Origin of the sequence: Paenibacillus cellulosilyticus (assembly GCF_003182255.1) — a bacterium.
In the GTDB taxonomy this organism is placed as follows: Bacteria; Bacillota; Bacilli; order Paenibacillales; family Paenibacillaceae; genus Paenibacillus_T; species Paenibacillus_T cellulosilyticus.
In genome coordinates this window covers 1-57671 of record NZ_QGTQ01000028.1, presented here as the reverse complement: position 1 = coordinate 57671, position 57671 = coordinate 1, and the positions used below count along the sequence as shown (strand labels likewise).

The following is a 57671-nucleotide window of genomic DNA, read 5'->3' as shown; positions in this document are numbered from 1 at the left end:
GTCGCTATGGGCTTGTTCGTTAACTTCCCCGTTGCGCTTGCACCAGGTATGGGGCTGAACGCATATTTTGCAACAACGGTATTGACCTCGAATGGTAAAATATCACCGGAAATCGCTTTGACGGCTGTCTTTATTTCCGGTTTGATCTTCATCGTGCTGACGGTAACGAAGGTTCGTCAAATGCTTATTACCGCAGTGCCGGAAAGTTTGAAACATGCAATTACTGCCGGCATTGGTTTGTTCATTACGATTATCGGTCTGAAAAACAGCGGTATGCTGACGGTTGCTGTTGAGAACACAGTAACGGACATTCCGAAAGGCGTTTTCACTGATGTGCTTGGCTTTGAGTCGGTCATTCACTTGGGCAGCCTGGAGGACAACGGCGTTGTCCTGACGATCGTAGGTATTTTCCTCATTGCTATTCTGATGGTTATGCGTGTTCCGGGTGCTATCCTGTGGGGTATCATCGGTACGACGATTGTCGGCATTCTGATGGGCGAAGTGAATGTAAGCGACACGCTGTCGGGCCAAACGTGGGCACCTGACTTCGGTCAACTGAATTTCTGGAACTTTGATTTCAACGGTGTGATGGAAGCTGGCCTGATCTCGGTCGTTCTGACGTTCACGTTCGTTGAATTGTTCGATACGTTTGGTACGCTGGTAGGTACGGCTAGCCGTGCAGGCCTGATGAAGAACGAAGAAGAAGGCAAGAAGCGCGTCGGTAAAGCAATGCTCGTTGACGCAGTAGCAGTAGGCGGCGGTGCGGTGCTCGGTACGAGTACGATTACGGCTTTCGTTGAAAGCTCTGCAGGCGTAGCGCAAGGCGGCCGTACGGGTCTGACTTCCGTTACGACGGGTGTCTGCTTCCTGCTTGCTCTGTTCCTGTCGCCGCTCGTGGCGCTTGTTCCGGGTTCGGCAACGGCAGCGGCTCTTGTTATCGTAGGCGTACTGATGATGTCGTCGGTTAAGCACATCGATTTCTCCGACATGGTATATGCAATTCCTTCGTTCTTGACGCTGGCGCTTATGCCATTCACGTACAACATCGCAAACGGTATCTCGTTCGGTATCGTATCGTATGTACTGCTTGCAGCAGTCGCTAACGTAACGAAGAAAGGCGATCAGAACGGCGGTTACAAAATTCACGCACTGATGTGGATTCTGGCGATTCTCGTTGTCCTGCGTTACATCTATATCGGCAGCCAAGGCTAAACCCTTACGGCTTGAACGGATTGAAACACCCCTGCGCGGACCGGCGCAGGGGTGTTTTGTTGTTTATGTGCATGAGTGGGCTACACACCCCAGCGCAGCGTCATGGATAGATTGCAGCAGCTTTCATTAGCGTTTGTTGGTTCAACAACGATGACGATGCCGCTTGGCGTATATTTGGCATGAATGCGAGAGGTGCCTGCTGCTGATTTGATCATTCGATCGACTTCTTGCTGATGGCCTGCTTGAGCAGCGGTCATAAGCGGAACGACAAACGAACGCTCGGTCAGTCTGCCGATAATCCGGGACGCATCCTGCAGCATCGGCTGAAACGATTGGGCGGAATGTTCGAGCTTAGTTGGATCAACAGCAGGAAGCTCGCGCATGCCAGCAGTCAGCATCGGTCGGTGGGGAACGTATCGGGCGGCCATTGTAATCGATCGTCCTCCTGCCTAGCGGTGTCGAAGTATGCTTCATACATATGCGTGAGTTGTAGAAGTGGTGACATGAATGGTTCTCCAGATGGAATAGTTAGAGATTACAGGTAAGAGCATTCGGTCTGCTATAATATAGAAATATAATCGTAGGGAGGCATTATCGATGAATATAATGGATGCAATTCGCGGAAGACGCAGCATTGGTAAAGTGAAGTCGGATCCTGTTGATCGGGCTTTGATTGAGCAAATCATTGAAGCGGCGACATGGGCGCCGAATCATCATTTGACAGAGCCGTGGAAGTTTATCGTTATGACAGGTGAGGGAAGACGTACGCTTGGTGATGCGTACGCGGCGATCGCGCAAGAAGGGCTGGGCGAACTAGAAGAAGCTGCGCTTGCAGAGCGATTGGATAAGGAGCGGGCGAAGGCGTACCGTTCGCCTGTGGTCATCGCGGCGGTATGCTCACCATCGGATAACCCGCGTGCGACTCATGCTGAAGAGCTAGCGGCATCCCATGCTGCTGTGCAAAATCTTCTGCTCGCGGCCCATGCGCTTGGACTTGGAGCTGTGTGGCGCAGTGGCGATCCGATGTATCATCCACTCATGCACCAAGCGTTTAATCTCGGCGAGCGTGAGTCGCTTGTTGGTCTTATCTATATCGGATATTCCGATATGAAGGAGCTTGCGGGCCGCAGACAGCCTGCCGCATTGAAGACGGAGTGGCTCGAAGGCTAAGTTGTACGATTGTGCTTCTCACAGGAAAGGGACTTGTCGATATCGCCATCGAAGGATGGCGGGCGACGAGTCCCTTTTTTTGGCACCAAGCAGAGCATATAGCCGGTTATTCTTCGTGCTCCTCAACAGCGACCTGCACAACATTGGAGAACGATGTGCCGGATAGCCCGCGTGAAGTCGATGGGAATACAAACGATGCTTCCGCACGATTGAGGATCGTACTGCCCGTCGGATCGCTCAACACGATCACAGCGTAAGTCACCGTTGCACTAGCGTTAGCGGCAAGTGATGGCAGCGGGATGCCGGCAGTAAGCAGTCCATCGGGTACGGTATTGCCGTTAAGTGTTACAGAACCAGCAATAAGCTCGGTGTGGTCTGGTAGACGATTGCGAAATACAACACCTGTCGCTGATGCAGGCGTCGGATTACGTACGGTTACTGTGTATTGGATGGTTCCGCCTTCCTGCACGATAGCCGTGTTGGCCTGCATGCGCAGCAGTAATCCGTATACGGTGTAGCAGGACGTTGCGGAAACTGTACCGATGTCTGCAGCGGAGGCGTTGAAGGTGTTGCAGAATATAGAGCCTGGTTGTTCCGTAACGGTTTTATTGAAGAAGGCTCTGACGAATGTGCCGGCATCAAGCATCTCGATGGTTGCATGCCGCAGCAGGATCGTAGCAGAGATCACGATATGATGGAGCATTACATTGCCGGTGTTGACGCCTGTGACGGTATAGATGACCGTCTCGCCTTGAACGACCTCGTTTTCATTGACGATATTCGTGAGCGCAAGTGCCGCTTGCGGAAGAACGACGCAGGAGGCGGACGCTTCCTGCAGCGGAATCATAATCGAATTGGCGGATAGCGTTGCCGTGATGGTAGTGCCAGGAGCGGTTCCTTTGGGGACTGTGAAATTACCGTTAAGGGTGAGCGTTGCACCGGGTTCTAGCAATTCCAGCACCGCTGCGAATTGAAACAGTGGAGACTGAAGAATAATGTTCCGTGCAGAGACGGCCGAAATGTTCGTAACGGTTCCGGTGAAGGTAACCGTTTCATCTGGGCTGACTGTCGCTAAGCTTGCTGCTGCCTGGACCGTAATCGATGGTGTTGTCGGAGGTATAGGCGGATTCGGAGGAAGCGGGATTGTTGTGACGACGACGGATGCTTGCGCAGTCTCGGGGGTGACGCCAGCAGCTTGAGCAAGAACAGTATTCGTAATAACGGAACCGGCGGCACTGTCGATTGGGACGGTATATGGCGCTTGGAAGTCCTGCGATTGACCGGCTGGAAGTGAAGCGATGACCGTCTGAAATCCGGTAAGCGAGTCGATGATGGACACATGGTTAAGGCTTTCGTTGCCGCTGTTCAGTACACGAAGCGTATAGTCCAGCGTACCGCCGGGGTTAACGAAGGTCTGATTCACATCCTTGGTGACGAGCAGGGAAAGCATGGCGCCTACCGTAATCGCTGCGCTTGAAGTGATCGTGCCGAATGAGCCAGTCAGTGTTGCCGTATTAACGATAGATGTTCCTGCGGTTGTTTCAACTGGGATGATGAAAGGAGCTGCGAGAACAATCGTAGTGCGTGGACTAAGAACATCGAGCGTTCGAGTGAAATCAAGCATGGGGTCATGCAGGACGAGCGAGTGCAGATCGCTGTCGGTTTCATTTTGGATGACATAGTAATATTGAATCTCCTCGCCTGGCAAGGGGGCGGTATCACTCGCGAGCTTGCGGAAGTCTGCTGCTGGGACAGGTATCGAGGAAATCTTGATGCTGACGCTGCTCTCGATAAAGCCCGGACTTGGCAGGTTATCAGCTGTTAATCTAGCCGTATTCGTGAAGGTCGAGCCAGGAACGGCGTCCACGGGCATCGTGAACGACTGCTGCGTAAGAGTGCCGCTGAAGAAGGTAGGCAGTGAAAGGTCGAGTCCGATCGTAGTGTCGACAAGACGTACGTTGATGAGATCGCTATTTCCCTGATTGGACAGATCGAATTGATACAGAATGATATCGCCAGGCCGTACATCGGTCTGGCTTGCGCTCTTCGTAAGCTGGACCTGAACGGGTAGGGCCGTAATTGTTATGCTTGCCTGTGCAGAGACGGCGGGAGCATTGTCGCTCGTAACCGTAACGGTATTGGTGTACAGCGTCCCTGCCATTCCGCTCTGTACTTCCGAGTTCACCACGAACGGGTAGCTCTCGCCTGCCTGAAGCACAGGGACAATCTGATCGATGCCAAGCAGATCGTCCTTGATGACAATATTGGAGATCGGCAGTGTGGACGGGTTCTCGACGAGAACGCTGAATGTGAGCGGAGTGCCTGGCGTTCCGGCGAAAGAGGCTGCTCCATTCACAAGCTTGGTTACGGTTAGTGCGGTTACGCCGCATGTCGTTACCTCTGGCAGACAGCCGGTGAAGAAGACGAGCTGAGGAGTGATTAACCCGTTCGTTCCATCGTATGAACCGGCAATCAGCTGTCCATTAAGCTGTGCGGAGCCGTTGGCGGTCATTGCTGCGAATGGCGCCAGAATGCTGCCGGTGATAATACCGTTGCCATTGCGAAGGACGGTGGCCTGCGGGAAGTTCCACAAGATCGTTGCACCGACGGAAGGATCAGGAGATCCGCCATTCACTTGCACCTGATAGTTGCCGAAGCCGACGTTGTCGCCTAGCACGTTAATAAGAACGGTAGAGCCGACAGGGAGCTGAAGGGTAATGACGGAGGCGGACTCAAGGGATAGGCCGGACCCGTCTACATCGTTGCCGTTGAAGGTGACGACATTGCGCGCAGGATCGGAGCAGACGATATTCAGTGTTCCGAATAAATTGCTCGCAGTGCCATTGGCCGGGAGATCGCCCCAGCCAATCGATACGCATTCCAGATAGGCAGCAGCTAAGTCGAAATCGATCGGGCTGTCGACGATAGGCTGCGGTAAGACGCCGTTATTGTTAACCATCGTATAGTTAATGACGGTCGATGTTGGACGAATGACCGTATTGCCGTTATTAACGCCGCGGATGATATTGCAGTCGCCGCCAATAATGAGATCCGCTCTTGTTGTCGATACGGGCAGATCGGTTCCGAAGCTTTGGTCGGTTAACGTTACAGATCCTCCGACCGCGGCTCGACCTCTAATCGCTGTATTCTGACCATTGTAATTGCCGAACAGAAAGATGCTAAAATCGCTTGCTGAGCCAAGTGAAGCACAAGCCATGCTGACACCTCCGAGTTGTATCCTGCTTGATTGCAGCTAGCGGCAATGTTAACAAGTGATTATACGAGCTTCTTAACCGTAAAATTCGCCCGCAGCAGCTCCCAGTTTTGCCGGAATGGCGTACCGAGCACCCAGTAGCTGACGCCGCGCAGCTTCAAGGATTTGACCAAATTGAACTTCGCTTGTACGCTGCGGGCATCCTCGAACCATACCTCATGCTGGACGCCGTTGTTATCGTAATAGCGAAAGAATGGCGACTGACTCGGCCCATCGAAACGGATCTCCGCTCCGTATTGTGCGGCGCGTTTGATTGCATCCGCATTGCTGATCGTGGGTGCCCATTTGTTCCCCTGCACATAAGGCAGCGTCCAATCATAACCGTACAGCGGCATGCCGAGCATGATCTTGCTTGCAGGCATGACCGATAGGGCATAGCGCACAACCTTCTCTACTTCGTCGATCGGTGCGACTGCCCTTGGCGGCCCGCCCGACCAGCCCCATTCATAGGTCATCAGAATGACAAAGTCTGCAATGTCGCCGTGAGCAGAGTAATCATGTGCCTCATAGAGCCGTCCTTTCTGGTCGGCGCTTGACTTAGGTGCAAGACATGTGGACAGCAGATAACCGCCCGGAGCCAGCCGTTCTTTCAGGCGTCTCAGGAATGCGTTATACGCTTCGCGGTCGGTCTGCGGAATATATTCGAAGTCGATGTTAACCGCTTTGTACCCTTTTTGCCGAAGCGTATCCATCGTATTATTGATGACCTTCGTCTGAACGGTCATGTTCGTCAATACGGCATGGGCGATGTCGGAATCGAATGTGCCATCCTTGAAGTTGGACAATACCATCATGGGCAGGATGTGCTGCGCGCGGCTTGCCTCGAGTATGGCTGCATCATCCGGGCCGGACAGCGAGCCGTCGATTGCGACATGATAGCTGAACGGGCTGAGGTACGTAAGCAGGCTGCCGATCTCCGTAACCTCACGAACGCCGGCGTCATTGAACTGCTCGGTATAAGCGTTGACTTCGATCGTTGGCTTGGCGGGTACGGGGATGCGCAGTCGCTGCCCGGGATAAATGTAGAACGGATATGTAATGCCATTGAGCGATGCCAGTGTTTCTGGCGTTGTACCATATTGATTCGCAATGGACCATAAACTGTCCCCTTGTCTTACAACATGCTGATCGGCTGAGATCGGAATGAGCAGTGATTGACCAGGAACGAGAATGCCACTCTCCTGAATACCGTTGGCAGCGGCGATAGCGCTTGTAGATGTATTGTATTGCTGTGCAAGTCTCCATAACGTATCGCCCCGCTGTACAACATGAATGAACATGGAATGTCCCCCTAACCTGCATTTAATGAATGATTGTTGCTATTACTCTATTCCTTGCCGGAAATAATCTGTACAACAAAAGAGCCTTAAACGAATAACTCGTTTGAGGCTCTTGGATCTGCCGCTATTCTTCATCCTCGTCGAGCAGGATGATATCGAGTATAGTGGTCTGACCATTAAAGATCGTTGGCATCCTAACGGCCGTTTGCTTGCCTGGGAATGAGAATTCGGCATTCGCCACGCCAGCTGCAAGGTTCGACAGCGCATATTGTCCCGTATTATTGCTGATGATTTGCCGAATAAGCCGCTGCTGCTCTGTAACGATGGCTGCCAATGCTAGATTCAACGGTTGACCGGATGCGTCTCGTATCGTTCCGCGCAGCGTACCGAACTCGCTGCTCAGCAGCGCTGTTGGCGGCGTGAGCGGCGGTGTCAGGGTTGGCGATGGATCGGCCGGAATGACGAACGAAACGGCGTTAGAACCATGCTGCGGGGACGAGATCGTTACCGTATAGTCCCCTGGCGGCAGTGGATTCGTCCTGTAAATCCCGTCTTTATCGGTAACGCTGGTCAGCAGGAGTGTATTGTTGTTACCGTGGTCGAGCACTTGTACGATGGCTCCTGGTATCGGTGAACTGTCTGTAGTGTTGTTTGCGGTTCCTGTAATCGGCGTAGCTGCACTGCCAAGCTGAAGATCGGCGGTTTGTGTCTGACCCGGCCGGTCTGGCAAGAACGTCGTCCCCGTGCCGGCAGCAGGGTTGGAGGCTACGATAGTGTGCTCTCCCGTTGGAATGCTTGGAATGATATATTGCCCGCTCTTATCGGTAATGCCATTGCCGCCAACGACGCCGTTGTGATCGATTACCGTGATCGAGCTGTTCGGCAGCGGCGGGCCAATTGGGCCGGATGGCGGCGTAGGGCCGGACGGTGCGCCGAACGTTACCGTGCCCGCTACACCTGTGTTCGATTGACGAAGTGCAATAGCGATGGCCGTCGTCTCGCCCCGATTGACGAGTGCTGATGTTTGTTCTGTTATAAATCCGTCCAGCGTCACCGTAATCGCATAGTTGGCAGCGGCGACTTCGCCAAGGTCGAATAGTCCATTGTTATCCGTCAAGATTGAAGCGAGCGGCGGGCCAAAATTGTTGAATTGCAGCAGCTGGACAGTTGCACCAGTAATCGGTGTGCTGGTTCCTGCGCGTGTAACGCTGCCTCTGAGACGGCCAGGCAGCGGCTGCAGGGCGAAGCTGAATCTTGTTGTCTCGCCGGCTGCAATGGTGAAGCCGCCGAATTGAGCGGCATAGCCGTTCGCATTCGCTACAGCCTGGTAATTGCCAGGGGCGAGTGAAGGGAATGCGTATTGGCCGCCATTGCCGCTTTGAATCGTACCGACCACTGCCCCTGTAGAAGCATCGATGATCCGGATTTCGGCACCTGCAATATTAGCTCCGTTCGTCGCATCACTGACGAAGCCGACCACGATGCCTGGCAGCGGGGATAACGTCAGATCGGTTGAAGCCGTCTGGCCGCTGCGTGTGACAACGGCTGATGTCGCACTGCTGAAGCCTGGCGCAATAGCGGATACCACGAAGTTGCCTGCAGGAACGCCGCTAACCGTAAAGCTGCCGCTGTTGTCCGTGAACGCCGTCTCCACCGGTAATCCGTCGATGTCGGTAATGTTGACGAGTGCGCCGCTAATCGGTGTGAATGTGGAGCCGTTGCGTATCGTTCCGGTTATCGCCGATGTTTGAGGCTTCAGTATAAGCTGGGCATTCGATACCCCGCCAGCTAGAACGGATAATCCGATTGTCTGTGTCTCAAAGGCAGGAGCAGAGGCGGTCAGCACATATTCGCCAGGGGCAACGCCCATAATGCTGAACGTTCCGTTCGATGATACGAAGGCTGTTTCAATGAGCGAGCCTTCCTGTGTATACAGCTTAATCTTCGTATCGTTGGAACCGATCGGGTTGCCGAATGCGTCCGTGACGGTGCCGTTAATGGTGCCGAACAGTGGACTTAACGATAGGTTCGCAATCGTAAATCCGTTACTTGTCGCGAGTGCGCCGACCGTATTCGTCGCGTAATTGTTTGCTTTGGCAATGACGGTGTACGCACCTGGTGCGAGCCCTGTGATTTGATAGTTGCCGAACGGCGTTGAAGCGACAGTGGACACGGCAAGGCCGGACGCTTCGTCTGCGCGAATCTCAATGTTTGCCCCCGGCAGGACAAGGCCGCTGACGCTGTCTGTAATTTGACCGCTCACCGTGCCGGGATCTGGCATCAGGACGAAGTTGAACTGCGTCACATTTTGACCCGGATTAATCGTTATCCCTTTTACTTGGTTACCGAAATTCGGAGCGGAAGCAATGACCGTCTTCGTGCCGATCGGGATGCCTTCGACGACATAGCTCCCATCGCCCTGTGCGGGGCTGCTGCCACGGATGGATTCATTGCTGTTTAATACTTTGACAACGGCGGTTGTGATCGGTTTACCCGACGTATCGACGACAGTGCCTGCGAGCGATCCGGGGTTAGGGGTCAAATGAATGGTCACTTGTGTCGTCTCGTTAGAGGTTACGGCTGCGCCTGCGGCCTGGGAAGTGAAGCCGTCTGCAATAGCAGTCAAATAGTAGGCGCCGACCGCTTCGCCAAGAAAGCCGAAGCTGCCCTGCGGATCGGTAATGGCTGTAGAAATGAGAATGTTGTTGCTGTTGAACAATTGGACAAGCGCGCCGCCTACGACTGGAGCGACCTTGCCGAGAATGATGCCGGGCTCTGGCTGCAGGCTGAAATGAATAGGGGTAGTCGCATTGGACATGACAATAGCGCCCAATGTTCCGCTCTGATAATTCAGTGCGCGGACAGAGACGGTATAGCTTCCCGGCGGCAGGCTGTCGAATTGGAACGTACTGACGTCGTCGGCGATGATTGAAGCGACCTGGAAGTTATTGATGTCCGTCACGCTCACAAGCACACCGAAGATCGGCTGCCCCGTACGAGCGTCAACTACAGACCCTTGAATGCTGCCTGGGTCTGGGATAAGCACAAGTGTAATCGGTGTTGCTTCATCCGAACGCACGGACAAGGTAGCTGACGCAGTCTGGAAGTCGGGAGCCGATGCAAGAAGCGTGTAATTGCCTGGCGCCAAGCTGCTCGTCTGGAAATGTCCGTTCGGATCGGAGAATATCGTTGCGATCGTTACCCCGTTACCGGTGGATGTCTTAATGAGGACGGCGGCCCCTGCAACCGGAATGCCGTTATTGTCGACCACGGTTCCGCTTAGCGTACCGGGGTCTGACTGGAGCGAGAAGTTCGCGACAGCACGTTGATTAGAAGCGACGGTAACACTCTGGAACGTGCTCTGGAACGTATTTGCTGCTGCGGTGATCAAGTAAGGTGCCGGGAATAAATTTTCGATTAAATAGCTGCCATCTGTCTGCGACACATACCGCGTCGTTAATAGTCCGCCGCCGCTTACGTTAAGGCTAATGGTAAGAATTGCTCCTGCGATCGGATTGCCGCTAGTATCTGTAACCGTTCCATTCACGGAGCCTGGATTTGGTGTGAGCACGAAGTTCTCGATCGTTGTCTCGCCAGGATTGACGACTGCACTGAAGGACAGGCCGCCGAAGCCTTCTGCACGGACCGTTACATAATAGCTGCCAGGGGCGAGGTTGCCGATATCGTACGTTCCGTCCTCGCGCGTCGCGACACGCACAACGATGATATTGTTGGAGAAAATGCGGACAATCGCATCCGCGATCGGATTACCGCTTGTATCCGTTACCGTGCCTGATATTGCACCGGCCAGCTGCTGCAGCGCGACATTCAAGGCTGTGACAGCGCCAGCATGAATCATGGCGCCGATCGTGCGGCCGGCATAACCTTCTTCCATAATGACGACGGAATAGGAGCCGGGCATCAGCGACGGGATCGTGTAGCTGCCGTCTGCGCCGGTCGAGCCGGTCTGAAGCGTAATGCCTTCGGAAGTAAACACACGAATGCTTGCGCCAGCGATCGTTGCGCCTGTTGCGCTGTCAGTAATAATGCCGGTCAGCGCACCGGCGACAGGCGACAAGGCGGCGTTGATCGTCCTTGTTTGCCCCGAAGCGATGGAGAAGCCGATGACTTGCGTGACGAAGGTATCGGTAGATACGCGAAGGCGGTCATTCGTTGCAGGAGCAAGCGATGAGAGTGTATAGCTGCCGTCAGCGGCTGTAAGGGCAGTCGATAGGATGCTGTTGCGGTTATCCAGCGCTTCAACCAATGCACCAGCTAGGGGAGCGCCTGTCTGGGCATTCGTAATGATGCCGGTAACCGTTCCTGGATTCGGTGTCAGAGCTGCATCAAGCGTACGCGTTTCGCCAATTCCCAGCGTGACTGGAAAGTCCTTCGCCTGGAATCCATCGGCAGCGATGCTGACCCGATAATAGCCGGGTGTCAGGTTGTTAATCAGGTAGGAGCCATTGATGTCCCCGCTGGCCTGCAGAACACGCACCCCAATCGCATTCGTTACCGTTATTGTCGGATTCGGAATAGGAGTTCCTGTTCCGGAAGCTGTGACGCTGCCTTGGAGAGCTGCTGGGGTTGGAACGAGTGTGACGTTGACGGTTTGGACGGTTCCAGCTGTAACGGCTGCAGAAGCGGCAGCGGTAAGATAGGTCGGAAGACTGTAGGATAACGAATAGCTGCCAGGAGCGAGCGAGGCGAAGCTGTATACGCCGCCTGCGCCTGTTGTTGTCTGTCCGGCTGTGGCGCTTGTTGCTGTGTTGACCGCTGTTACGGTCGCGCCGACCAATGGCAGTCCAGTTGATTTATCCAGAATCGTTCCAGCGATGCCGCCGAGTGCTGCGGCGTTGACGGTTGCTGAGGTAATTGGAGCGGCGATCGCGGCGCCGGTGAAGCTGTCGATTCCCGTTGCGGCCTTCGTATCTACCGTTCGAGTGCCTGATGTTGCAAACAAGCCGACAGCCTGATAGGTGAGCGTCGCGCTAGCTCCGACGGCTAAATTGCCGACGTTCCACGTCAACGCCCTCGTGATGGCGTTGAAGGCGGTTGTGCCCAATGATTTGGCCGTAACGTTGAAGGTAATCAGCTTGTCAAATAAGTAGGACGCTTGAATGAAAATGGTTGAGGCGGCGCTTCTGCCGGTATTCGTGACGGTGATGGTGCCCGTGAACGTAGTGGACTCTCCGGCGATGACGACCGGAGCGGGAGTCGTGACGGTCTGTGTAACTGCAAGGCTGGCACGAACATCACCGCCTGCAATGGTGACGGGATCGCAGAACAGCGTGCTTAGCGTTTGCCCCGTACCGATAAAGTCTTTATTGAAATTGTTATTGTTCGTTGCCGTGAAGAACAAGAATCGAATGGAGGAGCTGTCCGTAATGCCGAGCAGCTGGAATAGCGTAGCAGCGGGAACGAAAAAGTCGATAAAGAAGTTGGTTGAGCCGCCGAGGGTTGAACCATCCTCTACGGCTTGCGCGCGAGAAATGTCGAAATTACAGATAGACTCGGCGTAGCTAGGCTTTCCTTTACCGTCTGTTCCTTCTGCCTGATCGGTGAGTACGTTCGGAATTTTGACCGTATTGACGATAAGCTGAACCTCGTTGTCCAGTCCGTTAACGACAAGTTCCCATTCGTAAGTGGAAGGGTTGTTATCGGTGTCGAATAGGACACCCCATGCAAAGTTTTTGAAACTGCTTTTTTGTCTTGGATCTGCATTTAACCTTATTCGGAAGTAAACATTCGTGCCGTCATACGCATAATAAGCAGCGGGAAACTGAGCGTCGCCTACAATGTCTGTTTCATCTGGCGACACGTCTCGGACGGGGTCTGTGACGATGATGTTGCCTTGCCTTAGCGGCACGTATTGCGAATTGCTTGGGAATGGCATGGGAACCTCCGTTGATAGGAATATTGGCTTTCGCTAGTACATAGATAATCGCTCCTTCAGACGATTATTCATGTATATGTAGGGGGCTGCCGACAGGTGGCACGTTTGTCAAAATAGGTGAAAAATCGGCAAAGGATACGACGCAAAATTAGAAATGTTCAAATATGCGCTAAAAGCGAACTATAAGTTAATAAAATCGGTCGAATGTTCGTCTTTTGTCGTTGACAACCTTGGGCATGATTGTTACACTATAGAAGGCGCGCGGAATGTCGATTTCGCGCATATGTAACCACATAGGAAAGTGTAGTTCACTACTGCATGAAAGTGAGGTCAACCTTCCTATTGGCGATAAAACCTACCTCTAATCGCGGTCGTTCATCTCTGAATGGCATCGATAGAGGTTTTCTCATCGGTTCGTATATACTCGAGAATAGGGCTCGAGCGTATCTACCCGGAAACCTTAAATTACCGGACTACGAGCGGATGGCGGGATGAATAAGAGCTGCTTCTTTATGGAAGCAGCTTTCGACTGTCGTCATTGCGAAGCTGCGACGACTTAAGCTGATCGTTCAGCTCGAATTCTCCCGCGGCCGCTCTTAAGTCCTGAAGCCTTCCTAATATTGGGTTAGTGCTTTTAGGATTTTTTTTGTTTAGATATAAGGCCCTATAAGTGCGTGTTCAAAAAGATCGGTCAGCACCGAGAAGGCTGAAGGAAGCGGGGAATGATGTCCTGCGTGAGAACCGGAAGTCTCTGTTTCATTCAGGATTCGATGTCAAATACGCTTCTTGTACGGCTTCGTGATCAAAAGCGGTCTTTTTCAACAACCTTTATAAGTTTCTGGCTTATAGGTGAGCTTATATTTATTGGGATCTGTTTGGACGACATTTTCATATAAAAGGTGGTTATGATTCATGTCCGCAGTAGTTGGCGTCATTATGGGCAGCAAGTCGGATTGGGATACGATGAAATTGGCTTGCGACGTGCTCGAAGAGCTTGGCATCGAATATGAGAAGAAGGTTGTGTCCGCCCATCGGACGCCAGATCTCATGTTCGAATATGCGGAAAGCGCCGTAGAGCGCGGCTTGAAGGTCATTATTGCGGGTGCAGGCGGCGCTGCCCATTTGCCGGGTATGGTTGCTGCTAAGACTTCGCTGCCTGTTATCGGGGTGCCCGTCAAGTCATCGAACTTGAGCGGGCTGGATTCGCTTCTGTCGATTGTTCAGATGCCGGGCGGCATTCCGGTCGCGACGGTAGCAATCGGCAATGCGGGCGGAACGAACGCAGGTCTGCTTGCTGCTCAGATGCTTGGTGCATTCGACCCAGCGCTTCAAGCGCGCGTGGAAGCGCGCCGCGAACGGATCAAGCAAGAGGTACTGGCGAGCAGCGAAACACTGTAAGCGAAAATAAAGTCTTATATTTCGAGAAGACAAGGGGGCGCAAGCAGTGCTTGAACGTAAATCAACGCCGCTGCTGCCGGGCAGCACGATCGGTATTCTAGGCGGCGGTCAGCTCGGCCGCATGATGGCCATTGCCGGCAGCAACATGGGCTATCGGTTCATCGCCCTTGACCCAACGGAAGACGCGCCTTGTGGTCAAGTAGCGGATCAGATTGTCGCGGCTTACAATGACCGCGAAGCAGCTCGTGAGCTAGCGCGCCGCTCAGACGTTATCACGTATGAGTTCGAGAACGTCGATGCAGGTGTCGCAGCGATGCTGATGGACGAGTCTTATGTACCGCAGGGCAGCGAGCTGCTGTATACGACGCAGCATCGTCTCCGCGAGAAGCGTGCTATCGAAGCTTCTGGCGTTCGAGTAGCGCCTTACCGCGAGATCCGCAGCGCAGATGAGCTTCGTGAAGCGGTAGCGGCATTCGGAACGCCATGCGTACTGAAGACAGCTACTGGCGGCTACGACGGCAAAGGCCAATGGGTCATTAAGAACGATAGCGAGATCGTCGAGGCATACGAGACGCTGGCGAAGGCGGGCACCGAGCTCGTGCTCGAACAGTTCATCAAGTTCGACAAGGAGCTGTCCGTCATTGCTGCGCGGAGCACGACAGGCGAGATTAAGACGTTCCCGGCGGCGGAAAATATTCACGTCGAGAACATTTTGCACCTATCGATCGTTCCGGCACGTATACCTGAAGACATCCAGCGCGAAGCGGAGCAGCTTGCCGCACGCATCGCAGAAGGACTTGGCGTTGCAGGGTTGATCGCAGTCGAGTTGTTCTGGTCGGAGAAGGATGGCTTGTACGTGAACGAACTGGCTCCGCGACCGCATAACAGCGGACACTACACAATGGAAGCTTGCCGGACGTCGCAGTTCGAACAGCATGTACGCGCGATTTGCGGGTTGCCGCTGGGCGATACGTCGCTGCTTACGCCAGTTGTTATGGTCAACGTGCTTGGACAGCATGTTGAGCCGCTGCTGGAGCGGATGGCGAAGCCGGATGAAGCGGCTGCACGCCATGGCGCAGCACCGAAGGTTCATCTGTATGGCAAGAAGGACGCCGTTCACAAGCGTAAGATGGGGCATGTCAACGTTTTGGCCGAAAGCACGGACAAGGCGCTGCAATATATAGAAGAAACAACAATTTGGAAGGTGTGAAGGTACGATGTTGGAGCGTTACAGCAGACCCGAAATGAGAGCAATTTGGACCGAAGAGAATAAATTCAAGGCGTGGCTCGAAGTTGAGCTTTGCGCATGCGAAGCTTGGGTAGAACTCGGCGTTATTCCACGCGAGGACGTAGAAGCGCTTCGCGCGAACGCATCGTTCAGCATTGATCGCATTAACGAAATCGAGCTTGAAACGCGCCATGACGTTATCGCGTTCACGCGCGCCGTATCCGAAACGGTAGGCCCAGAGCGCAAATGGGTTCACTACGGCCTGACGTCGACTGACGTTGTAGATACAGCGAACGGCTACCTGCTTCGCCAAGCGAACGAAATTCTTCGCGCTGACATCGAGCGCTTCGTCGAAATCCTTCGCGGACAAGCAGTGAAATACAAAGACACGCCAATGATGGGCCGTACGCACGGCGTACACGCAGAGCCAACGACGTTTGGTCTGAAGCTTGCCCTCTGGTATGAAGAAATGAAACGGAACCTGGAGCGCTTCAACCGTGCTGCAGACGGCGTTCAATTCGGTAAAATTTCCGGTGCAGTCGGTACGTACGCAAACATCGATCCGTTCGTAGAAGAGTTCGTCTGCAAGAAGCTTGGCACGAGCCCGGCTCCGATCTCGACGCAAACGCTCCAACGCGACCGTCACGCTGAATACATGGCGACGCTCGCGCTCGTGGCTACGTCGCTCGACAAATTCGCTACGGAAATCCGCGCGCTGCAAAAGAGCGAATTCCGTGAAGTGGAAGAGCCATTCGCAAAAGGTCAAAAAGGCTCGTCCGCAATGCCGCACAAACGCAACCCGATCGGCTGCGAGAACATCTCCGGTCTTGCTCGCGTAATCCGCGGCCACATGGTTTCGGCATACGAGAACGTTCCGCTCTGGCATGAGCGCGACATCAGCCACTCGTCGGTTGAGCGCATCATCCTGCCGGACGCAACGATGCTGCTGAACTACATGCTGAACCGCCTAGGCAACATCATCGCCAACCTGACGGTGTTCCCAGAGAACATGAAGCGCAACATGATGTCGACGTACGGCGTACCATTCTCCGGCCGCATCATGACGAAGCTGATCGACAAAGGCTTCAGCCGCGAGCAAGCGTACGACACGGTTCAACCACGCGCGATGCAAGCTTGGGAAACACAACGCCAGTTCCGCGACCTTATCGCAGAAACGCCTGAGATCACGAACGTGCTGTCGGCTGAAGAGATCGAAGATGCATTCAACCCAGCATGGCACCTCAAGCACGTGCACACGATCTTCACGCGTCTGGGCCTTAACTAAGCGCGAAGCGCAGCGCGTCCCACAGGGACGACCGCTAGTGCGGAGCACGCTCTTCGCACTTGAACTTGCGAAGCGCAGCGCATCCCGCAGGGATGACCGCTAGTGCGAAGCTCCGCTCTTAAGTTCTTAGCTCTTGGCCCTTCGCTCTTCGCACTTGAACTTGCGAAGCGCAGCGCATCCCACAGGGATGACCGCTAGTGCGAAGCTCCGCTCTTAAGTTCTTAGCTCTTGGCCCTTCGCTCTTCGCACTTGAACTTGCGAAGCGCAGCGCATCCCACAGGGATGTCTCGCTAGCGCGTAGCCCACAAGGTACGCACTAGCCAAAAGCGTGTCCCGCAAGGGACGACAAGCGGCTGCCAGCACGGAGCACTAAGAGCGCGCCGAACGAATGAAGCACACGTGTTACCGAATTTAGATACATTCGCATGCGAGCGGGTCCCGCCAGGGACGGAAAGCGAGGACACGCTCCACAACAGCAAGACCAGCCCGTTCAGGAGTCCAGAGGATGGATCCTCTGGGGCCCTCCCTTGCAGGGAGGGTTTGGGTGGGTAGAAGCCCGAGGGTTTGGGTGGGTAGAAAAAGAAGCCCCGTGGGGTTTGGGGTAAATTAGGGAGATGAGTCTCAAGTGGCTTCCCAAGCAATCTCAACAGCAGTCGATTATGTAAAAGCACCGCTGGTGTACAAAGGCAAAGTACGCGAGCTGTACGATCTCGGCGAGCATTTCCTGATCGTCGTAACGGACCGCATCAGCGCGTTTGACTACGTGCTGGACCCAGCTGTACCGGACAAAGGCAACGTGCTCAACAGTCTGTCGGCATTCTGGTTCGAGCAAACGGCAGCGATGCAGCCGAACCATGTTGTCCACACGGACGTTAACAAGCTTGGCGACGTCATTACCGAGCCTGAGCTGCTTCGCAATCGCATTATGGTAACGAAGAAAGCGGAGCGCATCGACATCGAGTGTGTCGTTCGCGGCTATATCACCGGCGGCGGCTGGAGACAATACCAGCAGAACCAAGCCATTAACGGTATCGAGCTGCCAGAGGGCCTTCGCAAAAACGAGCGTTTCCAACAACCGATTTTCACACCGGCAGCGAAAAACGACGTGGGCCACGACGAGGACATCCCGTTCGAGCGCATGGAAGAGCTTGTTGGCAAGGAAATCGCGTCAGAGCTTCGCGATCGCAGCATCAAGCTGTATGAGTTCGCTCACAGCTATTGCGCAGAGCGCGGCATCGTACTCGCTGACTGCAAATTCGAATTCGGCATTATCGATGGCAAAGTCATTTTGATCGACGAGATCTTCACACCGGATTCTTCGCGCTTCTGGGCGACGGACAAGTATGAGCTTGGCATCGAGATCGACAGCATGGATAAGGAGCCGGTACGGACTTATCTCTTGAACTCCGATTGGGACAAGAACAGCAAGCCAGATCCGCTTCCGGCATCTGTCGTTGAAGAAACGACGCGCCGTTACCGCGATATTTATCGTCGTTTGACGGGCACGGAATTGCGTTAATACAGGAGCATACACGGCAGCAGCAGCTTGTTCTGCCGATACGATAGATCAACTAATCCATTCCTTTAGGAGGAATTTCCACATGAAAGCAAAGGTTTACGTGACGATTAAAGAAAACGTATTGGACCCGCAAGGAACGGCGGTTCAAGGCGCACTCCATACAATGGGCTTCGCAGAAGTAGGCAGCGTACGTATCGGTAAATACCTCGAGCTTGAACTGGACACGAACGATAAAGCGGAAGCGGAAGCACGCGTGAAGGCAATGTGCGAGAAGCTGCTGGCTAACGTTGTTGTTGAAGACTATCGTGTTGAACTGGAGGGCTAAGACGTGAAATTTGCGGTACTCGTATTTCCGGGCTCCAACTGCGACATCGACTGCTACAAAGCAGTAGAAGATACAGTCGGTCAAAAGGTCGACTTCGTATGGCACACAGCGACGGACTTGTCCGGCTATGATGCGATTCTCGTACCAGGCGGCTTCTCCTACGGCGACTACCTGCGCTGCGGCGCAATCGCTCGTTTCGCTCCTGTTATGAATGAAGTTATCAAAGCTGCTGAGCAAGGCAAATTCGTACTCGGCATTTGCAACGGATTCCAAATTCTTACCGAAGCTGGCCTCCTGCCAGGCGTACTGCGCCGCAACGAGAACCTGAAGTTCCGCTGCCACAGCGCGCTGCTCGAAGTTGTGAACAACAACACGGCATTCACGAACCAATACAACGAAGGCGAGATCATCGACATTCCGATCGCGCACGGCGAAGGCAACTACTACTGCGACGACGAGACGCTGGCGAAGCTTCAATCGAACAACCAGATCGTCTTCCGTTACAAAGCGGGCGCCAACCCGAACGGTTCGATTGACGACATCGCAGGCATTAGCAACGAACGCGGCAACGTAGTTGGCATGATGCCGCATCCAGAGCGTGCGATTGATGAAATTCTTGGTTCGGCAGACGGCAAACGGATGTTCACGTCGATTTTGAATGCATGGAGGGAACAACATGGCGCAGCAGTTAACGGCTAAGGAGCCAACAGCACAACAGATCGTTGATCAAAAGATTTATCAGCAATTCGGTGTGAGCGACTATGAATTCGAGCTTATTTGCGGATTCTTGGGCCGCCTGCCTAACTATACGGAAATCGGCGTATTCAGCGTTATGTGGTCGGAACACTGCGCGTACAAGAACTCCAAGCCGATTCTGAAGAAGTTCCCGATCACGGGACCGAAAGTTCTGATGGGTCCGGGCGAAGGCGCCGGCATCGTGGACATCGGCGACAACCAAGCGGTTGTATTCAAAATCGAATCGCATAACCACCCGTCGGCAGTCGAGCCTTACCAAGGCGCGGCAACGGGCGTAGGCGGCATTATCCGCGACATTTTCTCCATGGGCGCTCGTCCGATCGCGTCGCTTAACAGCCTCCGTTTCGGTCGTCTCGAGAATGATCGCGTTAAATATTTGTTCGAGAACGTCGTCAGCGGCATCGCTGGCTACGGCAACTGTATCGGTATTCCGACGGTTGGCGGCGAAGTGATGTTCGACGAAAGCTACGAAGGCAACCCGCTCGTTAACGCAATGTGCGTGGGCCTCATCGATCACGATAAAATCCAACGCGGTGTAGCAAAAGGCGTTGGCAACCCGGTATTCTACGTGGGTCCGGCAACGGGCCGCGACGGTATTCACGGTGCAACGTTCGCATCCGTTGAGCTGTCGGAAGAATCCGAAGAGAAGAAAACAGCGGTACAAGTAGGCGACCCGTTCATGGAGAAGCTCGTTATGGAAGCAACGCTCGAGCTGATCAACTCCGGTATCGTTCTTGGTATCCAAGACATGGGCGCAGCAGGTCTGACATGCTCCAGCTCCGAGATGGCATCCAAGGCAGGCAACGGCCTTGAGCTGTATCTTGACAACGTGCCGCAGCGCGAGAAGGACATGACGCCTTACGAAATGATGCTCTCCGAGTCACAAGAACGCATGCTGTTCGTTGTTACGCCGGAGAACGAAGCGCAAGCAATGGAGATTTTCGAGCGTTGGGGCGTTATCTGTGCCAAAGTCGGCAAAGTAACGGACGACGGTCGTCTCCGCCTGTTCCACAAAGGCGAGCAAGTAGCCGACATGCCAGTTAAAGCGCTCGTTGACGAGTGCCCGGTATATAACAAACCGTCCCAAGAGCCTGCATACTATGCAGCGAACGCGAAGATCGATACGACGGCTTACCCAGAAGTAACGGATCTGACGGGCGCGCTGAAGCAAGTGCTCGGATCGCCGACGGTAGCAAGCAAAGAGTGGGTTTACAACCAATACGACTACATGGTACGCACGAGCACGGCTGTTCAGCCAGGTTCTGACGCAGCAGTTGTAACGATTCGCGGCACGCGCAAAGCGCTCGCGATGACGACGGACTGCAACGGTCGTTATGTATACCTCGATCCAGAAGTAGGCGGACGTATCGCAGTAGCTGAAGCATCCCGCAACATCGTTTGCTCCGGTGCTGAGCCGCTCGCCGTTACGGACAACCTGAACTTCGGTTCCCCTGAGAAGCCTGAAGTGTTCTGGCAAATCGAGAAAGCGGCAGACGGCATGAGCGAAGCTTGCGTAACGCTCGAAACGCCGGTTATCGGCGGTAACGTCTCCCTGTACAACGAGAATGCAAAAGGCGCGATCTACCCAACGCCGGTTATCGGCATGGTTGGTCTCGTGCACGACATTGATCATATTACGACGCAATCGTTCAAATCCGAAGGCGACGTTATCGTCCTCCTCGGCGACACGAAAGCGGAGATGGGCGGCAGCGAGCTGCAATACGTCCTGCAAGGCAAAACAGAAGGCCGTCCGCCGCAAATCGACCTCGCAGTCGAGAAGCGCACGCAGAACGCGGTGCTCGAAGCAATCCGCGCCGGCCTCGTCGCTTCGGCACATGACCTGTCCGAGGGCGGTCTGGCAGTAGCAGTAGCAGAATCGTGCTTCGGTACGGGCCTCGGCGCTAGCGTTAACGTAGCAACGGAGCTTCGCGCTGACCATGCACTGTTCAGCGAATCGCAATCGCGTATTCTTCTCACGGCGAAGGCTGACAAAGCAGCTGAGCTTCAAGCACTTCTTAACGAGCGCGGCGTAGTGAACGCAGCAATCGGTACGGTAACGGCAGCAGCAACGCTGAACATTCAAGTGAACGGCAACCAAGGCGTTAACGCGCCGGTTGAACAACTGGAGAAGGTCTGGAAGGAAGCGATCCCATGTCTCATGAAGTGAAGCAGCTAACGCTGTGGACCGGAGACCATTATAACGAAGGCATCGGACGAGACGATATTTTTGACAAATTGCGTGAGGAGTGCGGCGTATTCGGGGTATTCAATTGCCCGAACGCTTCCTCCCTTTCTTACTACGGGCTGCATGCACTGCAGCACCGTGGCGAGGAAAGCTCGGGCATCTGCACGGTCGAGGGCGACAACCCTCGCAACTTCAATTATCACCGCGGCATGGGCCTGGTGAAAGAAGTGTTCACGCAGGATGTGCTGAGTACGCTGACAGGCGACCGCTCGATCGGACACGTTCGCTACTCGACTTCGGGCGAGAGCCGACTGGCCAACGCGCAGCCGCTCATCTTCAAATACCGTGACGGCGACCTTGCAATCGCGACGAATGGTAACCTTGTGAACGCACCTGAGATTCGTCAGGAGCTCGAGCGCAAAGGCTCGATCTTCCAGACGTCGAGTGACACGGAAGTTATCGCCCATTTGATCGCACGTTCGGACAAGGACTTTGTTGAGGCCGCACGCGACGCGCTTCAGCGTGTTGTTGGGGGCTTCGCATTCCTGATCATGACGAATGATAAGCTGATCGTTGCATCGGACACGAACGGCTTGCGTCCGCTCTCGATGGCCAAGCTTGGCGACGGATATATTTTCTCTTCGGAATCATGTGCATTCGAGGTTGTGGGTGCCGAATTCGTTCGCGACATTATGCCGGGCGAGATGCTCGTTCTGGATCGTGACGGCATGCGTGAAGAGCGCTTCGCGGATGCAGCTCGCAAAGCGGTATGTGCGATGGAGTACATTTATTTTGCTCGCCCGGATAGCGATATCCATGGTGCCAACCTGCATATGACGCGTAAGAAGATGGGCCAACGTCTGGCGCTTGAGTCGTTCGTTGACGCGGACATCGTAACGGGCGTACCGGATTCGTCGATTTCGGCGGCAATCGGTTATGCAGAGCAGACGGGTATTCCATACGAGCTTGGACTTATCAAAAATAAATATACGGGCCGGACGTTCATCCAGCCTTCTCAAGAGCTTCGCGAGAAGGGCGTTAAGATGAAGCTGTCAGCCGTTCGCAAGATTGTGGAAGGCAAGCGCGTCGTCATGATCGATGACTCGATCGTACGTGGTACGACATCGCTTCGCATCGTTAACCTGCTTCGTGAAGCTGGCGCGACGGAAGTGCATGTACGCATTACTTCGCCTCCTTTTGCAAACCCTTGCTATTATGGTATCGATACGCCTGACCGCAAGGAGCTCATCGCATCGTCGAAGACGGTCGAAGAGATTCGCAAGGCGATCAACGCGGATTCGCTTTATTTCTTAAGCGGCAATGGCTTGGTGGATACAGTGGGCATCGGAAACGATATCGAGGACAGCGGCCTGTGCATGGCTTGCTTCAACAACCACTACCCAACACCGGTGGACGAAGAATCGGACAAGAGCTGCAGCTGTTAGTAATAGAACCCGACTAGCGGGTAAATGATCGAACGATAAGGAGTGACTGTTGGTGTCATCTGAAGCTTATAAAGAAGCCGGCGTCGATATCGCGGCAGGCAATGAAGCAGTCGAACGGATGAAGAAGCATGTGAAACGGACGTTCCGCCCGGAAGTGCTGACGGATCTCGGCGGCTTCGGCGGCCTGTTCGGACTGAACAAGGATAAATACGAGGAGCCTGTTCTCGTATCCGGTACTGACGGCGTTGGTACGAAGCTGAAAATCGCTTTTGCGATGGATAAGCATGACACGATCGGTATCGATGCGGTCGCTATGTGCGTGAACGACATTATCGTACAAGGTGCAGAGCCGCTCTTCTTCCTCGACTACCTCGCATGCGGCAAGGTAGAGCCAGAGAAGATCGAAGCAATCGTCAAAGGCATCGCAGACGGCTGTCAACAAGCAGGCTGCGCGCTGATCGGCGGCGAGACGGCAGAAATGCCGGGCATGTACCAAGGCGAAGAATATGATATCGCCGGCTTCACGGTTGGTATCGTAGACAAGAAGAAAATTATCGACGGCACGACGATCGCTCCTGGCGATGCGGTAATCGGCATTGCATCGAGCGGCATTCACAGCAACGGCTACTCGCTCGTTCGCCGTCTGCTGCTTGAGCAAAGCGGCTACAGCCTGCAAGACGCGCTTCCAGAGCTGGATGGCGCGAAGCTGGGCGACGTACTGATCGAACCAACAAAAATTTATGTAAAATCCGCACTGGCGCTTGCTGAGCAAGTATCGGTTAAGGGTATGGCGCACATTACGGGCGGCGGCTTCATCGAGAACATCCCGCGCGTATTGCCTGACGGTGTGAACGTGAACGTCGAATACGGCTCGTGGCCGATTCAACCGATCTTTAACCTGATGCAGGCTAAAGGCTCCATCACGAACCGCGACATGTTCACGACGTTCAACATGGGCATCGGCCTCGTAGTCGTTGTACCAGCTGACCAAGCGGACAAAGCGCTTAGCGTTCTGGCTGAACTGGGCGAGAAAGCTTACCGGATCGGCGACGTAACGGCGGGCAACCGCATCGTGACGTTCACGGGAGCAGAAGTCTAATGAGCCAATTGCGTGTTGCTGTATTTGCATCCGGCCAGGGCACGAATTTTCAAGCGCTGGCTGATGCGGTACGGGATCAAAAGCTCGATGTAACCATCGAGCTTTTGGTTTGCGATAAGCCTTCGGCGCCTGTCATTGAACGGGCGCGTCTTGCTGGCGTGGACACGTTCGTGTTCAAGCCGAAGGACTATCCGTCCCGTGAAGCCTACGAGTCGGAGATTGTTGCGGAGCTTGAGCGCCGCGGCGTCGAACTCATCGTGCTGGCTGGTTACATGCGCATCGTGACATCTGCGCTGGTCGAGCCATTTTATGGCCGCATGATCAATATCCATCCGTCGCTGCTGCCGGCGTTCCCGGGCGTGAACGGCATTGGACAAGCTTTTGAATACGGTGTGAAGCTGACTGGCGTTACCGTTCACTATGTGGACGGCGGGCTTGACAGCGGACCAATCATCGCGCAGCGGACTGTTGAGGTGGCGCAGGACGATACGGAAGCGTCCCTCGCTGAACGCATCCATGCGACGGAGCAGACGCTGCTTCCTTGGGTCGTGGCACAAATCGCCGCAGGCCGCGTCGCGCTCGACGGACGCCGCGTGACGATTGGGTAGACGGAGTAGGAGTTAGGTGCAGAAATGCACCTAATGAGCGCGCGAGCGCCACGTGTGGCTGAATTAGGTGCAGAAATGCACCTAATGAGCGCGTGAGCGGTGCATGTGGCTGAATTAGGTGCAGAAATGCACCTAATGAGCGCGCGAGCGTCGCATGTGGCTGAGTTAGGTGCAGAAATGCACCTAATGAGCGCGCGAGCGTCGCACGTGGCTGAGTTAGGTGCAGAAATGCACCTAATGAGCGCGCGAGCGCCGCGTGAAGCTGAATTAGGTGCAAAAATGCACCTAATGAGCGCGTGAGCGCCGCATGTGGCTGAGTTAGGTGCAGAAATGCACCTAATGAGCGCGTGAGCGCCGCGTGTGGCTGAGATAGGTGCAAAAATGCACCTAATGAGCGCGTGAGCGCCGCGTGTGGCTGAGTTAGGTGCAGAAATGCACCTAATGAGCGCGCGAACGCTGCGTGTGGCTGAGTTAGGTGCAGAAATGCACCTAATGAGCGCGCGAACGCTGCGTGTGGCTGAGTTAGGTGCAGAAATGCACCTAATGAGCGCGCGAGCGCCGCGTGAAGCTGAATTAGGTGCAGAAATGCACCTAATGAGCGCGCGAGCGCCGCATGTGGCTGAATTAGGTGCAGAAATGCACCTAATGAGCGCGTGAGCGCTGCATGTGGCTGAATTAGGTGCAGAAATGCACCTAATGAGTGCGCGAGCGCTGCGTGAAGCTGAATTAGGTGCAGAAATGCACCTAATGAGCGCGTGAGCGCTGCGTGAAGCTGAATTAGGTGCAGAAATGCACCTAATGAGCGCGTGAGCGCTGCATGTGGCTGAATTAGGTGCAGAAATGCACCTAATGTGCACTCCTGCACATACGGCCCACCTAGTGGGCGACATAACGAAGACGATAACGGCAGTATGCTGCCGTTGCGATATATTAAGATTGTTGAAGGAGGGCCATGAAATTGGCTATTCGCAGAGCGTTAATTAGTGTATCGGACAAAACGGGCATCGTAGACTTCTCCCGTGAGCTTGCAGCATTGGGCGTTCAACTCATCTCGACAGGTGGTACGAAAACGCTGCTCGAAAAAGAAGGCGTACCGGTAATCGGTATCTCCGAAGTAACGGGCTTCCCAGAAATTCTCGACGGCCGCGTAAAAACGCTGCACCCAGCTGTGCACAGCGGCTTGCTCGCTGTTCGTGACAGCGAAGAGCACCAGCAAGCAATGAAGGACCTCGGCCTGGACTACATCGACATCGTTATCGTTAACCTGTACCCATTCGCTGAGACGATCGCGAAGCCAGACGTAACGTATGACGACGCAATCGAGAACATCGATATCGGCGGTCCAACGATGCTTCGTTCGGCGGCTAAGAACCATGCTTTCGTATCGGTCGTTGTTGACGCTGCTGACTACGCGAAAGTACTGGAAGAAGTAAAAGCTGGCGGCGACACGACGCTCGAAACGCGTAAACGTCTCGCTGCGAAAGTATTCCGTCACACGGCTGCATACGACTCCCTCATCGGCGACTACCTGTCCAAGCTGCTCGGCGATCCAATGCCTGAGAAGTATACGGTAACGTACGAGAAGGTCCAAGACCTTCGTTATGGCGAGAACCCGCACCAAAAGGCTGCTTTCTACCGCAAGCCGCTTGCACAAGAAGGCAACATCACGACGGCAGAGCAGCTGCACGGCAAAGAGCTGTCGTACAACAACATCAACGACGCGAATGCTGCACTGGCTATCGTGAAAGAATTCAACGAGCCTGCAGTTGTAGCCGTTAAACATATGAACCCTTGCGGCGTTGGCATCGGTGCTGACATCCATGAGGCTTACCAAAAAGCATACGCAGCAGACCCAACGTCGATCTTCGGCGGTATCGTTGCTGCGAACCGTACGATCGGCGCTGACACGGCTCAACTGCTGAGCGAGATCTTCCTTGAGATCATTATCGCGCCAGACTTCACGCCAGAAGCGCTTGAAGTGCTGACGAAGAAGAAGAACATCCGCCTGCTCAAGCTCGGCGAACTGCAAGCTGCTGGCGAGCGCAAGCCTGAGCTGCTCGTAACATCGGTTGACGGCGGCATGCTCGTGCAAGAGAGCGACGTTCACTCCCTGACGGAAGCGGACCTGCAAGTGGTAACGAACCGCAAGCCAACAGAAGAGGAACTGAAGCAGCTCCTGTTCGGATGGAAAGTAGTGAAACACGTAAAATCCAACGCGATTCTGCTCGCGAAGGACAACATGACGATCGGCGTTGGCGCAGGCCAAATGAACCGCGTCGGCGCAGCTAAGATCGCTATCGAGCAAGCTGGCGAGAACGCACAAGGTGCTGCACTGGCATCCGATGCATTTTTCCCAATGGGCGATACGGTTGAAGCAGCTGCTAAAGCCGGCATCACGGCAATCATCCAACCAGGCGGCTCGGTCAAAGACCAAGAGTCGATCGATGCAGCGAACAAGCACAACATCGCAATGGTGTTCACGAGCGTTCGTCACTTCAAGCACTAAGATACATTTAAGTTTACACAGAACAAGACATACGGAAGGACGCTATGCTCGGCATGGCGTCCATTCGTTCATTTAATTGAGTGAAATTACTAAGCGTATGCTTTCGATGTGAATTTTTGCTTACCACATAAGAATTTATAAGTTTTCGAGTGCATCGAAAGAACAAATTCTTATTGGCGATAAAACCTACATCTGAACGCGGTCGCTCATCCTTGAATGGCCTCGATATAGGTTTTTTCACAGGAAGTGTGCTCAATGATGTGCAAAAACTTTTAGGAGGCTACCCTATCCATGCGGATTCTAGTTATTGGCGGCGGCGGACGCGAGCACGCGATCGTCTGGGCGCTTCAGAAGAGCGAGAAAGTGAAGGAAATATTTTGTGCACCGGGCAATGCCGGTATCGCACAGCTTGCGGAGTGCGCGCCAATCAAGGTTAATCAGTTCGATGAGCTGATCGCATATGCGAAGAACAAGCAAGTTGATCTGGTATTCGTTGGTCCAGATGACCCGCTTGCAGCGGGCATCGTTGATGCTTTCGAAGATGCTGGCATTCCGACCTACGGTCCTCGCAAGAATGCGGCAGAGATCGAAGGCAGCAAGATTTTCATGAAAAACCTGCTTAGAAAGTACGACATCCCTACGGCCAAATACGAGACGTTCACGGATTTCGAAGCAGCGCTCGCATACCTGCGTCAACAGGAAGCGCCAATCGTTGTTAAATCGGACGGCCTTGCTGCCGGCAAAGGCGTTACGGTTGCAGCTACACTCGAAGAAGCGGAAGAAGCGCTCCGTTCGATGATGTTGGACAAGGTGTTCGGCAACTCCGGCAACAGTGTCGTTATTGAGGAATTCCTGGCGGGCGAAGAAATGTCGATCCTCGCGTTCGTTGACGGCGAGACGGTACGCGCGATGTCGCCAGCGCAAGACCATAAGCAAGTGTTCGATAACGACAAAGGCCCGAATACGGGCGGCATGGGTACATACTCGCCGTTGCCGCACATCGAGCAGTCGATCATCGACGAAGCGATCGAGAACATCATCAAGCCAACGGCGAAAGCGATGGTTAGCGAAGGTCGTCCGTTCCGCGGCGTTCTGTTTGCGGGTCTGATGATGACGAAGAACGGCGTTAAGACGATCGAGTTCAACGCACGCATGGGCGACCCAGAGACGCAAGTTGTACTGCCGCGCCTGAAGACGCCTTTGTTCGATATCGTGGAAGCATCGATGAACGGCACGCTTGCTGACCTGCCGATCGAGTGGAGCGACGAAGCTCACGTATGTGTTGTTATGGCATCGGAAAACTACCCGGCATCGTATCCAACAGGCCGCGTCATCGAAGGCATCGAAGCCGCTGAAGCGCAAGGCGCTCTTGTGTTCCACGCTGGTACGGCAACGAAGGACGGCCAGCTCGTAACGAGCGGCGGACGCGTACTTGGTATAGTAGGCCGCGGCCGCGACATCGCAGAGGCTCGTACGCGCGCGTACGAAGCCGTCAGCGTCATCAAATTCGAAGGTGCCCACTCGCGTACGGATATTGCGATGAAGGCGCTGCGCTAGGCTGAATTAAGGGGCTTCGCCCCTTGGACCCCGTTTTTGAATGTCAAATGAAGATTTTCTACCCACCCAAACCCTCCCTGCAAGGGAGGGCCCCAGGGGTTCCAACCCCTGGACCCCGGAATGGGGGACGTGGGAAGGAAAGAAGCGTATACACGTACTTGGGTGGTAGGACTCGCATGACCCTTTGGGTCAAAGCTTACTTTTGGTTCTAAATAAGAAATAAGCGTTGCCGGGCATGCCCGGCAACGCTTATTTCATTAACAAAAGCCAGCAGCCTACAAACTTCAGCTCTTAGAGCTGGTTTGTAGGCTGCTGGCTTTTGTTTTGCTCTAGATATGCTCTTCAAGCTCCGCAGTAAGCTTGTGCCCCGCAGGGGCACGCGAGTCCCAGCACGCAGTCACTTTACCCGTCCTCTGCCGATCCTACGTTTCCCCTTCCGGGGTCCCGGGGTTGGGAAACCCCGGGGGTCCTCCCTAGCAGGGAGGATTTAGGTGGGTAGAAATGTTGATTTAGGTGGGTAGGACTCCTTAAATGGGGCCCAAGGGGCGGAGCCCCTGTTATTCCTTGTAGAACAAGGAGTTCCGGTTCGTGAACACGAACACAAAGGCTATGAGTAGCCCGATTACAAGCGCTGTCGGTATCCAATGATCCATTAGCCAATTAATCCAAAGGGGCATAACGGTACCTCCTTAATTGAACCTCATCACCGTTAGTATGAGCGTCCGATGGAAACCTATCCATTAGCCGTTGACAACGATACGATACGGTGTTATTCTGAATTCAGTTAATTCATACTAAACGGGTAGGAATAATAAACAAAGTGAAATCATAAAGTGAATGACAAACGAAATGATGAACATAAATTTGGCTCAAGCTAAGTGAATGACGATATGAACAAGCGGATTGGCGGAGGTGGCGACATGGAGAAGCAATTGGTGCTGAAACATGAGGAATTAAATTTGACGGCTACATTGCATTACCCGACTGGAGGCGATGTGTCGGGAGGCAAGAATCAGGCCATTATTATATGCCATGGCTTCGTGGGCAGCCGAATCGGAGTGGACCGGTTGTTCGTGAAGGCGGCAAGAGCGCTGGCGGCTGCAGGCTCGTACGTCTTGCGTTTCGACTATGGCGGCTGCGGCGAGAGCGACGGCAACTATGGAGAGCTTGGTCTGGAGTCGATGATTGCGCAGACGCGCACGGCGATCGATTATGTAGCATCGATGGATGCGGTTGATCCGCAGCGGATCGTATTGCTCGGCCACTCGCTTGGCGGCGCAACGGCGCTGCTGACAGCGGTCCGTGACCGCAGAGTGAAGCGGCTTGTCCTTTGGTCGCCAGTCGCATATCCGTTCACGGATATCGTTCGTATCGTAAGCCGTGCAGGCTACGACGAGGCGATCGAGAAGGGAAGCACCGATTATACGGGCTACTCGCTCAAACCGGAATTTTTCAACTCCTTGCAGGAGCATCAACCGTTCCAAGACGCCAAGCGTTTCGGCGGCGACGTCCTGCTCATTCATGGCACGAGTGACGATGTCATTCCGGCGGACTACAGCTTCTTGTATCAGAAGGTGTTCTGGACACGGAGCGAAGGGATTTGCGACAAAGAAATCATTTTCCAAGCGAATCATACGTACTCGACACGCAAGCACCAGGAGGAAGCGATCAACGTTACGCGCAATTGGCTTAGCGGGCTGGACCGCCGCCATGAAGAATGGCATCATTGGAGCATATAGGAAACCTTTTGGCAGGTTATGCCGTCCTCTTATCCAGGGGACGGCTTTTTAATGCGCTGACGACTGGATGTCTTCGAGGAGACAAGCTGTCCACTTTTGTGGTTAAATGGAAATTGAAAGCGTTATTGCTTACAAGAAGCGAAGGGTGGATTTGCGAGAATGATGACGAAACGCGCGCATCAAATAGCAGCATTGCTGCTCGCCGCTGCACTTGGATTGACCGCTTGCGGGTCAGGCGGCAAGGATGAACAATCAACTTCGACTGTAACTGAGCCAACAACAGATACACAGACCGAGACGGATCTAACCGCCGAGCCTCCGGCTCCCGTATCGACGCTGACAGCAGCGCTGACCGGACTTCCGCTGGAGCAAGAGCAGAAGCAGCGGCCAATCGCCGTGAGCGTGAACAATTTCAAAGCGGCAAGACCGCAGTCCGGCTTAACGCAGGCTGATATCGTATGGGAAGTGCTCGCAGAGGGCGGTATTACCCGGCTTATTGCGGTGTTCCAGAGCTCCTCTTTCACAGATCCGATCGGTCCGATTCGTAGTATCCGTCCTTATCTAATCGATATTGCCGAGTCCTATCACTCTGTCATCGTGCACGCAGGTGCAAGCACGGATGCGTACGATTTGCTGCAGCATCATAACAAGGACTACCTCGATGAGATTACGAACGCAGGTCCCTACTATTGGCGGGATAATACGCGTAAGGCGCCACATAACCTCTATTCCGATCTAACCAAAATGCGCGCAGGAGCCGAGAAGAAGAATTACGCGAGTGAAGTAACGATCCCGACGCTCCCATTCTCTGCAGAAGGTGCAGGTACATACGATGGACCGGCAACGAACATTGACATTACGTTCTTGCTGGAGGATTACAAGGTAAGCTATGCCTACGATGCGGCCAAAGGCGTCTACCTGCGCTCGATCAACGACGAGCCGCACATCGATAAGAACAATGATGAGCAGCTATCCGCTGCAAACGTAGTCGTGCTAGGCGCTGACCATAAGACGCTGGATGATTACGGTCGACTTAGCGTCAATCTGACTTCTGGCGGCAAAGCCGTTTTGTTCCAGAATGGACAAGCTGTTGCATGCGAATGGACACGCCAAGGGTCGGATTTGATCCGTATTACGAAGGATGGCAAGGAATTATCGATGCTCCCGGGGCACACTTATTATCATATCGTGCCTAACAATCCGACGTTCGAGAAACATTTGGTATATGGGTGAAATTTGTCGATTCGGGGAAGACTGTAAAAAGTAATGGCTAACCGTGAAAAAAATTGTTAACGGAATGTAAAATCCTTTACGAAAACTTAACATATGCCATTCAGCCGTGTTAAGATAAAAAACGGTCAAGTAATTCGGCGCGTTACGTTTTACACTTTCCGAATCGACGAAGGAGATCGAGCATGTTCAAGAAGAAAGATATCTTTTTTAGAACGTTAGAGGAGATGGCAGATACACTCGTTGTTGCGTGTGAATACTTCGGCGAGAACGTCTCTAAGCTGCAGGATGTGAGTGCATTCGCTAAGCAGATGAAGAACTACGAGACACAATGCGACAAATATACGCATACGATTCTGACAGAACTCAACAAAACGTTCATTACGCCAATCGAGCGTGAGGACATTATGGCACTCACGAAATCGCTTGACGATGTACTCGATGGCATCGAGGCTTGTGCTTCGCGTTTCGAAATGTACCAGATCAAGGAGCATGACGAATATATCTCCCTGTTCGCGGACAATATCGTACGCTGCTCGCATCAGATCAAGAAGGCGATCTATCTGTTGACCCAGAAGAAGCTGCTGGCGATGCGCGAACCGAACATTGCGATTAATGAGCTGGAGAACCAAGCAGACGACCTGCTGCGGGTCAGCATCACTAGCCTGTTCAGCAATGTAACAGATCCAATTGAGCTCATTAAACGGAAAGAAATTTACGAACGGCTCGAACAAACGACCGACTATTGTGAGGACGTTGCTAACACCCTCGAATCGATCATTATGCGTAATAGCTAACGAGGGGTAGGGCGATCATAGATGGATACATCGTATGTAATTCTCGCAATTGTCGTCATTTTAGCACTCGGATTTGACTTTATTAACGGTTTTCATGATACAGCTAACGCCATCGCTACGACGGTATCCACTCGGGCACTGAAACCGCGGGTTGCCATTTTACTTGCGGCTACGATGAACCTGCTCGGCGCGTTGACATTCACAGGCGTAGCGAAAACGATCGGTGGCAAGGTAGCGGACCCGTTGACGCTGGAGCACGGCGTCCAGATCGTCATTGCGGCGCTTATATCTGCCATCCTGTGGAACCTGCTGACATGGGCGCTGGGCATTCCATCGTCTTCCTCGCATACATTGATCGGCTCCCTCGCAGGTGCCGTAATCTCGGCGGAGGGCTTCGATGGGATTAATGTCAGTGGCTTCACAAGTATCGTACAAGGCCTTATTCTCTCGCCGATCATTGCATTCTCTATTGGCTTCGTGGTGATGTGGATATTCAAGGTCATCTTCGCGAATCAAAGCCCGCATCAGTTGAATAAGGGCTTCCGGTCGGGTCAGATCCTGACGGCCGCACTCCAATCGTTCGCACACGGTACGAATGATGCGCAGAAGGCAATGGGTATTATCGTGTTCGCGCTCATGGCGGCAGATGTCCAACAGACGGATAGCGTTCCACTGTGGGTCAAGCTGTCGGCGGCTATTGCAATGGCGCTGGGCACATCGATCGGTGGTATGAGAATTATTAAGACGATGGGTACGAAGATTTTCAAAATCGAACCGATCAACGGCTTCGCAGCGGACATTACGTCCTTCGGCGTTATTATGACAGCAACACTGACGAAATTCCCGGTCAGCTCGACGCATGTTATTACATCGGCGATTCTCGGCGTTGGCAGCGCGAAGCGCTTCTCCAGCGTCAAGTGGGGCGTCGCAGGCAAGATCGTCGTATCGTGGATCATTACGATTCCGATCTCGATGGTTGTTGCAGCAGGCGTGTACCAATTGATTAAATGGCTGTTCCTTTAACAATAAAAACCGTGCTTCATCACTTATGTGACGGAGCACGGTTTTTTGCTGCTTATTATGTTCTTATAATGTTCTTACAGAATAGGAGAAACAAGCTTAGAGATCGACTCGTTGAACTTGCTCCAAGCCGAACGATTGTTGTAATCGGTCAGCGTGAATGGCTCGCTGTCCTCGACATCGCGCCAGTAGATCTCCTCCAGCCGCTGCGCGGTTGGCTGATCATAAATAATCGCGTTCACCTCGAAGTTGAGCTTCAAGCTCCGAATGTCGAAGTTCGCTGTGCCGACGCTGGCGATTTGGCCGTCGACGACCATCATTTTGGCATGCAGGAAGCCATTCGTATACAAGTAGCACTTAATACCGTTGCTCAGAAGCTCGCCAACATAGTAACGGGACGCCCAATGAACAAACATATGGTCTGCGAGCTTCGGCAGCATAATGTGAATCTGGACGCCGGACAGGGCCGCTACGCGGAGAGCGCTCAGCAGGCTTTCGTCTGGAATGAAATACGGCGTCTGCAGCAGAATAGAATGCTTGGCCGAATGGATCATATGAAGCAGCGCATTCTCGATGTGGAACGACTGACTGCTTGGTCCTCCAGCGACAAACTGCATAGGCAGCCGGTTCTTCGTATTCGGCAGACGCAGCGGTCCGGGCAAGCCTTGAATCTTCTGATTCGTTGCAAGGTTCCAATCCATCAGGAACAGCCGCTGAAGGGTTGGGACGCCTTCGCCGAGCAGCCGGATATGCGTATCGCGCCAGTTGCCGAAGCGGGGATCTTGGCCTACGTATTCGTTGCCGACATTGAAGCCGCCGGTGTAGGCGATGAGCCCGTCAATGACGACGATTTTGCGATGGTTTCGGTAGTTGATCCGGTAGTTCAAGTAAGGAATGCGAGACGGGAAGAAAGCTGCCCGTTCGCCGCCTGCCGCATCGAATAGCTTGAAGAACTTCGTATTGAGCTTACGAGAGCCGATATCGTCATATAGCAGCCGGACCTGCACACCTTCCTGTGCCTTCACGATAAGCGCGTCACGGATCTTGCGGCCCCACTCATCATTGTTGAAGATGTAATACTGCATATAGATGCTGTGCTTCGCTTCCGCAATATCGCTGAGCAAACGCTCGAATTTGCCCAAGCCATCGGTGAAGAAGTCGATTTCATTATGAAGCGTCAGCAGTGCTCTGGCGCTGGAGATGTTCATCTCGATCAGCTTGCGATGCTCTGCGATCGTTCCATTGTCATCCCCTGGCCAGCCCTCTGACAGCATCTGCTCCTGCTCGGAGACGAGCGACAGAATCGCGGTCTGGTCGCGCTTATCGAAGCGGTACAGCTTGCGTCTGCGCAAATTTTGCCCGAGGATCATATACAGCACGAAGCCGAGCACGGGTACGAACAGCAGTACCATGAGCCAGGACCAGGTTGCCGCGACATTGCGTCGTTCCATGAAGACGACAACGATCGCGAGCAGGATATTAATAGGTAATAATAATAAGGTAAGATCGGAATTCCAAGTCATCGGTTGATACTCCCTAATATGAATAAAACATGAATAAACGTTGCACATTGCATCTTACCTATTTTCTGTAAAGGCGTCAAGAAAGATACGCGAAACAGTAGAGAGGTACCAGACAAATCGAAATCGTCTGTTGACAACGCTTACAAGACGGTGATATGATCGATTCACCGAATTGTGCAAACGTTACCACTTAATCTGCTGCTTCCTCAACATCAAGAATGTATCTTTCCTCATTTGCATTTCTAGTTCTTACACGTTGTAATCCATTGCTGTATCGAATAATGCTGTGACTCGATGTCGGTTGCTTTGCTATGCCTGCTTTTGCAGGTTGGTTATAGGCAATCGTTTATTCATGCATTTTGTGCAAACGTTTGCACTATAGTTGCACAGATTTCGCAGGAAATGATGCCGATTACTGGGCAGTCCATTTGCTTGGAAATCGAATAAACTACAGCATAAGGTTCGGGCTGCAACGAGGGAAAGAGCAGATGCAAGGGACGGTAACAGGCTGCACGGTCCAATATGAATACGATTTCAGGGAGGTACACAATTGATGAGACATCGAACCAAGAAGGCCTATCTATTCGTTATTTGTCTTGTGGTTCTCATTCAATGCTTCGCAGGCGCTGCGCTATCGAGCGGCAGAGCTTATGCGGACGATGGCGGGACTGCTGGAGGCGGAACCGTTCTGCCGCTCGACCCGGATTATGGAGCTGGCCAGCCGGGAGGCGCAAACCGCTGGTATGCAACAGGCAGCTTCAACAGCTGGAACAATAGCGACGCGGCCAACCAGTTCAAGCACCTAGCAGGCGGCTTCTATATGCTGGCGCTTACGCTTGCGCCGGGCAATTATGAGTTTAAGCTGACGAAGAATGAGACGTGGGACGGCTTCAGCAACGAGGGCAACAACTTCAGCATGACGGTGCCCGGTACAGAAGCAACTGAAGTACGTTTCTATATCAATGAAGAGATTGGTCAGGCTCGCGTCAGCTTGCCTGGTGTAACGAATCTACAGCAGTATGTTCCAACGGTGGCGCTTGACAGCTGGCCTCGTCTGGTAGGCAGCATTCAGTCGGTATTCGGCGAGTCGGAGTGGAGCCCAGAGAACGCACAGCAGATGTTCGTCGACTACAACTTCGATGGTTCCGTATTCAAGCTGCAGCGCTCGCTGCCTGTCGGCAATTACGAGGCGAAGGTGACGCTTGGCGGCGGCTGGACCGTTAACTATGGAGCGAGCGGCAAGGACGGTTCGAATCTGCTCGTGAACGTGCTGGACCCTGCCGATGTGACGTTCACGCTCGATATGGCAGCGGAGAAGCTGTCGCATAACTATCAGCCGAAGGATCAAGAGTTCGACGGTCAAATTAACAAGGACGCGATCGTGTTCGACAGCCGATCGGTTACATACAAGAAGCCGTTCGGTGCAATTGAAGAAGGTTCGCAGGATTTGACGCTTCGGATTGCGGCACAAGCAGGCGACGTGGAGCTTGCGCGTGTTGAATTGACCGACGGGACGGGCTTCGCACGTACGTACGATATGGCGAAGACGACGACCACGGGCGGCAAAGATTACTACGAAGCGATTATTCCGAAGCAGGATCTCGCTCCATACGGCATTTGGGGCTATAAATTCATTCTGATCGATGGCAGCACGAAGGTGGAATACGGAGATGACGGCGTTCGCGGCGGTGCAGGCGCAGCAGCGGATGAAGGCGCGCTCCCTTACGATTTGACGATCTACAAAGCGGGCTATACGACGCCGGACTGGATTAAGGAAGCGGTTGTGTATCAGCTGTTCGTCGATCGATTCTTCGATGGCGACCAGACGAACAACCGGGCGAAGGTTGTAGATGGCGTGCGCGGCGTCCGCGATGATGCGGATGGCAGCGAGGCGTCCATTACAACGACGAAGAGCCAATATTTCGATGGCGGCGTACCAAACGATCCGACGCCGGATCAAGTATGGGGCAGCTGGTCGGACGTGCCGGAGAATCCGGACCGGACGACGCCGGAGAATAAGCCGTATTATCCGAACGCGAAGTCGGACGGCGTATGGTCGAACGAATTCTACGGCGGTGACATCGCAGGTATCGGGCAGAAGCTGGACTACCTGCAATCGATCGGCATTACGGCCATCTACCTGAACCCAGTTGCATGGGCGGCATCGAATCATAAGTACGATGCAACGGATTACAAGCATCTGGACCCGATGTTCGGCGAGCCGGTATACAATACGCCGGGCGATCCGAAGTCTGGTCTTGATTACGAGGCGACGAGGATCGCGTCGGATCGCATATTTAGCGAGTTTACGAAGCAAGCGACACAGCGTGGCATTCACCTCATTATGGATGGCGTGTTCAACCATGTGGGCGATGACTCGATCTATTTTGACCGCTATGAGAAATATCCAGAGATCGGCGCTTACGAGTATTGGTCCAAGGTATGGAATCTGGTGAACAGCGGCAAGACGCAGCAGGATGCGGAGCAGCAGGTGATCGATTCGTTCACGGCGCAGATCAATCCGCTGACGGGCACGAATTATAAGTATCCAGAAGATTTTACGTATACGACCTGGTTTACGGTGTCGAATGAGAAGGTTGCAGACACAGACGGCAATTATCGTTACAAATATGATGCATGGTGGGGCTACGATTCGCTGCCAGTCATGGATGCGGTTGAGCCGCAGCCAGGCGACACGCTGGCACTGGAAGGCCAGCATGAATGGAACAATGTAAACTACCGCGATGAGGTCATCGGGCATGACCTGACAGGCAAAAGCGACGAAGAAGCAGCGGCTTCGATGCAAAGTACCGTATCGCAGCGCTGGGAGTGGCTTGGTGCAAGCGGCTGGCGTCTGGACGTAGCGCCGGACGTATCGAGCGGCACATGGGCGAAATTCCGTGAGGCAGTGAAGTCCGTTCAAGGCCGTACGAACGTGAACGGCGATATTATCGACGATCCGATCATTCTCGGTGAAGAGTGGGGCGTTGCAACGAAGTTCCTGCTGGGCGATCAATTCGACTCGGTTATGAACTATCGTTTCCGTTCGGCGCTGCAAGCGTTCATGATCAACGGGGACGCTGCAACGATGAACGATTCGCTTGAGTCTATTCGCGAGGATTATCCAGAGCAGGCATGGCAGTCGATGCTCAACCTCGTCGACTCCCACGACACGACGCGCAGCATTACGAAGCTGGAGCATCCAGACTGGGAAGAGCAGCATCTCGTGATTGCTCCTGATGCGAATGACCGCGCACTGAAACTTCAGGCGCTGACGGCATTGTTCCAGCTTGGCTATCCGGGCGCACCTACGATCTACTACGGTGACGAAGTAGGTCTGGCAGGCACAAAGGATCCGGATTCGAGAAGAACGTTCCCATGGGAGCGGGTAACAACCGATAACGGTACGTACAGCGGCCAAGGCGTGTATGCGCCACTGTTCAATATGTATAAGACGGCTGCAGCTGTCCGTCACGATCACGATGTGTTCAGCACGGGCGATCTGAAGACGGCTTACGCGCAAGGCGATGTCATCGCTTATGCTCGTAAGAACGCGACAGAGGCAGGTCTCGTCATTGTGAACCGCGGCGAGTCCGCGCAGACGATCGAAGCGAATGTGGCTGGTTATTTGCCAGAAGGACTGACATTCACGGATGCACTTGGCAGCGGTGTGACGGCAGCTGTATCCGGCGGCAAGATTACGCTGACGATTCCAGCGCTTACCGGCTACATGCTGGTATCCGATCACGAGCTGTCCTCTACAGCGGAGGTGCAAGGACTGGCGGCAGTAGGCGGCAATGGTTCAGTCGAGCTGACTTGGAACGAAACGCCGGGCGCGAGTAGCTATAACGTGTATCGCGCTGCAATTGAAGGCGGCAGCGTGGAGCTGATCGGTTCCGTACCAGCTGGTGGGGAAGGTTCTACGGGTGGTTCGTATACGGATACCGCTGTTAAGAACGGCACGAAATATTACTATGCAGTAACGGCTGTCAGCGGCGATTCCGAGAGCATCATGAGCGATATGGTATCGGCGCTGCCGGCATTCGTCATCGATAGCGTGACGATTACACAAACAGCACCGGATTTGACGATCGGTACGGGCAGCAAGACGGAGCAGATTCAAGTGACGATCGCAGCCAGCGGGCTGACGGATGATCCAACGCTGGCGGGTAAGGAAGCGTCAGGACTCGTTGCGAAGCTTGTCTACTACAACGTGGCAAGCGGTGTGACAACGGCAGCGGAGACGAAGCTTCGGTACTTGTCCGACACAGGTTCGGGTGAAAAAGTGTATTGGGCAAGTTTTGAACCAACAGAAGCGGGTGTGTTTGGGTACTATGCGAAGGTGTCGACGAATAATGGAGAGTCGTTCACGCAATCAGATGGCGCGTCGCTGAATGCCCTTGCCAACACGAGCGATACGACAGCGCCACCGGCGCCAGTGCTGCTGCCGATTACGGTAGAGTCGAACCGGGTGCAGCTGCATTGGACGCAGCCTGTAGCGGGTGAAGACGAAGAGCCGTTTGAGGTGCCGGTTGGGCATGAAGTGTTCCGCCAATCGCCGGGCGACGCCGCTTTCAAGCGGATTGCAACCTTGGCGGCTGATGCGGTAACGTACACGGATTTAGCGGTGAGCAACGATAAGAACTATGTGTACTACGTTACCTCCTATGATGCGGCTTACAATCGTGGGTTGTCGGCGACGCAAGCGGTGACGCCGAAGCTGGTGATGGTCGATGTGACGCTTCGTCTGCATCTGCCATCGTATACACCAGCTACCGATGATATCTACCTAGCGGGTTCGGAGAACGGCTGGAACGCTAGCGGTACGAAGCTGACGGTTCCTAGCGGTGCGACGAACCGCGATGTGGTCGAATATAAGTTCAAGATGATGGCAGGCAAGAGCATCGAGTACAAATATACGCGTGGTACTTGGACGACAGAGGCGTTCACGAGCCATACCCGCAATGCGAACGATACGACAGACTACGGGAACTGGGCGTACAGCTCGACTGACACGAACATGAGGCTGACCGTTCAGAATCAAGGCGGCAACCAAATGCTCATCGATGACTACGTGCTGCGTTGGGTGGATATGCCGATGATCGTGACGATGCCTCGCCAATCGTTTGGTGAAGACATCGCGTATACGACAGATGAAGCAAGTGCAAAGCTGAAGGCTGTTGTGCCATACGGCGTTGCGTTCACCATTAACGGAGAGCCGATTGCCAGCAGCGCGATGGATGCGCGCGGTAATGTGGAGCTGGAGTCGCTGCCGCTTGAAGTTGGCGTGAATACGTTCGTCCTGCATATCGAGCCTACGGCCGAGACGCTGGCACAGGCTTGGTATACAGACCAAGGACGTAAGAGCCAAGCCACGAAGACGATCACGATGACGATTACGCGCACGGCCGATGATGACGGCAGTGGTGAAGGTAATGGCGATGGTGAAGGTAACGGTAATGGTAATGGTAATGGTAATGGTAATGGAAATGGTAGCGGCAATGGCAATACGGGCGGTACCATGGTCAGCGGAGGGAATGATTCGAATAACGGTGAAGGTACTGAGACGGATACCGGCACCGGCACCGGAACTGAAGGCAGTGGTACTGGTAACGAAAATGGTGGTACAGGTGGTGCAGTATCGTTCCCTGATGTACAAGGACACTGGGCGCAGAAGGATATTGAAGCGCTTGTGAAGCTTGGCGTGATCAAAGGCCGTGCGAATGGTAACTTCGATCCGAAGGGCGAGATTACGCGTGCGGAGTTTACGACTCTGCTGATCCGTGCAATCTCGTTGCAGCAAGCAGGTAAAGATGCACTGGCAGCTGCTAACGTCGGTGAGGCGGCGTCATTCGCAGACGTACCATCGAATGCTTGGTACGCAGGCGATGTTGCCAATGCGTTCGCGTTGCAGCTCGTGAACGGCCTGTCGGCAGATCAATTCGCGCCGAATGCGCCAATCACGCGTCAGCAAATGGCGGTCATGCTCGCACGTGCTGCTGAGCTGCTCGGTCTGCCTGCTGCTGATGACGGCAGCAGCGATGCGCTTGCTGGTCTGACGGACAGCGCAAGCATTGCAGCATGGGCAGAGGAAGCGGTAGCTTACATCGTAGGCGCAGGCTTCATGCAAGGCGACACCGCGCATCACTTCAACGCTGACAGCCATGCAACCCGCGCGGAAGTAGCGACGGTGTTCGCACGGATGCTGCGTGCGGCTGGATTGCTGTAAGGCTAAGCTAGAAGAATAGATTTAGTTAGGTAGGGAGGCCCTTTCGAAGTGCAGCGATGCGCTTTGGGAGGGCTTTTTCAATGGGATCTTATGTGGATGGATTAGAGAGAGTAGGATGTACTGAGTGAGTGTATCAGCAAGAGTAGCGGCGGGAGTGAAATGGGCTGTCATAGACGAGGTACCTATCGCTGCTGTCGTCGCGAGTGCGTTGGCGCGGTGGGATTTTTTCTTTTCCACGCGAACGGGGTTGCGGTATACTAACCGAAAGAAAGGGGGAGGACGATATGTCCATCCGAATTCGGCTGCTGCTGTCGTTCTCGGCCGTGGTGGCTGTTGCGATCGTGCTGTTCGTCCTGACGGCTTTCTTAAGCTCGGTGGCGATTACAGGCGACATGCGCAGCATCAGCAGCTTTTATAATATCCATTATTCGATCCATCCGCTGACGGACGAGGAGGAATCGATCTTCCTTGATCTCAAATATCTCGCCAAGCAGGACCCGGCGCAGTTGAACGACCAACAGCTTCTGGCATCCTATGACCTTAAGCTCAAAATGGTCCAAGCCGGCCTGTTCGTCCGGAAGGACGATACGATTACGTATGCGTCGCCTTCGCTCGCAGAATCGAAGATGAGCGAGGCGCTACCTGTCTATGATGCCGCGAACAACGCGATTCGCAGCACGTTGAACGTTGGCAATCGATTTTTCTCCTATGCGAAATTCGATTTCCCATTCCCGGATGGCGAGCATGGCAGTCTGTACGTGATGAGGGAGAGGAGCCCTTGGACGGAAGTGGTGCGGACGCTGCTACCGATTCTCATCTTGGTGTTGCTTGCGGTCATTCTGCTGACGGGACTGCTGCTGTATCGCTATGTGACGCGTTCGGTTGTGCGGCCGCTCGATGTACTCCGGCGTTCAGCCGAGCAGATCAAGGAGGGCGACTTGCAGTTCGAGCTGAAACCGCAGTCTCGCGATGAAATCGGGCAGCTCAGCATGACATTCGAAGAAATGAGGCGTCGCCTTAATGAATCGATCCAGCTCCAATTGCAGTACGAGGACAACCGGAAGCAGCTGATCTCGAACATCTCGCATGATTTGAAAACGCCGATTGCGACGATCAAAGGATATGTCGAGGGCATTCGAGACGGGTTGGCGAATACGCCTGAGAAGCTGGATAAGTATGTCGGTACGATACACGACAAAGTAACGGATATGGGACGGCTCGTCGACGAGCTGCTGCTCTATTCGAAGCTGGATTTGAAGCGAGAGCCTTATTCTTTTGAACCAATCGATCTCGTGGCGTTCGCGCAGGATGCGGCGGAGGAGATCGGCTTCGAGCTTGGAGAGCAGGGGATAGAGGTAGTATTTGCGTTCTCGGTAGGTACCGATGTGTCGGCGCTGTCGCATCGCAAGGCGGTCATAATGGCGGATCGCGCGAAGCTGAAGCGGGTCGTCGATAACTTGGTGCAGAACAGTGCGAAGTTTATGGACAAGGAGCAGAAGCGGATCACGCTGCGTGTTGGGATTGAAACTGGTACCGTAATCGGAGTTGATAGGTTCGGTGGACAGTTGGAGAATAGGCTGGGCTTGGGCAAGGGTAGCGACGGGGCTGTTGAGGCTAGTGGTCGGTTGGATAACGGTCCCGATGTAGTCAAAGGCAGCGATCGTGCAGTTGGGGCTGTCGGTCGTATGGACAGCGGTTCCCGCGGTATGAAGGAAATGAGTGGCGTTGGATCTGGCGCTAGAGCTGGAGCTAAGGCTGCAAGTGTGGTTGTCCTCGAAGTCGAGGACAATGGGGCCGGTATTCGGAGCGAGGTGCTGCCGCATGTTTTTGAGCGGTTCTACCGGGGCGATCATGCACGCAATTCCCAGACAGGCGGCAGCGGGCTAGGTCTTGCGATCGCCAAGCAGATCGTCGAGGGCCACGGGGGCACGATTGAAGCGGAGAGCCGCGTCGGCGATGGAACGACAATTCGGATTCGGCTGCCGCTGGCAGAAGGGAAAGCAGATACGAGAGCAGGTGCGGACGAATGAAACGAGTATTGATTATCGAGGACGAGAAGCCGATCGCGGAGCTGGAGCGGGACTATTTTGAGCTGCATGGGTTTGCGGCTGATCTGGTGCATGACGGGGAAGATGGGCTGAACATGGCGCTGTCCGGCAGCTACGACTTGATCCTGCTGGACCTCAATCTGCCGGGGGCTGACGGTCTCGACGTGTGCCGCGCGATTCGGGACAAGCTCGACGTGCCGATTCTGATCGTATCCGCGCGCGACGAGGAGATCGATAAGATACGCGGCTTCGGGCTCGGGGCCGACGATTATATCACGAAGCCGTTCAGCCCAAGTGAGCTGATCGCTAGAGCGAAGGCGCATCTCGCGAGGTATGAGCGATTCACTAGCCGCGCTGCTGCTGCGGGGCCGGAGCTGGATCAGATCCAGGTGCGTGAGCTTCTTATCGATAAGGCTTCTAGGCGCGTCTATGTCCGAGGCGAGGAAGTACTGCTGCCAGCGCGCGAGTTCGACGTGCTCGTCTTCATGGCGACGCATCCGAATCGGGTGTTCAGCAAGGACGAGCTGTTCGAACGACTGTGGGGTTTTGATTCGGCAGGCGACATCGCGACCGTGGCAGTTCACATCCGTCGAGTGCGCGAGAAGATCGAGGCCGTGCCGTCCAACCCGCAGTTCATCGAGACGGTATGGGGAGCGGGCTATCGGTTTACGGTGTAACGGCGGTTGAACAGTGTGATTTAACGTCTCTATCTGCACTAGCAGGACTGCTGCGGTGGATAGGGGCGTTTTTTGCTCCAATGGGCAGGTGATGAGTGATCCACGAGAGATAGGAGCGGTTTATCGCCTCTAACTGTGTTGATCGGAGTATCGGAGTTGGATAGGGGTGATTTATCGCTCGTACGCGGTAGTGGTGAGTACTCCGCGAGAGATAGGAGCGATTTATCGCCTCTCACTGTGCTGATCGGAGTATCGGAGTTGGATAGGGGTGATTTATCGCTCGTATGCGGTAGTGGTGAGCACTCCGCGAGAGATAGGAGCGATTTATCGCCCCTCACTGTGCTGATCCGAGTATCGGAGTTGGATAGGGGTGATTTATCGCTCGTATGAGGTGGTGGTGAGCACTCCGCGAGAGAGAGGAGCGATTTATCGCCTCTAACTGTGCTGATCCGAGTATCGGAGTTGGATAGGGGTGATTTATCGCTCGTATGCGGTAGTGGTGAGCACTCCGCGAGAGATAGGAGCGATTTATCGCCCCTAACTGTGTTGATCGGAGTATCGGAGTTGGATAGGGGTGATTTATCGCTCGTATGCGGTAGTGGTGAGTACTCCGCGAGAGATAGGAGCGATTTATCGCCCCTCACTGTGCTGATCAGAGTATCGGAGTTGGATAGGGGTGGTTTTTCGCTCGTATGCGGTAGTGGTGAGCACTCCGCGAGAGATAGGAGCGGTTTATCGCCTCTAACTGTGTTGATCGGAGTATCGGAGTTGGATAGGGGTGATTTATCGCTCGTATGAGGTGGTGGTGAGCACTTCGCCAGAGATAAGAGCGGTTTATCGCCTCTCACTGTGCTGATCCGAGTATCGGAGTTGGATAGGGGTGATTTATCGCTCGTATGAGGTGGTGATGAGCGCTTCGCCAGAGATAGGAGCGATTTATCGCCTCTAACTCGTTCGCAAAAAGTTATCCGCTTGTTTATAAAAAGTTAATCGGCTGTTTCAAAATCGTTCAACCCTCGGCGGTATGATGAAATCAAGCAAGTGGAATGCATGCGCTCGGCGCTCATCATAATCTCGTTGGAGGGAACGACAATGACGAACAAATTAAAAGGCATGAAAGAACCACGCAAACTGGCGGTATGGACGCTCGCAGCCGCAATTTCGGCAGCAGCAATTGTGCCGGGTTATGCTAGTGCAGCAACAGCTGCGGTTGCAACGAAAGCATCGACGGAAGCAATGGACGCAGCGGTTCAAGAGGCGTTGCAGCAGTTGGCTGCACAGGGCGTGATCCAAGGTTATGAAAATGGCTCGCTTCGTCCGAACCAGCCGGTTACACGGGCCGAAGCAGCGAAGCTGCTCGTGTTGGCACTTGAGCTGAAGCCAGTCGACGGCGCAACTGCTTCGCTGAGCGCTGAGCACAGCGGCAAATGGTATGTTTCGTACGTGAATACGGCGATCGCGAACGGCTTGATCGACGTGAAGGACGGCAGCTTCAACCCGAATCAACCCGTTACGGAGAGCGAGTTGGCAGCAATGGCGGCGAAGGCGCTGCAGCGGGACACGCTGTCGCTGACAAGCTGGCTGTCCAGCGTAGCGGACGGCAAAGCAAACGCAACACGCGGCGAGACGGCGCGCTTGCTCGTGAAGGCTGAGCAATCCGTGCGTGCAGCGGATGCCCGCATCGTATCGGTTCGTGCGCTGGACGGTATCGCGCTTGAAGTAACAATGAACCAGCCAATGACGCTGGACGACGAGACGATCGAGAAATCGGCTGAGACGTTCAAGTTCGACGGCGGCTTGACAATCGTTAACCAACCTCGCTTGAAAACGGGCTCTGTGAACCAATACATCGTACCGGTTACGATGATGGAAGAGGGCCGCGAATATACGCTGACGTACAAAGGCAGCCAAACACTTTCCTTCACGGGCAGCGGCGAGCAAGTCCGCTTCAACGATACGCGTCAAGTAGCGAACGATACGTTCGAGGTTGAAGCACTTCTGAGTGACGGCGTCGTCGACTACGGTTATGTCATCTCCGCTTATGCAGGTGGACGCGGCGCAGATGCAATTGTGCTGGAGGAAGGCAACAAGTATAAGGGACAACCGCTGCAAATTATCTCCTCGCTGCGCAATCGTACGGCTGTACTGACGCCAGAAGGCGGCGAACCAATCACGGTCAGCTATGTGGGTTACACGCAGTCGACGGACAGCAAGCAGGAGCCGAAGTTCCGCTTGCCAGCAGGCACGACGCTGCAACCGGGCGTTCGTTATACGGTCTCCGCAGATTGGTTCACAGTGAAGCAACCATCGTTCGTAGCCGAGACTATCGCTCCGCTGACGATTGTTTCGGCACAGCAGACCGATGCGAAGACGTTTACCGTTACATTGTCGCAGGATCCAGGGGACGAGCTGTTCGCATACCGCTCGGTGTCGCTTGAAGGCTCAGACGGTTCGAAGCTGACGGCGCTGTACCGCGTACAGACGCGCAAAGGCGCAACGGGTATCTTCGACCTACAAAACGGCGGCGAGCTGAAAGACGGTGTTACTTACACCGTGAAGCCAGTTGGCGCATGGGCCGTAACAGCGAGCGATGTAACGTTGGCTGTGAAGTAAGAGTAAAGTTAGGGATAGAGAAAATTAACATACCAAGAGGTCTGGCAGCGATGCCGGACCTCTTGATGCGTGTATAGGGGGGATTTTCTCCTCTAACTACGAGGAGAGAGACAACGGAGAAGGATAGAGGCGGTTTTTCGCTCCTAAGTGGGGCGGCCGAGTGATCCGTGTTGGATAGGAGCGATATTTCGCCTCTAACTGCAACGGTCGAGGTGGAGGAGAAGGATAGAGGCGGTTTTTCGCCCCTAAGTGGGGCGGCCGAGTGATCCGTGTTGGGTAGGAGCGATATTTCGCCTCTAAATGCAACGGGAGAGGTGGAGGAGAAGGATAGAGGCGGATTTTCGCTCCTAAGTGAGGCGGCCGAGTGATCCGTGTTGGATAGGAGCGATATTTCGCTTCTAAATGCAACGGGAGAGGTGGAGGAGAAGGATAGAGGCGGTTTTTCGCTCCTAAGTGAGGCGGCCGAGTGATCCATGTTGGATAGGAGCGATATTTCGCCTCTAACTGCAACGGTCGAGGTGGAGGAGAAGGATAGAGGCGGTTTTTCGCTCCTAAGTGGGGCGGCCGAGTGATCCGTGTTGGATAGGAGCGATATTTCGCCTCTAAATGCAACGGGAGAGGTGACGGCGAAGGATAGAGGTGTTTTTTTGCTCCTATGAGTGGCGGCAGAGCAATCCGTACAAGGTAGGAGCGATTACTCGCCTCTAACTGCAGCCTCCCTCGCCTCAAAACAAAGAAGACCCGATGTCACCGGGTCTTCTTTGCGTTTGGCCGCGGACGCGGTCCGCTGCCTTTCGTGGCCGCGCCTTGTGCGCCAGGCTTGCGGCCTTTGCCGCCGCCGCCGGGTTTGCGCCGCTTGCGGCGCTTCGGCCTGACGACGATGTCATCATCGTCGCCGTACAACTTCTGCGAAGATTTGGATTCCTTCTTGAACGATCCCGCAAGTACCTTAATGAGCGGTGCCATCTGCTGAAAGTTGGCAACGACCTTCTGCATCTTGCCTACGGAGTTGAGGATGCCGTCAATTCCGCCCAGACGGTCGACGACTCCTTTGAGCTCGCCGATCTTGTCGAGCGAGAAGCCGCCCAAGATGCCCTTCCCTTTTTCCTTCTTCTCCGCCTTGCCCCCGCCTGGTTCTACAATTTCAGCGAGTTCGGCCGCATTGGATAGAACGGGCAAGGAGGATTTGGCGGCGCCTTCGAGCAGGTTCTCAGCTGCAATAGCGCCAGTTGTCTTATGAGAGGGTGCCGGACCACCGGGCACGCCCCCGCTTTGTAAGCCGCCCCCGAATCCGAACGGTCCAGGTACTGGATCGCTGATGCCGGGGAAGGGCGAATTTTGCCTAGCGTAGGGGTCGTAGTAGGGGTGCGGCGGATAGCCTTGAGGCGGGCCATTGCGCACGTTCACGTCGATCACAACCTTTGTCGATAGACTAATGCTTACTACAGTGTATGGCATAGGCAAACATAAGGTCTGGACGAATGCCCTATTTTTGAATCATTTTTTTAGAGGTCGTTCAAAAAGTCCGCATTGATCACGAAGTATAACAAGAAGTGAATTCGGCATCGAATCTTGGATGAAGCTGAGACTTCCGGTTCTCCGTAGCAAACCCCTATGCTCCGATCTTCATTCCCCGCTTGATACAATCTTCTCGTATCTGAAAAGCGGACTTTTTGAACATGTATTTATAGAGAGTTAGGCCTCTTCCGTCCGTTAAAGCGTGAATGCGGTAGCGCTTGATTATACGTAACGTACGCTTTACAATTGAATAGATTAGTTCTCATACCTTATAGGGGTGACGCGCATGCAGCTGAAGAAGCTGAACGATAAAGCGATTGACCAGCTGTTCGAGGCGGTTCTTACGCTGAAGACAGTAGAGGAATGCTATATATTTTTTGATGATTTGTGCACGGTGAACGAGATTCAATCGTTATCGCAGCGGCTCGAAGTGGCACGTATGCTGGGCAAAGGCCAGACGTACAGCCAGATCGAAGCAGAGACGGGTGCGAGCACGGCGACGATTTCTCGGGTGAAGCGCTGCTTGAACTACGGCAACGACGGGTACAAAATGACGCTGGAGCGTCTGGGGCGCTAACGTATGGTCCCAGGAATTCTCGTTATTAGTCACGGATCGCGGCTGGCAGAATGGGTAAAGCTTGTTGACGAATCGGCGCAAGAGGCGGCCGACGCCGTAGCCCAGCAGCTTGCTGCAGATGGCAGCAGCCTGCAATCGGACGGTAAGCAAGTGTTGTTCGAAGCTTCGTACCTGGAGCTTGTTGAAGGCAGACTCATTCAAGATGGTGTGGATCGGTTGGCCGCCGCTGGCGTTACCGACCTTTTCGTGCTTCCTTTATTTATATCCTCGGGCAGTACGCATGTAGAAGATATTTCGCAGTCGTTTGGGTTCCCGCGTGCCGTACCTAGCTATGAAGGCGATATGGAGCCGTTCCATGTGCCGGAAGGCATCAAGGTAACGATGGGCGTACCGATCGACGACGATGAAGAGATCGCGCAGCGGCTGTGGAGCAATCTGCAGGAGCTGTCGGACAACCCGCCCAAGGAATCGCTGCTGCTCATTGCGCATGGCAATGATCTATCGGAGTTCTATGAACGATATGAGCAAGGTATGCGTATGCTAGCAGAACGAGTGCGTGCCCTTGGCGGGCTTGCTCGGGCGCGGACCGCGATGCTGCTGCCGAATGAGGCGGCGGATGTGCTGGGTGAAATGCTCGAAGAGCAGCCGCAGGAGGCGGTGCTCGTGGCGCCGCTGTTCCTGAGCAGCGGATATTTTACGAAAACGGTAATTCCGTCAAGGCTGACGGGGCACAACTATCGGTATAACGGCAAAGCGCTGCTGCCGGATTCGGCAGTTGCGCGTTGGATGGTCCGGCAGTCGCTTCGCTGGCTGCACGGGTTGGAGGTGTAAGGCGTGTCTTACGGCAACATTAAAAGGGCAAGATTAATTTATAACCCGACCTCCGGGCGGGAGGAAATCAAGCGGCGTCTGCCGGATTTGCTGCAGCGGCTGGAACGCGGCGGCATCGAAACGAGCTGCCATGCGACTTCGGGAGCTGGCGATGCGACGTTGGCAGCGGCGGAAGCTTGCGAACGCGGCTATGATCTGATCATTGCAGCGGGCGGCGACGGTACGCTGTATGAAGTGATCAATGGGCTGGCGGAGAGGCCGAACCGGCCTCCGCTGGGCATTTTGCCACTGGGAACGACGAACGACTTCGCGCGCGCTCTCGGTATCCCGAAGAACTGGGAGTATGCTTGCGATCTCATTATTGAAGGCTATTCGCGCCCGATCGACGTTGGCGTGGCGAATAATCGTTACTTCATTAATATTGCGGGCGGCGGTTCTCTGACGGAGCTGACCTATGAGGTGCCGAGCAAGCTGAAGACGATGATCGGCCAGCTCGCCTATTATATGAAGGGTCTGGAGAAAATGACCCGCCTTCGCCCAACAGAGCTGCGCATTCAAGCGCGCGGGCACGACGAGATTCACGAGGAGATCATGCTGTTCCTCATCTGTAACAGCAACTCGGTCGCAGGCTTCGAGAAGCTGGCGCCGGAGGCGAGCTTCGATGACGGGCTCTTCGACGTTGTTATTTTGCGCAAATGCAACCTGCCAGAATTTATCCGCATCGCTTCTATGGCGCTGCGCGGTGAACACTTGAACGATCCGCATGTCGTGCATCTGCGCACGGATCATCTGCAGGTGACGACGTCGGATTACGTGCAATTGAATTTAGATGGTGAATACGGTGGCACGCTGCCATGCACGTTCTCGCTGCTGCCGAGTCATTTGAATATTTTTGTCGATGAGTCGGGGGCTTCTACTTATAGGTAGTGGTGGTATATAGTGAGGGCTGATTTCGATGAGGTCGATGAACGGTTCCCTCTGAAACAATTGGGAATGTTGATCGACGTCCGATGATGGTACAATGGAATATGGTGTGTTAGTGTAATCGATCGCTATCCTGCCGCGCTTGGCCGCTGATGCGGCTGTGCGGAGGATGGCGGTTTTTGTATATATTCACCCTATCCGGGTGAGATGATGCGAGTAGAGCGGAGTGTTGAAACGGATGACGAAGAAGGGCAGGCCGTCTGCGGCGGCAGGGAATAAAGGAGTAAGCGGCTCGGCTGGACGAGCAGGCGGCGCGGGTCGTCGTACGGAGACGGCGGGCAAGGGATTTGGCGGTCGGAGCCAGAGTGCAGAGACTGGTAGAAGCTTCGCTGGTCGGAGCCAGAGTGCAGAGACTGGTAGAGGCTTTGAAGGAAGTATGGTTGGGCGCGATGGACGTCGCGAGGGAACCGGAACGAGCGGGGAGTTCGCAACGATGGCTGGTGAGCGTCCGCGTCCGCGCGGTGGCAATGGCCGGAGTGGTGGACGTAACGGCGAGCGTGGGAATGCGCGGCCGTCTGCGGCGGTTATCAATGCGCCGGTGGCTAAGAACGAGGAATACATCGTCGATATTATTGGATTGACGCATGATGGTGAGGGCGTTGGTCGAGCGAATGGGTTTACGCTGTTCGTGCATGGTGCACTACCAGGTGAAAAAGCTCGCGTGCTCGTGATGAAAGTGAAGAAGCAGTACGGCTACGCCAAGCTGCTCGAGCTCATTGAGACCAGCCCCGACCGCGTCGGTGCGCCTTGCGAAATCTACAAGCAATGCGGCGGCTGCCAGCTGCAGCATATGAGCTACGAGGCACAGCTGCGCTGGAAGCGGCAGCATGTCGTCGACAATCTCGTGCGGATCGGCAAGCTGCATGTGGAAGGCGAGACGGCGAAGCCGCGTGTGAAAGAGTTTGATGCGCAGGCTGTTGGGGACGAGATTGTTAATGTAAGTGCGAGTGCTGAGGCTAGTGCAAGTTCGGCGGCTCAGGGGGATGGTTCGGTTCACTCCGTTGTCGTTCACCCGACCGTTGGCATGGACGAGCCTTGGCGCTATCGGAACAAAGCGCAGGTGCCAATCGGCATGGCGATTGCCGATCTTGAAGACGGCGCTGCTGGCGGCCTGATCGGCGGCTTCTATGCGCAGGGCAGCCATCGCATCATCGATATGGATGCGTGCCTAATCCAGCATGAGCGCAACGATGAAGTCGTGCGCCATATCAAGCGTATCGGTACGGAGCTTGGTATCACGGCCTACGAAGAAGAGAGCGGCCGCGGCCTGCTTCGCCATGTCGTCGTTCGGACAGGCTTTGTCACGGGCGAGTTGATGGTTGTCCTTGTCACGAACGGAACGCATATCCCGAACAAGGACCAATGGATCGCGAGCATCCGCACCGCGCTGCCGGAAGTGAACAGCATCGTGCAGAACGTGAACACGCTCGACACGAACGTGATCTTCGGCGACGAGACCCGTACGTTGTGGGGCAGCGACGTTATCTACGATGAGCTCGACGGCATTCGCTTCGCGATTTCCGCTCGTTCCTTCTACCAAGTCAACCCGGCACAGACGGTGGCGCTCTATCGGACAGCGGTGGAGTACGCGGGGCTGACAGGCCAAGAGACGGTAATCGACGCTTATTGCGGAATTGGAACGATCTCGCTGTTCCTCGCTCGGCAAGCTGGCCGCGTCTACGGTGTTGAAATTGTGCCGGAGGCGATTGAAGATTCGAAGCGAAATGCGGAGCTGAACGGAATTGAGAATGCGGACTTCGAGGCAGGGCCATCTGAAGTTGTTATTCCGCGTTGGCGCCAGGAAGGGATTACGGCTGACGTGATCGTTGTCGATCCGCCAAGGAAGGGGTGCGATCCAGCACTGCTGGATACGATTATCCGCATGAAGCCGGAGCGGGTTGTGTATGTGTCGTGTAATCCTTCGACACTGGCGAGGGATCTGAGAGTACTCGAGGATGGTGGGTACAAGACGGTGGAAGTGACGCCGGTGGATATGTTCCCGCATACAGTTCATGTGGAGTGCTGTGTGTCGCTAATAAGATCTATTGAATAGAAGCCGCATTTACCTGATAAAGTCCGAACGAGTCACCGTTCGGGCTTTATTGTATTTGGGAAATCAATCTGATTGAGTGAAACGATTCGGATATCTCTGCAGCACATTCCGAACTGGCGCAAGGTGTCCGACAAGGCTCCCATCAGGAAGAAAACGATGCTCTAAATGATCATGGGCAGGGTTGATGTTCCTAGGAACGAGACCAAGGTTCACTTCAAACCGTAGATCAGCCAGTTCATTGGCACGATGTTGAGTTGGGCGATCAGATGGGTGCGGATAAGGCGGTTGAGTAAGGTCTATATGACTAAATAAAGATAAGACTCCTGTCGCTTGCAGAGAACTTTTCTTTTTATAAATTGGGGGGGTTCTGGATATTGCAGTGGCAATAGGCTATGATTAACGTGCATTTCTCCTTTAAGAATACCCCAACAAAGATTCACATCCCTGTTCCTTTCCCTCTTGGGAAAGGCTTATCTGCCGAAGTTAGGGTGCGAAAGTTGAGTGAAGAAGATAACCCCAAGAGCACCAATGGGCTCACGAATATTTGATTTGGCGCAAATTCTTGAGACAGAGATGCTGCCTTGAACACAGGAGATTGCTGAGCAACTTAATGATAAGACATGGAGCTAATAATGTGGTGCTTTGTATGTTGTGTTGAAAACCATAATATCATCGTGAAAATTACAAATACAGTTATAGAGGAAGAAAAGTTGAAAGGAGAGAAATCTTATGAAAAAAGAAACCCAGAATGAACAGGGATTAGAAGAAGTTACGCAAGATAAGAATGGAATTGTGACTTGGATAAAAGTACATAAAAAGCAGCTTGTTGGAATAAGCATCCCTACACTTATTCTTATCGCGTTTGGATTGAAGAATAAAGATGCTATAAAGGAATTACTTGATAATTTGAAAGAAAGGATAGAAAAAGCAAGTCTTTATAGTAGTAAATGGTTTGAGAATGCAACAGATGCAGAACTTGCTACAGCACGAGAAAAAGTAAGACTAGACTATTGCTCATCAGGTGATGATTTTAAAGCGGCTTGTAGCCTACAGAACTTACTTGGAAGATTTGATAAAGAGATGAGTATAAGAGCATGGGGTAATGAAACTCCACATGCCCCCAGTATTCATCGTGAACACGGATGGTATTTACCTAACGAAGACTAAAAAGAGCAGGACCTCCTAAATAATTGAAAGAAGTCCTGCTTTGCTTTATCCTTCAATATCCGCATCAACATCGGATTTGAATTCCTCATTGAAGTGGTTTTCGAAAATGGTGATTTTTTGTATCATTCTTCGGGAGAGGATTTCATCAAATTCAGCAAGCATCGCTGGCTACTGATTGATGAAATCGTGCATCTCCCTGATACGTAAGATTTGAGATTTGCCAACTGAGATCAGTTGTTGGTCGAACTTTGGCCGTTCATATAACGGCAAGGCATCAATATCGACGTCCCAAACCGTGGACCTGTTTCCAAAAACGTAAAATAAAAAATCGGCCATCTGACATTAGTTGGCCAAACTCTGGCCATGTTGAATGTTTAGTGTCAACAATATAGAAGAGACCTAATTGAAGGGCAATGAGCTGTAATATCAGCTTCATTGCCCTATAAGAACATTTTTTTATTTCAGATGGTGAAGTTGTAAATAATATTTACACCACCGTCTTTTTTAATTGTTATTCGTTTTACTAGCATGAGGAGAAGTTCTCGATCGAGCTTTTCGAATGATGTCAATTTTTATCAAGAAGAGTTGGTTTGTTGGTAGGCGTTTCACATGTAATGGGTGTTGCCATACTTTTGTTTAACACAATGCATACCAGCCCCGCAATCCGTGCACTGAAGTACTTGTGTATAGAGATTTAGTATTCCACATGATTTAGTACGCCCCCTGCGGTTCAGTAAATCTGAACGGCATGAAATTGCTCTCGCGAGATTGGCACGGGATAATTGTTTTCGTTAATAACCTGATCTTCTTTTTCCTTCTTTTTACGCTTCGTGCTTCCTAAAGCTTTCAGTCAGTGGCATTTGAATGATTGCAGAGAGTATACTAAGGTATTAACGATAACGTTGTTGTGCAAAACTTTGTAGTTCTCTAAATTAATTATTTTATTTGATATATTTCAAAAATCAATAATTCTCCATCTTTTCTTTGCGATTCTTTGCTTGAAGAAGTATATTAAGTTTATGTTCATACCTCGAATGCGGAAGCACCGCAGACATTGCCTTTAACGGGCAAGTCTGCGTTTTTTGCGTTCAATAACAATTTGGAGGCGTTGAGAATGAGTTGTGTATTTTGTCAGAAGGAAGCTGAAGTACTGTTCAATCATTTGACCCACGATACAGGTTCCCTTTGCATGGATGACTACATGAAGCTTCACGGTTGCTGTGGGGTATGTAGTACGAGCTTTATGCCGCACGAGTTTCTTCCCGACACAGATTACCGAGTTGAAGCCAAGTTCATTGGTATGGGCAACAAGAACATCATGGTATGTGACCACTGTTACGATCTGATCATTAAAGAGTTTGAACATATGTTTGAGGGGCATTGAAAGCATCGGCATTGATAACTCTCTCACATTAGAAGGTTTTGGTATGACTTTTGGCGAATTTTGTAGGAAAAAGCGTAGATATCTGTAACGGGATGACTTAATGACAATTAACTTTCTGCATATATACACAGGATACAGAACGGATAAAGAAGTAACTGGTGCTATGGTTAAGGAATGCTTCGAGATTGTTCCACAAGCATTTGATTTCTTTGTTTCTATACGCGATCGTATGACAACACATGGCAAACCTTTAATGATTCTACCTGCAGGTATAAAGAAAGCATGCACACTGTTTGAATATGATGCCTTGTATATTAAATTTAGCTATGAAGTGGATTCAGATAAATTCCCCTCTTATCTAGTACATGAATTAGGTGAGGCTGATTATTTGTCCAGGGGGTTCCCGAAAACCATTGATGAGGAAGAACGAGATTTTGCTCCTAGAATTATTGAGTGCTTTAGTCACCCGCATTGTAGAAGCGTTGCGACAACTTGGGGTCTGTCCAATATAGAAGGTGAATTTCGAAGTGAGATGGAGATCGAAGCACTCATAAAAAAGGACTACGTCAAAGATTATCCATATGAGTGGGAATGTATTATGATGATCGTCTGGGCGATAAGTACATACCCAGAATTGTATGACCAAAGAGCCGAGATGAAGGGGTATGAGATTCATAAAGATATTATAGAAGAGCTCTTATCGATTATTCAGAGCGTAAATACATTGAATGATACTCCGCAAGAGGTTTTCGCTTGTATGGAATCGGTTGTTGAAAAGCTTGAAACTCAAGGTATGCCCCCAATCAAGGTTCAGTATCCTTTTTGAATAGAAGGGCGTAGGTCCACTTCGCAGTTGCTCGGATCAGGGGTAGACTGGGCGAATTTTAGACCTTATAGCCGAGAACGAGGGTAAAGGATGAAAGGCAAGAACCTATATGTACTCGATAGCTCCTTGCTTGAGAAATTTAAGCAAACTGTAAGCGATCATGACGATTTCTTGATTAACACATACAGCAACTACAACGGCAAGAACCTTTGGAACCTAATATGTTCAGCGAAGGATTGGCTTTCGGTCAGCGTGAGAGGGTTGCCGTACATCGACTTGGACCACTCTCACGACGATGTCCGATCGCTCAATGTTATGCAGTTACTCACTACATACGATATTGTCCTCCAAGCCATCGAGCAGCTCCATCGTGTATTCGAAATAGAACACCCGCTATAGAAGGACAATTCGATATTCAATGAAGCCGCTCCAGACGATGTCTACTTCGCGCAGATCCGGGCATGTTTTGGGGTGCATCCAGTTGATTTGAGAAGTGTAGATGGAACAAAGAGTGCGGATAAGTACTTCGCATCTTGGTCAAGTGATGTTAGTAGCAGTATTGGAGGTAACGATGATTATTCGGTGTATCTCTACAGCAACAATCCTGATGTTGATCAGCCTGTTCGCTTCTCTATGAGTTTCGCCAAAATTCATGAGTATATGGTTAATCGATACTCCCTCTTATCGAACGTGGTAAGCGTAATTGAGAAAAAGCATGGTATCTTTATTGCGGAGCAGCGGCAGCTGAGGATCGGGCGTAGCTCCAATGTTGTCGAGCAACTCCAGATTCTCTTGAAGGAGAATAGTACTCGAATTCGTAAGGATGATGGGTGTCATTATGACATCCTGACGCTGATCGAGCTATTTACTGCTCCGCAGGACTTCCTCGAGCAAGAACGGCAAGAAGTAGCACAATACCTGAATTTCACTGCATGTATTGGTCGATAAGCTATACGAAGCATTCCGAGCATGACTTTTAGTGAAGATGGTATGGAACATGGACACCTTCTACATTCGAAATCCCCTAAGTTCTACGGGCTACATTACGATCTGGAGAAAGTGTTCGAGTATCTGAATAATCCGGTATTTCAGGGCTGATCGGGTTGACTATCACCTAAGACGTCTTATTAGTGAAGGGATTCTACCACCTTACGTTAGTCGGCAGACGGACAAGTTCGACCTGCAGCTTTTGCTTTTAGCGAAGTAGGTAACTCATTTTGCTTATCCGCATTTCCACTTAATATAATGTTATGGGTTATGGATTTAGTGAGGGAAGATGAATCATTTGGGGAAAATAACTCCTAGAGTCAGAACTTGCAAACTCATCGAATGTCATATGATGTGCACATGCGGGTATGTGTCGATGCAACTGATCAGGTGAAATCTTACGTAACTAGCCCTAACAATATCCCAAGTGACTATGGTACCCAATCACCCTATCCAGTCCTTTAAAGGCACCAACAAGATTCATGTCGAAAGCATGTAATTCAAGATGCGAATGATAACTGGCGGTTGGGGAGTGAAAATTGAGCTTACAGGTAAGAATGCTTGTGATGTCTACGAATCCAAATTTCGTTAATTTTTATCCTTAGAGATTCCCATAGCTAGAACGATAGTTTTTTTTTTTTTTTTTTTTTTTTTTTTTTTTTTTTTTTTTTTTTTTTTTTTTTTTTTTTTTTTTTTTTTTTTTTTTTTTTTTTTTTTTTTTTTTT

Annotated in this window: 37 protein-coding genes and 1 riboswitch (1 of these 38 running past the window's edge); of the genes, 31 read left to right on the top strand and 6 right to left on the bottom strand. The window is 52.9% G+C overall.

The features are described from left to right. Positions 1-1212 carry the 3' portion of an NCS2 family permease gene (locus DFQ01_RS24455; protein WP_110046566.1) on the top strand. Its footprint begins 183 nt before the window's first position, so 1212 of the gene's 1395 nt are visible here — the last part of the coding sequence; its start codon lies off the left edge, out of view; its stop codon occupies positions 1210-1212. An 80-nt stretch (positions 1213-1292) separates the two neighbouring features. On the opposite strand, the gene DFQ01_RS24450 is transcribed toward DFQ01_RS24455, so the two are convergent. Further along, positions 1293-1640: a YuzC family spore coat inner layer protein gene (locus DFQ01_RS24450; RefSeq protein ID WP_110046565.1), complete on the bottom strand. Its 348-nt coding sequence runs from the start codon at positions 1638-1640 to the stop codon at positions 1293-1295. Between the two features lie 169 nt (positions 1641-1809). On the opposite strand from DFQ01_RS24450, the gene DFQ01_RS24445 reads away from it, so the two are divergent. Then, positions 1810-2382 carry a nitroreductase family protein gene (locus DFQ01_RS24445; protein ID WP_110046564.1) on the top strand — a complete coding sequence of 191 codons (573 nt, stop codon included), beginning with the start codon at positions 1810-1812 and terminating at the stop codon, positions 2380-2382. A gap of 106 nt (positions 2383-2488) precedes the next feature. On the opposite strand, the gene DFQ01_RS24440 is transcribed toward DFQ01_RS24445, so the two are convergent. From DFQ01_RS24440 to DFQ01_RS24430, 3 genes are all read right to left on the bottom strand, one after another. Then, positions 2489-5599: a choice-of-anchor A family protein gene (locus DFQ01_RS24440; protein ID WP_110046563.1), complete on the bottom strand. Its 3111-nt coding sequence runs from the start codon at positions 5597-5599 to the stop codon at positions 2489-2491. Positions 5600-5658: 59 nt separating this feature from the next. Continuing rightward, positions 5659-6936 carry a glycoside hydrolase family 18 protein gene (locus DFQ01_RS24435; RefSeq protein WP_110046562.1) on the bottom strand — a complete coding sequence of 426 codons (1278 nt, stop codon included), beginning with the start codon at positions 6934-6936 and terminating at the stop codon, positions 5659-5661. A 124-nt stretch (positions 6937-7060) separates the two neighbouring features. Next, entirely contained in the window at positions 7061-12832 is a 5772-nt protein-coding gene (locus DFQ01_RS24430) for a carboxypeptidase regulatory-like domain-containing protein (RefSeq protein ID WP_110046561.1), read from the bottom strand. Between the two features lie 394 nt (positions 12833-13226). Next, positions 13227-13328, top strand: a riboswitch (purine riboswitch). A gap of 416 nt (positions 13329-13744) precedes the next feature. Here DFQ01_RS24430 and purE point away from each other — a divergent pair. The 17 genes from purE (at position 13745) to DFQ01_RS24340 (ending at position 33532) form a co-directional block, all read left to right on the top strand. Beyond that, positions 13745-14230, top strand: a complete 486-nt coding sequence (gene purE, locus DFQ01_RS24425; RefSeq protein WP_110046560.1) for a 5-(carboxyamino)imidazole ribonucleotide mutase — start codon at positions 13745-13747, stop codon at positions 14228-14230. Positions 14231-14276: 46 nt separating this feature from the next. Beyond that, positions 14277-15440 carry a 5-(carboxyamino)imidazole ribonucleotide synthase gene (gene purK / locus DFQ01_RS24420; RefSeq protein ID WP_174812522.1) on the top strand — a complete coding sequence of 388 codons (1164 nt, stop codon included), beginning with the start codon at positions 14277-14279 and terminating at the stop codon, positions 15438-15440. A 7-nt stretch (positions 15441-15447) separates the two neighbouring features. Continuing rightward, positions 15448-16743 carry an adenylosuccinate lyase gene (gene purB, locus DFQ01_RS24415; protein WP_110046558.1) on the top strand — a complete coding sequence of 432 codons (1296 nt, stop codon included), beginning with the start codon at positions 15448-15450 and terminating at the stop codon, positions 16741-16743. 625 nt (positions 16744-17368) lie between these two features. Beyond that, entirely contained in the window at positions 17369-18262 is an 894-nt protein-coding gene (locus DFQ01_RS24410; protein ID WP_110046557.1) for a phosphoribosylaminoimidazolesuccinocarboxamide synthase, read from the top strand. 82 nt (positions 18263-18344) lie between these two features. After that, the gene (purS, locus tag DFQ01_RS24405; protein WP_110046556.1) at positions 18345-18587 is read left to right on the top strand and encodes a phosphoribosylformylglycinamidine synthase subunit PurS; all 243 of its coding nucleotides are present in this window, start codon (positions 18345-18347) and stop codon (positions 18585-18587) included. Between the two features lie 3 nt (positions 18588-18590). After that, positions 18591-19286, top strand: coding sequence for a phosphoribosylformylglycinamidine synthase subunit PurQ (gene purQ / locus DFQ01_RS24400; protein WP_110046555.1), 696 nt, complete (start codon positions 18591-18593; stop codon positions 19284-19286). Beyond that, the gene (gene purL / locus DFQ01_RS24395) at positions 19264-21510 is read left to right on the top strand and encodes a phosphoribosylformylglycinamidine synthase subunit PurL (protein WP_110046554.1); all 2247 of its coding nucleotides are present in this window, start codon (positions 19264-19266) and stop codon (positions 21508-21510) included. Before purQ ends, purL begins: the two co-directional genes overlap by 23 nt. After that, positions 21495-22973, top strand: a complete 1479-nt coding sequence (gene purF, locus DFQ01_RS24390; protein WP_110046552.1) for an amidophosphoribosyltransferase — start codon at positions 21495-21497, stop codon at positions 22971-22973. The genes purL and purF overlap by 16 nt, the downstream gene beginning before the upstream one ends. 52 nt (positions 22974-23025) lie before the next feature. Beyond that, a complete protein-coding gene (gene purM / locus DFQ01_RS24385; RefSeq protein ID WP_110046551.1) occupies positions 23026-24072 on the top strand; it encodes a phosphoribosylformylglycinamidine cyclo-ligase in 1047 nt (348 codons plus the stop codon). Further along, complete coding sequence (purN, locus tag DFQ01_RS24380; protein ID WP_110046549.1) at positions 24072-24680, top strand: phosphoribosylglycinamide formyltransferase; 609 nt, start codon at positions 24072-24074, stop codon at positions 24678-24680. Before purM ends, purN begins: the two co-directional genes overlap by 1 nt. A gap of 441 nt (positions 24681-25121) precedes the next feature. Continuing rightward, complete coding sequence (locus DFQ01_RS24370) at positions 25122-25337, top strand: hypothetical protein (RefSeq protein ID WP_146216923.1); 216 nt, start codon at positions 25122-25124, stop codon at positions 25335-25337. Positions 25338-25638: 301 nt separating this feature from the next. Then, on the top strand, positions 25639-27186 hold the full coding sequence (gene purH / locus DFQ01_RS24365) for a bifunctional phosphoribosylaminoimidazolecarboxamide formyltransferase/IMP cyclohydrolase (RefSeq protein WP_110046543.1): 1548 nt from the start codon (positions 25639-25641) through the stop codon (positions 27184-27186). Positions 27187-27477: 291 nt separating this feature from the next. Continuing rightward, positions 27478-28743, top strand: coding sequence for a phosphoribosylamine--glycine ligase (purD, locus tag DFQ01_RS24360; RefSeq protein ID WP_110046542.1), 1266 nt, complete (start codon positions 27478-27480; stop codon positions 28741-28743). A gap of 920 nt (positions 28744-29663) precedes the next feature. Further along, positions 29664-30482: an alpha/beta hydrolase gene (locus DFQ01_RS24355; RefSeq protein ID WP_110046592.1), complete on the top strand. Its 819-nt coding sequence runs from the start codon at positions 29664-29666 to the stop codon at positions 30480-30482. Positions 30483-30641: 159 nt separating this feature from the next. Continuing rightward, positions 30642-31715: a DUF3048 domain-containing protein gene (locus tag DFQ01_RS24350; RefSeq protein WP_245946863.1), complete on the top strand. Its 1074-nt coding sequence runs from the start codon at positions 30642-30644 to the stop codon at positions 31713-31715. Positions 31716-31897: 182 nt separating this feature from the next. After that, entirely contained in the window at positions 31898-32509 is a 612-nt protein-coding gene (locus DFQ01_RS24345; RefSeq protein ID WP_110046540.1) for a DUF47 domain-containing protein, read from the top strand. Positions 32510-32530: 21 nt separating this feature from the next. Then, positions 32531-33532, top strand: a complete 1002-nt coding sequence (locus DFQ01_RS24340) for an inorganic phosphate transporter (protein ID WP_110046539.1) — start codon at positions 32531-32533, stop codon at positions 33530-33532. 74 nt (positions 33533-33606) lie between these two features. Here DFQ01_RS24340 and cls read toward each other — a convergent pair whose 3' ends face one another. Further along, positions 33607-35052 carry a cardiolipin synthase gene (cls, locus tag DFQ01_RS24335; RefSeq protein WP_110046537.1) on the bottom strand — a complete coding sequence of 482 codons (1446 nt, stop codon included), beginning with the start codon at positions 35050-35052 and terminating at the stop codon, positions 33607-33609. A gap of 553 nt (positions 35053-35605) precedes the next feature. On the opposite strand from cls, the gene DFQ01_RS24330 reads away from it, so the two are divergent. The 4 genes from DFQ01_RS24330 to DFQ01_RS24315 all read left to right on the top strand — a co-directional run bounded on the left by DFQ01_RS24330 (position 35606) and on the right by DFQ01_RS24315 (position 46619). Next, the gene (locus DFQ01_RS24330; protein WP_110046535.1) at positions 35606-41281 is read left to right on the top strand and encodes an alpha-amylase family glycosyl hydrolase; all 5676 of its coding nucleotides are present in this window, start codon (positions 35606-35608) and stop codon (positions 41279-41281) included. Between the two features lie 284 nt (positions 41282-41565). Then, entirely contained in the window at positions 41566-43311 is a 1746-nt protein-coding gene (locus DFQ01_RS24325; RefSeq protein ID WP_110046533.1) for a sensor histidine kinase, read from the top strand. Continuing rightward, entirely contained in the window at positions 43308-44006 is a 699-nt protein-coding gene (locus DFQ01_RS24320) for a response regulator transcription factor (protein WP_110046531.1), read from the top strand. Before DFQ01_RS24325 ends, DFQ01_RS24320 begins: the two co-directional genes overlap by 4 nt. A gap of 1092 nt (positions 44007-45098) precedes the next feature. Further along, positions 45099-46619: an S-layer homology domain-containing protein gene (locus tag DFQ01_RS24315; protein WP_245946862.1), complete on the top strand. Its 1521-nt coding sequence runs from the start codon at positions 45099-45101 to the stop codon at positions 46617-46619. 747 nt (positions 46620-47366) lie between these two features. Here the strand turns inward: DFQ01_RS24315 and DFQ01_RS24310 are convergent. Further along, complete coding sequence (locus tag DFQ01_RS24310; RefSeq protein WP_146216922.1) at positions 47367-48077, bottom strand: hypothetical protein; 711 nt, start codon at positions 48075-48077, stop codon at positions 47367-47369. 346 nt (positions 48078-48423) lie between these two features. Here DFQ01_RS24310 and DFQ01_RS24305 point away from each other — a divergent pair, with 346 nt between their 5' ends. The 8 genes from DFQ01_RS24305 to DFQ01_RS24265 all read left to right on the top strand — a co-directional run bounded on the left by DFQ01_RS24305 (position 48424) and on the right by DFQ01_RS24265 (position 56907). Next, positions 48424-48714, top strand: coding sequence for a YerC/YecD family TrpR-related protein (locus DFQ01_RS24305; RefSeq protein WP_110046527.1), 291 nt, complete (start codon positions 48424-48426; stop codon positions 48712-48714). A 3-nt stretch (positions 48715-48717) separates the two neighbouring features. Then, positions 48718-49545, top strand: a complete 828-nt coding sequence (locus DFQ01_RS24300) for a sirohydrochlorin chelatase (RefSeq protein WP_110046526.1) — start codon at positions 48718-48720, stop codon at positions 49543-49545. Between the two features lie 3 nt (positions 49546-49548). Beyond that, a complete protein-coding gene (locus tag DFQ01_RS24295) occupies positions 49549-50472 on the top strand; it encodes a diacylglycerol kinase (protein ID WP_174812523.1) in 924 nt (307 codons plus the stop codon). A 490-nt stretch (positions 50473-50962) separates the two neighbouring features. Then, positions 50963-52582 carry a 23S rRNA (uracil(1939)-C(5))-methyltransferase RlmD gene (gene rlmD / locus DFQ01_RS24290; RefSeq protein ID WP_425452435.1) on the top strand — a complete coding sequence of 540 codons (1620 nt, stop codon included), beginning with the start codon at positions 50963-50965 and terminating at the stop codon, positions 52580-52582. A gap of 729 nt (positions 52583-53311) precedes the next feature. Continuing rightward, the gene (locus tag DFQ01_RS31425) at positions 53312-53749 is read left to right on the top strand and encodes a hypothetical protein (RefSeq protein ID WP_217490341.1); all 438 of its coding nucleotides are present in this window, start codon (positions 53312-53314) and stop codon (positions 53747-53749) included. A gap of 1114 nt (positions 53750-54863) precedes the next feature. Continuing rightward, entirely contained in the window at positions 54864-55133 is a 270-nt protein-coding gene (locus DFQ01_RS24280; RefSeq protein WP_110046524.1) for a hypothetical protein, read from the top strand. 100 nt (positions 55134-55233) lie between these two features. Beyond that, positions 55234-55959: a hypothetical protein gene (locus DFQ01_RS24275; RefSeq protein ID WP_110046522.1), complete on the top strand. Its 726-nt coding sequence runs from the start codon at positions 55234-55236 to the stop codon at positions 55957-55959. A 486-nt stretch (positions 55960-56445) separates the two neighbouring features. Beyond that, on the top strand, positions 56446-56907 hold the full coding sequence (locus DFQ01_RS24265; protein WP_146216921.1) for a hypothetical protein: 462 nt from the start codon (positions 56446-56448) through the stop codon (positions 56905-56907). Positions 56908-57671: the final 764 nt, after the last annotated feature.

Coding starts and splice junctions, on each gene's coding strand:
- DFQ01_RS24450 (WP_110046565.1), bottom strand. CDS start 1,640: ATGGCCGCCCGATACGTTCCCCACCGACCGATGCTGACTGCTGGCATG.
- DFQ01_RS24445 (WP_110046564.1), top strand. CDS start 1,810: ATGAATATAATGGATGCAATTCGCGGAAGACGCAGCATTGGTAAAGTG.
- DFQ01_RS24440 (WP_110046563.1), bottom strand. CDS start 5,599: ATGGCTTGTGCTTCACTTGGCTCAGCAAGCGATTTTAGCATCTTTCTG.
- DFQ01_RS24435 (WP_110046562.1), bottom strand. CDS start 6,936: ATGTTCATTCATGTTGTACAGCGGGGCGATACGTTATGGAGACTTGCA.
- DFQ01_RS24430 (WP_110046561.1), bottom strand. CDS start 12,832: ATGCCATTCCCAAGCAATTCGCAATACGTGCCGCTAAGGCAAGGCAAC.
- purE (WP_110046560.1), top strand. CDS start 13,745: ATGTCCGCAGTAGTTGGCGTCATTATGGGCAGCAAGTCGGATTGGGAT.
- purB (WP_110046558.1), top strand. CDS start 15,448: ATGTTGGAGCGTTACAGCAGACCCGAAATGAGAGCAATTTGGACCGAA.
- purS (WP_110046556.1), top strand. CDS start 18,345: ATGAAAGCAAAGGTTTACGTGACGATTAAAGAAAACGTATTGGACCCG.
- purL (WP_110046554.1), top strand. CDS start 19,264: ATGGCGCAGCAGTTAACGGCTAAGGAGCCAACAGCACAACAGATCGTT.
- purF (WP_110046552.1), top strand. CDS start 21,495: ATGTCTCATGAAGTGAAGCAGCTAACGCTGTGGACCGGAGACCATTAT.
- purN (WP_110046549.1), top strand. CDS start 24,072: ATGAGCCAATTGCGTGTTGCTGTATTTGCATCCGGCCAGGGCACGAAT.
- DFQ01_RS24370 (WP_146216923.1), top strand. CDS start 25,122: ATGAGCGCGCGAACGCTGCGTGTGGCTGAGTTAGGTGCAGAAATGCAC.
- purD (WP_110046542.1), top strand. CDS start 27,478: ATGCGGATTCTAGTTATTGGCGGCGGCGGACGCGAGCACGCGATCGTC.
- DFQ01_RS24355 (WP_110046592.1), top strand. CDS start 29,664: ATGGAGAAGCAATTGGTGCTGAAACATGAGGAATTAAATTTGACGGCT.
- DFQ01_RS24350 (WP_245946863.1), top strand. CDS start 30,642: ATGATGACGAAACGCGCGCATCAAATAGCAGCATTGCTGCTCGCCGCT.
- DFQ01_RS24345 (WP_110046540.1), top strand. CDS start 31,898: ATGTTCAAGAAGAAAGATATCTTTTTTAGAACGTTAGAGGAGATGGCA.
- DFQ01_RS24340 (WP_110046539.1), top strand. CDS start 32,531: ATGGATACATCGTATGTAATTCTCGCAATTGTCGTCATTTTAGCACTC.
- cls (WP_110046537.1), bottom strand. CDS start 35,052: ATGACTTGGAATTCCGATCTTACCTTATTATTATTACCTATTAATATC.
- DFQ01_RS24330 (WP_110046535.1), top strand. CDS start 35,606: ATGAGACATCGAACCAAGAAGGCCTATCTATTCGTTATTTGTCTTGTG.
- DFQ01_RS24325 (WP_110046533.1), top strand. CDS start 41,566: ATGTCCATCCGAATTCGGCTGCTGCTGTCGTTCTCGGCCGTGGTGGCT.
- DFQ01_RS24320 (WP_110046531.1), top strand. CDS start 43,308: ATGAAACGAGTATTGATTATCGAGGACGAGAAGCCGATCGCGGAGCTG.
- DFQ01_RS24315 (WP_245946862.1), top strand. CDS start 45,099: ATGACGAACAAATTAAAAGGCATGAAAGAACCACGCAAACTGGCGGTA.
- DFQ01_RS24310 (WP_146216922.1), bottom strand. CDS start 48,077: ATGCCATACACTGTAGTAAGCATTAGTCTATCGACAAAGGTTGTGATC.
- DFQ01_RS24305 (WP_110046527.1), top strand. CDS start 48,424: ATGCAGCTGAAGAAGCTGAACGATAAAGCGATTGACCAGCTGTTCGAG.
- DFQ01_RS24300 (WP_110046526.1), top strand. CDS start 48,718: ATGGTCCCAGGAATTCTCGTTATTAGTCACGGATCGCGGCTGGCAGAA.
- rlmD (WP_425452435.1), top strand. CDS start 50,963: ATGGCTGGTGAGCGTCCGCGTCCGCGCGGTGGCAATGGCCGGAGTGGT.
- DFQ01_RS31425 (WP_217490341.1), top strand. CDS start 53,312: ATGAAAAAAGAAACCCAGAATGAACAGGGATTAGAAGAAGTTACGCAA.
- DFQ01_RS24280 (WP_110046524.1), top strand. CDS start 54,864: ATGAGTTGTGTATTTTGTCAGAAGGAAGCTGAAGTACTGTTCAATCAT.
- DFQ01_RS24275 (WP_110046522.1), top strand. CDS start 55,234: ATGACAATTAACTTTCTGCATATATACACAGGATACAGAACGGATAAA.